Below are 55,734 nucleotides of genomic sequence, written 5' to 3'. Positions count from 1 at the left end.
CATGGGTCAGCGCCCCGCGGGCTTCGGCCAGCGTCCGGGCGGTCCCGGCGGAGGAGCCGGTCGTCCCGGTGGAGCCGGTCGCCCCGCAGGCGGCGGCTTCCAGCGTCCCGGCGGCGGCGCCCCCGGTGCCGGCGGCGGCTTCGCCCCGCGTCCCGGTGGCGGCGGCGGTCGTGGCCGCGGACCCGGCGGCGGCACCGCAGGTGCCTTCGGCCGCGGTGGCGGCAAGAGCAAGGCCCGGAAGTCCAAGCGCACGAAGCGTCAGGAGTTCGAGCTCAGGGAGGCCCCGTCGCTCGGCGGCGTCAGCGTCCCCCGCGGCGACGGCAAGACGGTCATCCGTCTGCGCCGCGGCGCGTCGATCTCGGACTTCGCCGACAAGATCGAGGCGATGACCGGCGTGCCGGTGCCCCCCGGCAACCTGGTCACCGTCCTCTTCGCCCTCGGCGAGATGGCGACGGCGACCGAGTCGCTCGACGAGGCCACCTTCGAGGTGCTCGGCGGGGAGCTCGGCTTCAAGATCCAGGTCGTCTCGCCCGAGGACGAGGACAAGGAGCTCCTCGAGGGCTTCGGTCTCGACCTCGAGCAGGAGCTCGACGACGAGACGGACGAGGACCTCGAGATCCGTCCCCCCGTCGTCACCGTCATGGGTCACGTCGACCACGGAAAGACGCGCCTGCTCGACGCGATCCGCAACGCCAACGTCGTCGCCGGCGAGGCGGGCGGCATCACGCAGCACATCGGTGCGTACCAGGTCGTCGCGGAGCACGAGGGCATCGAGCGCCCGATCACCTTCATCGACACCCCGGGTCACGAGGCGTTCACCGCCATGCGAGCCCGCGGTGCCCAGGTCACGGACATCGCGATCCTCGTGGTCGCGGCGGACGACGGCATCATGCCGCAGACCATCGAGGCGCTGAACCACGCCCAGGCGGCCAACGTGCCGATCGTGGTCGCGGTCAACAAGGTGGACAAGCCCGACGCCAACCCGGCCAAGGTGCGCCAGCAGCTCACCGAGTTCGGACTGGTCGCGGAGGAGTACGGCGGAGACGTCATGTTCGTCGACGTGTCGGCTCGTGCCGGCACCGGCATCCAGGACCTCCTGGACGCCGTGCTGCTCACCGCGGACGCCGGTCTCGACCTGCGCGCCAACCCCAACAAGGAGGCACGCGGCGTCGCCATCGAGGCGAAGCTCGACAAGGGACGCGGCGCGGTCGCGACCGTGCTCATCCAGTCGGGAACGCTGCGCGTCGGAGACGCGATCGTCGCCGGAACGGCCTACGGCCGCGTCCGTGCGATGGCGGACGAGAACGGCAACGCCGTCCTCGAGGCCGTGCCGTCGCGTCCGGTCCAGGTGCAGGGACTCTCGTCCGTGCCCCGGGCCGGTGACACCTTCCTCGTCACCGAGGAGGACCGCACCGCGCGCCAGATCGCCGAGAAGCGCGAAGCCGCTCAGCGCAACGCCCTGCTGGCCAAGGCCCGCAAGCGCATCTCGCTCGAGGACTTCACCCGTGCTCTCGAAGAGGGCAAGGTCGAGTCGCTCAACCTCATCATCAAGGGCGACGTGTCCGGTGCCGTCGAGGCGCTGGAGGAGTCGCTCGTCAAGATCGAGGTCGACGACTCGGTGCAGCTGCGCATCATCCACCGCGGTGTCGGTGCGATCACGGAGTCGGACGTCAACCTCGCGACGATCGACAACGCGATCATCGTGGGCTTCAACGTCCGCCCCGACCCGAAGGCCCGCGAGCGCGCTGCTCGAGAGGGAGTGGACATCCGCTTCTACTCGGTCATCTACAACGCGATCGAAGAGGTCGAGAACTCGCTCAAGGGCATGCTCAAGCCCGAGTTCGAAGAGGTCCAGTCGGGTGTCGCCGAGATCCGCGAGGTGTTCCGCTCCTCGAAGTTCGGCAACATCGCGGGTGTCATCGTCCGCTCCGGCACGATCACCCGCAACTCGAAGGCGCGCGTCATCCGCGACGGCGTCGTGGTGGGCGACAACCTCGCCATCGAGTCGCTGCGTCGCTTCAAGGACGACGTCACGGAGGTCCGTACGGACTTCGAGGCCGGTATCGGTCTCGGCAAGTACAACGACATCCAGATCGGCGACGAGATCGAGACGATCGAGATGAAGGAGAAGCCGCGAGGCTGATCCGACACGCAGAGGAGGTCCGGGGTTCGCCCCGGGCCTCCTCCGTCGTTGAAGGGGGTCCTTCCGGTCGGCCTCGGGCCCGGTCGGGACGGCGGCATCCTCTTCGCGCGCTCTTCCCGCGCCCTGAGGGCGCCCGCCAGACCCGAGCCGGGCACGCGAAGAGGACGCCGTCGCCCCTCCACTCCGGTGGGTGCACTCCTCCAGGTCGGTCGGCTCCGGGTCGAGCGGTCGTGCGAGGCGGTGCACCCACTCCGAACGGAGGAGCGGGCGGAACGCCTCGTCGCGCCTCCCGGCTCGGGTCTGGCGGGCGCACCGCAGGTGCGCGGGAAGGGAGGTGCGGCGAGGCGTTCCGTCTGCGACGTCCCCCTCGAACCCCGCTCCGGGCAGTCAAGCCTGGGGCGCGTCCCGGAGGCGGGAGAATAATCAGAGGACGGGCCCGACGGCCCGTCGAGAGAGAGGTGGGACCAGCTATGGCAGATCCGGCACGGGCGAGGAAGCTCGCCGACAGGATCAAGGTGATCGTCGCCAAGCGGCTCGAGCGCGGCATCCGCGACCCGCGGCTCGGCTTCGTCACCATCACGGACGTCCAGGTGACGGGCGACCTCCAGCACGCGTCGGTGTTCTACACCGTCTACGGCACCGATGAGGAGCGCACCGACTCGGCCGCCGCTCTGAAAGCGGCGACCGGCATGCTGCGGACGGAGGTGGGCAAGAACATCACGTCGCGCCTGACCCCGTCGCTCGAGTTCATCCTCGACGCGGTCCCCGAGAACGCGAAGCACATCGAGGACCTGCTCGTCGCAGCGCGCACACAGGACTCGCAGGTGCAGACGCTTGCGGCCGGCGCGAGTTACGCCGGCGACGAGGACCCCTACGTCAAGCCTCGTGAGGACGACGACGAGGACTGATCCAGAGCACGGAAGACCGCGGAGCCCGTGGCGACCTCGACCGATTCCAGGACGACGTCGACACGGGCTCCCGGCGTGAGCGGGGCCTGCACGTCGACGGTGACCTCGGGCTCGAGGAGCTGCACCGACGAGCGCGTCCGGCTGGTCGAGACGACGACGCCCGAGAAGACCGAGCCCTCGAGGCCGCGGAGGACCGCCGCCTCGACGACGGCGGTCGCCGCTCGGTTCACCGCTCCGGAGCGGCGGTCGCCGGCGGCCATGAGCGCCGGGATCCCCGGCAGTGCCTCACGGAGCCACTGCGGCGGCTCCTCGCCGCGGCTGACGGCGAGGCAGACGGCCAGGCCGAACCGGTCGACGAGGCGGCGCAACGGCGCGGTGACGTGGGCGTACGGGGCGGCGAGAGCGGCCTGCTCCGGCTGCTCCGGTGGGCTGCCGTCGAAGGCGGTGTAGCCGGCGCCGCGGAACAGCGACGCGGCGGAGTGCATGACGGCCAGCTGGGCGGGATCGCCCGTGTCGAGGCGGCGCAGGTAGTCGCCGTAGGACTCGCCGGCGTGCCACGGGGCTCCGAGGAGCTCGGTGCGGGCGCGGAAGGCGGCGAGCGTCTCGGCGTCCGCGGGCGGCATCGTGCGGAGGATCCCCACTCCGGCGTCGAGCATCATCGTCGCGGCGGCCATGCCCGTCAGGAGCGACACCTGCGCGTTCCAGTCCTCGGACTCGAGGGGTGCGCGGCGCTCGACGCGGTAGCGGCCGTCGTCGGCGACGATCTCCTCCTCGGGCAGCGTCAGGCTCGCGCCGCCCCGCTCCGACTCGCGTGCCCGGCGCTCGCGGCCGAACCAGGGCAGCAGGGCGATCGAGGGATGCAGGGCGCCGTTCCCGGCGTCGCGCTGCACCCCCGCGTAGTCCAGGCGCGCGACGCTGGCGACCAGGGCGCGCTCGACGCGGACGGAGCGAGGCTCGGCGTCCGATCCGAGCTCGAGGGTCCAGACCAGGGCGCGGCGCCGCTGCTCGGGGAGCAGGGACGCGGCTCCCTCCGAGAGCACGTCGGGATGCAGGGGGATCCTGCCGTCGGGCAGGTAGTAGGTCTGCGTGCGGCGGCGCGTCTCGGCGTCGAGGGCGCCCCCGGGCCGGACGACGGCGGGGACGTCGGCGATCGCGTAGCGGAGGACGGCGCCGCCGGGGGACTCCTCGAGGTGGAGCGCCTGATCGAGGTCGAGGGAGCCGGGCGGGTCGATCGTGACGAACGGGATCGCCGTGAGATCGATCCGGCCGTCGTCGTCGGCCGTGCGGTCGGCCGCCGCGGCTTCCGCCAGGGCGTCCGCGGGGAAATCGCCCGGCAGGTCGTTCTCGGCTCGGACGGCGGCCAGCGCGCGATCGACGTCGGAGTCGGGGCGGGGGAGGCGGAGACGGCGGCGGGTCACGGCGCCACGCTACCCGTGTCCTCCGACGCCCGCCCTCGGCTCACGCGTGCGGGAGGAGGTAGCCGTCCTCGGGAGTGCCCGTCGCCAGACCGTCGGCGAGGAGCCCGGCGAGAGCCCGGTCGAGCTGCTCGGCGTCCGGCCAGAGCGAGCGCACCTCCGCCTCGGTGACGGGACCGTGCGACGCCCTGAGCTCCGCGAGCACCAGGCCGCGGACCTGCCGGTCCGACCCCTCGAACCTCTTCTGGCGCGCCTTCACGGGCCCGTCGTAGGCCGGGTAGCCCTCCGCGCGCCAGCGGCAGGAGTCGCGGATCGGGCAGACGTCGCAGCGCGGGGAGCGTGCGGTGCAGACGATCGCGCCGAGCTCCATCATCCCGGCGTTGAAGACGGCCGACTCGGTGACGTCGTCGGGCAGCAGCGCCTCCATGGCCGCGAGATCCGGGTTGGTGCGCGGCGGACCGGGCTCGCCGGATCCGGCGACGGCCCGGGCGATCACCCGCCTCACGTTCGTGTCCACGACGGGATGGCGACGGCCGTAGGCGAAGACGGCGACGGCGCGCGCGGTGTAGTCGCCGACCCCGGGGAGGGCGAGGAGCGCGTCGACGTCCTTGGGCACGACGTTGCCGTGCTCGTCGGCGATCGCGACGGCGCACGCGTGCAGTCGGAGGGCGCGGCGCGGGTAGCCGAGCGACTGCCAGGCGCGGACGGCCTCGCCAGAGGGCACGGCCGCGAGGTCGGCGGGCGTCGGCCACCGGCGGAGCCATTCGTCCAGGCGGGGGATCACGCGGACGACCGGCGTCTGCTGGAGCATGAACTCGCTGACGAGGGTCCCCCAGGCGGGGAAGCCCTCCCGGCGCCACGGCAGGTCGCGGGCGTCGCGGCGGAACCACTCGACGATCGCGGGGGCGAATGCGGCGGGCATCCGACCAGCGTAGGCGCTGCCGCGTATCGTGGACGGATGACGAAGTGGGCTCCGCAGAAGGTCGATGTGCTCGACGCGCTCGCGGCGGAGGTGCTGCACAACTACGCCAGGGGTCGCGTCGCCGTCGCGATCGACAGCGACGATCCCGTGGTCTCGGCGTCCTTCGCGGACGACCTCGCGGCGGCTCTCGCCCGGGCGGGCCACGGTGCGTTCGTCGCGCACCTGAGCGACTTCCAGCGGGCGCGGGCGGAGCGGGAGGACGCCTCCGTGCCGGAGGAGGAGCGCGCCTACCGCCTGCGCTACGACTACGAGCTCCTGCGGCGCGTGCTGCTCGACCCGTTCAAGCTCGGCGGCAGCACCGGCTTCGTGCTCGCGGCCTTCGACTCCGTGCGGGACGAGCCGAGGCAGCCGCGCTGGCGCACGGCGGGCCGCGACGCGGTGCTCCTCGTCGACGGCGAGTTTGCGTTGCGCCCGGAGCTGCGCGGAGCGTGGAACCTCGGCATCCGGCTCGACACCCAGGAGCCGCCGGTCGACCCCGCCTACCGGGCGAGCACGGATCCGCGCCGGCTCGCGCCGGTGCTGATCGACGTCCGCGATCCGGAGCACCCGCGCCGCGTCTTCGCCGACTCCTGCTGAGCCGGCCCGACGTCAGACGGCCGAGGCCCGCCGGGCCACCTCGTCGGGAGCGAGGAACGCGCCCGAGCGCTCCACCTCGTGCACGAGCTCGACGAGGAGCTGGTTGACCGGGGCCTCCCGGCCGAGCCGGTGCGCGGTGCGCACGACGGCCCCCGCGAGGTGGTCGATCTCGCTGGGCACGCCGCGGCGGATGCTCTGGAGCGTGGACCCGGGGTTCGGCACGTCGCCCATGCCCTTCGCCATCCGCCGGGGCAGGAGCTCGACCACCGGGAGGGGAGCGGCCGCGAGAGCGCGGACCGCGGTGTCCGAGAGTCCCTGCAGAGCGCCGAAGCGGACCCCGGAGGCGAGGCCGGTGCGGGCCGCCTCCTTCATCGCGCGGGCGAGCAGTCGGCGCAGACGCGGCTCGGCGATCGTCTCCTGCACCGAGAGCCCGGTGATCGCGGGCAGGGCGTTGACCTCGTTGATGAGGAGCTTGGTCCACTGAGCGCCGAGGAAGTCGTCGGTGACCGCGACGGGTACCGCCTCGCCGAGGACGGCGGCGGCGCGCCGCACCTCGTCGTCGGCCGGTCTGCCGGGGACTCCGAGTGTCGTCGTCGCGGGTGCGGTGACGGTGACGCGCCCCGGCTCGAGGTGGCTGGCGGCGAAGAGGGCGAGTGCTCCCACGAGGGAGGCGTCGCGCACCTGGCGGGCGGCGGCCTGCAGCCCGTCGAGGCCGTTCTGCACGACCACGATCAGCGCGCCGTCGACCGTGCGGCGATTCGCGCGCAGCGCGTCCTCGGCGTCCTGGGCCTTCGTGCAGAGGAAGGCGACGTCCGGGACCAGGTCGAGCGTCTCGCCCGTCCTGACCCACGCGGCGTGCTCGCCCCACGCCCCGTCGAGGCGGATGCCGGAGCGCCGGATCGCGGTGAGGTGCGCTCCTCGGGCGGTCGCCTCGACGTCGTGCCCGGCCCGGTCGAGGAGGGCGGCGATCGTTCCGCCGACGGCGCCCGTCCCGAGTACTGCGATCCTCATCCGACCAGCCTAGGACGGCGCGGTCGCCGCCTGCTCCCGCGGCTCGCTCCCGACCGGCGCGTGTATCCTCGCACCCGTGTTCGCGACCCCCACTCCTCCGGTGACGGCCCCGAACGGGATCCTCCTGCTGGACAAGCCCGGTGGCATCACCAGCCACGACCTCGTCTCGCGGACCCGGCGCCGCGCCGGCACGCGCAAGGTGGGTCACGCCGGCACGCTCGACCCGATGGCGACCGGCCTGATGATCCTGGGCCTGGGTCCGTCGACCCGACTGCTCACGTACCTCGTGGGCCTCGACAAGGAGTACGAGGCGACGATCCGCCTCGGCGCCTCCACCACGACGGACGACCGCGAGGGCGACGTGCTCGAGAGCGCGCCGCCCGCCGCGGTCGCCGCGATCGGCGAGAAGGCCGTCGACGCCGGGATCGCGGGGCTCACGGGCGCGATCGAGCAGGTCCCGAGCTCGGTCAGCGCGATCAAGATCGACGGGCGCCGCGCCTACGCCCGCGCCCGCGACGGCGAGGAGGTCGTGATCCCCGCGCGTCCCGTCACCGTGAGCGCCTTCGACGTCCTCGCCCGCCGCGAGGTCGACGGCTTCCTCGACCTCGACGTCCGGGTCACCTGCTCGTCCGGCACGTACATCCGCGCCCTCGCCCGCGACCTCGGCGCCGTGCTCGGAGTCGGGGGGCACCTCACCGCGCTGCGCCGCACGGCCGTCGGCCCGTTCGGGGTCGCCGCGGCCGGCGAGATCGACGAGCTGGACGTCCCGACCGCTCTGCTCACGCCGACCTCGGTGGCGGCCGAGCTCTTCCCGCTGCTGCGGCTGGACGCGCAGTCCTCCGCGGACCTGGCGAACGGCAAGCGGATCGCGGTCCCGGAGGAGCTGCGCGACTCCACGGGACTGCTGGCCGCCGTCGCCCCGGGGGAGAGGCTCATCGGGCTCGCCGAGCGCCGCGGCTCGGTGCTCAAGAGCGTCGTCAACTTCCCGACGGAGGACGTGCGGGCGGTCGCGCCGTGATCGAGTGGTTCACCATCGTACAGGTGGCGGTCGCCGTCGCGGCGGGACTGCTCTGCCTGATCCTCGGGCTCCTGAACCGCCGCCCGTCCGACGTGTCGGTCGGCGCGACCGCGATCGTCGAGCTCCTGCTGATCGTGCAGCTGGCCGTCGCGATCGTCTCGCCGCTGATCGGCAACAACCCCTCCGGCAGTCTGCCGGAGTACTACATCTACCTGATCTCGGCGCTCCTGCTGCCGCTCGCGGCCGGCTTCTGGGCCCTGATCGAGCGCACCCGGTGGAGCACGGTGATCCTCGGAGCAGCCTGCCTCTCGATCGCGGTCATGGTGTACCGCATGCACCAGATCTGGTTCGTCCAGGTCGCGTGAGCAGTCCGGGCCGACGCCCGGCTCCGAGCGCCTAGCATTGACTCTGCGATGTCCACACACTCCAGCGAGGCCGAGGATCGGGGCGCCTCCACCCCGAACCGGCCGTCCCGACCCGTCCGCTCCACCCGCTCGAGGGGGGTCGGCAGCCTGCTCGTCACGGTCTACGGGATCCTCGCTCTGGCCGCGACCGGCCGCTCGGTCTTCCAGATCATCGACCGCTTCGACGAGGCCCCGCTCGCGTTCTCGCTCTCGGCCCTCTCGGCCCTCGTCTACATCGTCGCGACCGTGGCGCTCGTCGCGCGCGGGGCGTTCTGGCAGCGGGTGGCGTGGGTCACCATCACCTTCGAGCTCGTCGGCGTCCTCGTCGTCGGAGCGATCAGCGTCCTCGCACCCGAGCTGCTCGGCCTGACGAGCGTCGACCCCTTCGGCCGCCAGTCGACCGTGTGGTCGGCGTTCGGAGCGGGCTACCTGCTGATCCCGCTCGTCCTCCCGGTCCTGGGTCTCTGGTGGCTCCGCGTGCAGGGCCGCAGGAGCGCCCTCTGATGCGCGTCGAGACGCGAGCGCAGGACCTCGCGGGGATCGGCCCCTCCGCGGTGACGATCGGCAAGTTCGACGGGGTCCACTCCGGGCACCGCGCCGTGATCGGCACGCTGCACGAACGAGCGCGCGAGCGCGGACTCGCCGCCGTCGTCGTGACCTTCGACCGCAACCCGCTGAGCGTGATCGCCCCCGAGAAGTGCCCGCCCGCGCTCGTCGGCAACGAGCAGAAGCTGGAGCTGCTCGCCGGCACGGGCGTGGACGCGACGCTGCTGCTCACCTTCGACGAGGAGTTCCGCTCGCTCTCGCCCGAGGAGTTCGTGCAGCAGATCCTGGTCGACGCGCTCGAGGCGCGCGTCGTGCTCGTCGGCTCCGACTTCCGGTTCGGGGCCCGGGGTGCCGGCGGCATCGACCTGCTCCGGGCGCTCGGCGCCGAGCACGGCTTCGAGGTCGAGCTCATCGACGACGTGCGGCCCGAGCACGGCCGCCGCGTCTCCTCCACCTGGATCCGCGACCTGCTCGCCGAAGGCGACGTGGAGCACGCCACCCGCCTGCTCGGTCACGAGCCGGTCGTCCGCGGCGTCGTCGTGCACGGGGCCAAGCGAGGGCGGGAGCTGGGCTTCCCGACGGCGAACCTGTCGCCGGAGTCGCAGGGCCTGATCCCCGCCGACGGCGTCTACGCCGGGCGCCTGAGCGTCGAGGGGCGCACCTACCCCGCCGCGATCTCCGTGGGGAGCAACCCCACCTTCATCGGGGTCCCGCCCAAGCAGGTCGAGGCGTTCGTGCTCGATCAGACGCTCGACCTCTACGACCGGATCGTCGATGTCGCCTTCGTCTCGCGGATCCGCGGCATGGTCGCGTACGAGGGCGTCGAGCCGCTCATCCGGCAGATGAACGACGACGTGAGCCGCGTCCGCACGGTCCTCGGCGAGTCCTAGCAGCGCAGGACCGCCCGCACCAGCGGGGGAGGCGCCCAGGGCATCGGCGTACGGTGGCCGACATGAGCGAATCCTCCTCCGATCCGTCGCGCCCGCTGGCGCTCGTCACCGGTGCGACCGGCTACATCGGCGGCCGGCTCACCCCGCGCCTGCTGGAAGCGGGCTTCCGCGTGCGGGTCCTCGTCCGGGATCCGCGCAAGCTCGCCGAGGTGCCGTGGTCCGAGCAGGTCGAGGTCGCCCAGGGCGATCTGGGCGATGCGGAGTCGCTGACCGCCGCGTTCGAGGGCGTCTCGGTCCTCTACTACCTCGTCCACTCGATGGGCTCGGGAGCCGACCACGCCAAGTTCGAGGAGATCGAGAGCAGGGCGGCGACGAACGTCGCCGAGGCCGCCCTCGCCGCCGGCGTCGACCGCATCGTCTACCTCGGCGGTCTGCACCCCGAGGGCCAGGAGCTGTCGAAGCACCTGCGCTCGCGGGCCGAGGTCGGCCGGATCCTGATGGAGTCGGGCGTGCCGACCATCGCGCTCCAGGCCGGTGTGATCATCGGCTCCGGCTCGACGTCCTTCGAGATGGTGCGCCATCTGACGGACATCCTCCCCTACATGCCCGCCCCGCAGTGGGTGCGCAACTTCATCCAGCCGATCGCCGTGCGTGACGTGCTGCACTACCTCATCGGCTCGGCCTCGCTCGAGGACCGCACGCTCAACCGCACCTTCGACATCGGCGGTCCGGACGTGCTCCGCTACGGGCAGATGATGAACGGCTACGCGGTCGAGGCGGGGCTGCCGCAGCGGCCGATCGCCTCCCTCCCCGTCTTCACCCCGTGGCTCGCGTCGCAGTGGGTCAACCTCGTGACGCCGATCCCGCGCTCGCTGGCGGTGCCGATCATCGCCTCCCTGCAGTACGACTGCATCGTGCGGGAGCAGGACATCCGCTCGCTCATCCCCGATCCCGAGGGCGGGCTCACGCCCTACCGGCGCTCGGTGCGGCTGGCGCTGGGCAAGATGCAGGCCGGCGAGATCGAGACGAGCTGGCAGAACGCCGAGGTCTCGGGCGCCCCGAGCGATCCGCTGCCGAGCGACCCCGAGTGGGCCGGGCACACCGTCTACGTCGACCGCAAGGAGCGCCGCACCGACGCCGACCCGGCGAAGCTGTGGCGGGTCATCGAGGGCATCGGCGGCACCAACGGCTGGTACTCCTTCCCGCTCGCCTGGGCGATCCGCGGGTGGATGGACAAGCTCGTCGGGGGAGTGGGGCTCCAGCGCGGGCGCCGCGACTCCGAGCGCCTGCACGCGGGCGACGCGCTCGACTTCTGGCGGGTCGAGGCGATCGAGCGGCCCACGCTGCTCCGCCTCCGCGCCGAGATGAAGGTGCCGGGCGGAGCGTGGCTCGAGATGCGCGCGGAGCCCGCGGAGGGCGGCGGGTCGCTCTACACGCAGCGCGCAGTGTTCTTCCCGCAGGGCCTCGCGGGGCGCCTCTACTGGTTCGCCGTCCTGCCCTTCCACGGCATCGTCTTCAACGGCATGGCGAACCGGATCACCGCCACAGCGCTCGATCTGCCGGACTCCGGTGACGAGCGGTCCCCTGGCGGGCGCGGGGCGCAGCGGTGACAATGGAGACTCCGGAGAGCAGCGACACCGCCTCCGGACCGAACGAGAGGAGCACGATGAGCGAGCCGTCGGACACGGACGCGGGGCGCGATCTCCAGCTGGGGAAGGTCCTCTTCGTCGGGGACAGCATCATCCAGGCCGGGGCCTGGGACGAGTGGCTCACTTCGTCGACGGTCGTCGACGAGGGCCACGGAGGGGCGACCACCGCGGACATCGTGGCGCGTCTGCCCGAACTGGTCGAGCAGGCCCCCGAGACGGTGGTGCTGCTCATCGGCACCAACGATCTCGCCTGGCACCGCACCACCGAGCACATCGTCCGGAACATCGAGACGATCGTCGCCACTCTGCGCCGGGACCTCCCGGACGTGCGGCTCCTGGTCAACTCGGTCCTGCCGCGCGGGCACGAGTTCGCGCCGCAGATCCGGGACGTGAACCGCCACCTCTGGCAGTTCGCCCCCACGGCGCACGCCGCCTACCTCGACCTCTGGCCGGTCTTCGCCACGGAGGACGGGGCGATGGACGACCGGTACAGCCCGGATCGCCTGCACCTGAACGAGGACGGCTACGCCGCCTGGCGCGGGGCGCTCGGGCCGGCGCTCGACGCGCTGCTGCGGATGCCGCCGCGCACCCGCCCGATCACGCTGCCGTTCGACGAGTTCGCGCGGCCCAAGACGGCCTAGCCCTCACGCGCCTGCCGGATCCCCGAGGGGCTCGGCGGCGCTGACTCCCGTCCCGCTCCCTCCTCCGGGTGCGGGACGAGAGGACGCAGCTCGGGGTTCCGATGCGACCGGTGATCAGGCGAGCGCGCGGGTGAACTCCGCGAGCGCCTCGTCCGAGAAGAGCACGAAGCGCACCTCGACGATCGGATCGTCGTCGGTCGTCGCCGCTCGGACGGACTCGACCGCGACCCTCGCCGCGTCGTCCATCGGCCAGCCGTAGACCCCGGCCGAGATCGCCGGGAACGCGACGGTCCGCGCGCCGAGGCCCCGGGCCACTGCGATCGACTCGGCGTACGCGGAGACGAGCACGGCGGTGCGGTCCTCGCTCCGCGAGTGGACGGGGCCGACGGTGTGCACCACCCAGCGCGCGGGCAGGCGCCCGGCGGTCGTGGCGACCGCGGACCCGGCCGGCAGGCCGTCGCGCAGCGTGCTCGCGCGCAGACGGCGGCACTCCTCGAGGACCTCCGGCCCGCCCGCGCGGTGGATCGCTCCGTCCACCCCTCCTCCGCCGAGGAGGGAGGAGTTCGCGGCGTTGACGACCACGTCGACGTCCTCGCGGGTGATGTCGCCGCGGAGGGCGACGAGGCGGGTCATGAGCGGTTGTTGGAGAGCTCGAAGATCTTCACGAGCTCGGCGATCGCCGCCTCGCGCGCCTCACCGCCCTCGTCGAACATCGTCGTCACGTGCGTGCGCAGGTGGTTCTCGACGATGAGCTTGTTGAGCGAACCCAGCGACTTCTGGATCGCGAGGGACTGCGTGACGATGTCGACGCAGTAGTCCTCGTTCTCGATCATCTTCGCGAGGCCGCGCATCTGCCCCTCGAGGATGCGCGCGCGGTGGAGGGACCGTTTCTTCAGATCGTCGATCACCCGGCCAGCCTACGCCGACGACCGCATACCCGGCGGGGGTATGGGCTCGGAGCGCCGCGTACGATCGAGGAGTGAACGCAGCTCCCACGTCCCGCGGCCCCGCCGGCCGCTATCCGTCCCGCGGCACCGCGAGGATGGCGCTGGCCCCGGGAGTGCTCGCCGCGATCGTGCTGCTCGCCGGGCTCGCCCTCGTCGGCGGCGACGCCTACGACTTCGTGCGGTACCCGGTCGCGATCCTCGCGGCGGTGATCGGCTGGTTCGCGATCCAGGCGCGCTCCCTCCTCTGGCTCGTCGGACTCGTGCCGATCCTCGTGCTGTGGAACCCGGTCCTGCCCTTCGACTTCCCCGACCAGGTCTGGGCCTCCCTCCACCTCGCCGCGGTGGGCGTCGTGGTCGCCGCCGGTCTGATCATCAAGGTCCCCGTCGCGGAGTAGGCCCGGCGCCTGCTCGGGGTAGGATGGGGTCGCACCCGCGCGCCGGGGATGCTGCGACCGGGTCTCAGATCCGTTGCTCGGAGCTCCCGACGGCCATCGGATGCACTGACGCCGTCCGCCTCCTCGGAGGCCGGGTGGCCAGCGCAAGACACTTTCAGTGCAATGCCGACGGTAGAGCCCGGGAACCCCTCCTGCGCCCCCGTCGAACGTCGAGGAGGAGCATGGCTCGCAGCGGCCAGCGTCAGTCCGGTGGTCAGACGCGTCGTACGAACGCGGCCGGGAGCAGGCCGCGGTCGCGGCCCCGCGGAGGCGACAACGCCGGGATCATCCCGATCCTCGCGCGACGCGTCCGCGAGGTGGAGGCGAAGGCGCAGACCGGCAAGGTCGGCCCGACCAATCGCACGAAGTTCCTCGTCATCGCCCTGCTCATGCGCGAGGAGCGCAAGCGCGTCAAGGTCGACACCGAGCTGAGCGACTCGCAGCGCGCCGAGGAGATGAAGCGCCTGGACGGAATCGCGACCATCCTCGCGAAGACCGCCGCCCGCGACACGAGCCTCATCAGCCTCCTCGAGTCCGAGGCCGGATACACCCCCGCCGCGCAGAAGCTCCGCCGCGACTGGCTGCTCGAGGCCGGTGCCGAGCTGAGCCCCGACGAGCTGCTGATCGTGACCGAGCCGGAGCCCAAGCCGGAGGCGCCGGTCAACCAGGTCGTCCCGCCGTCGGTGCGGGCGCGCCAGCTGGCCAACCCGTTCCTGCCGCCGGACTTCTCGATCGCCGCCGCCCCGGCTCCCACCCGACGTCGCCTCGACGACTGGGAGCTGCTCGGTCCGCTCTTCAAGGCGTTCGAGTACGGAGCGGGCGGCCGCGCCGCGAGCATGGAGCTGCCGGAGCCGCCCGCGATCGACCGGGTCTCGCCCCGCGGCCGCGAGCTCATGGCCCACCAGGCGCGCTTCATCGAGAGTGCGCGCGAGGGCCACCGCAGCTTCCTGCTCGCCGACGAGCCGGGTCTGGGCAAGACCGCGCAGAGCCTGCTCGCCGCCTCGGTCACCGGGTCCTATCCGCTGCTCGCCGTCGTGCCCAACGTCGTCAAGATGAACTGGGCCCGCGAGGTCGAGCACTGGACCCCGCACCGCCGCGCCACCGTCATCCACGGCGACGGCACCACGCTCGACGCGTTCGCCGACGTCGTCATCGTCAACTACGACATCCTCGACCGCCACCTGGGCTGGCTCGGGAGCCTCGGCTTCCGCGGCATGGTCGTCGACGAGGCGCACTTCATCAAGAACCTGCGCTCGCAGCGGTCGCAGAGCGTGCTCGCGCTCGCGTCGAAGATCCGCGAGACGACCCCCGGCCACGACCCGCTGATGATCGCCCTCACGGGAACGCCGCTCATCAACGACGTGGACGACTTCCGCGCGATCTGGCGCTTCCTGGGCTGGATCGACGAGACCAAGCCCGGGCCCGACCTGATGCGCAGCCTCGAGGAGACCGGTCTGACCCCGGCCGACACCGGCTTCTACCCCGAGGCGCGCGAGGCGGTCATCGACCTCGGCATCGTGCGGCGGAAGAAGATCGACGTCGCCGCCGACCTGCCCTCGAAGCGGATCGTCGACCTGCCCGTCGAGCTCGACGACGACCTCGGCCGCTCCATCCAGAAGGCCGAGCGCGAGCTCGGCGCCCGGATGCTGCAGCGGTACAAGGCCGTCACCGCCTCGATCACGCACGAGCTCGACTCGGACGAGAGCGAGCGGTTCATCCGCATCGTCGCGCAGAGCGAGCTCGAGGAGTCGAAGTCGGCGAAGACCGGCGAGAACGTCTTCACCATGGTGCGCCGCATCGGCCAGGCCAAGGCCGCGCTGGCCGCGGACTACGCCTCGCAGCTGGCCCGCTCGGTCGGCAAGGTCGTGTTCTTCGCCAAGCACATCGACGTGATGGACCAGGCCGAGGAGACCTTCGAGAAGCGCGAGCTCGCGTCCGTCTCGATCCGCGGCGACCAGACGGCGACGTTCCGGCAGTCGCAGATCGACGCCTTCAACACCGACCCCGACGTCTCGGTCGCGGTCTGCTCGCTGACGGCGGCCGGAGTCGGTGTCAACCTGCAGGCGTCCTCGAACGTGGTCCTCGCGGAGCTGTCGTGGACCTCGGCCGAGCAGACGCAGGCCATCGACCGCGTGCACCGCATCGGTCAGGAGGAGCCGGTCACGGCCTGGCGCATCATCGCGGCGCACACGATCGACGCGAAGATCGCCGAGCTGATCGACGCCAAGGCGGGCCTCGCCGCCCGCGCGCTCGACGGCGCGGACGCCGAGACCGCCTCGGCCGACACGGTTCAGCTGGACGCGCTCATGCACGTCCTCCGCGAGGCGATCGGCTGAGCGGAGCCGCGAAGAAGTCGCGCTCGAAGCGGCTGGAGCGCAGGAACGCGTCGCGCATGGCGGCGCGCTCCGTCGCTCCGGCCCGTGCGGCTGCGGCCTCGGTGACGGCGATCGCCCTCGCGGTCGCGGCGGCGAATCCGGGGTCGGCGTAGGTCGAGAGCCAGTCCTCGTAGGGGTGCCCCGGCCGGTTCGCCGCCGCCAGTCGCTCGCCGATGTCGGCGTAGAGCTGGAAGCACGGCAGCAGTGCGGCGACGAGCTCGCCGTAGCCGCCCCTCGCTCCGACGGCCGCCAGATGGTCGACGTAGCCCCGGGTGGTGTCGGAGGGCTCGTCCCATCGGCTGCCGAGCCGATCGCGGTGCAGCTGCGCCTCCGTCGCTATCGCCTGCGCAGAGCTCTCGGCCCAGAAGACCTGCTCCTCGGCGCTCGGCGCCCGCTGGGCGGCCACGGCGAGCACGCGGGCGTACTCCGAGAGGTAGAGCGCGTCCTGCGCGAGGTACCACTCGAAGTCGTCGCGCTCGAGCGTGCCGTCGCCGAGGGCGGTGACGAAGGGCAGGGCGTCGATCTCGCGGCGCAGCGGCTCGGTCTCGGTCCACACCGCCTCGCAGAAGGCGGGCGTGCGGAGCCGGTGGAAGTGGTCGATCGGCCCGTTGCCGGTGCCGACCTCGAGGGCGTCGGCGCCGCGGAGTGCGCCGGTCAGCCACTCCTTCGCCTCGGTGAGCGCTGCCGCGAGGTCGTCGACGGCACCCGTCCGGCCGACGAGGAGCACGGCCATGGCGGAGGAGAGCGAGCAGCCGGTGCCGTGCGTGTTCGAGGTGGGGACGCGCTCGCCCGGGGTCTCGCGGGTCTCGCCGGAGGGCGTGACGATCGCGTCCGGAGTCGACGGGCCGTCGAGATGCCCGCCCTTCACCAGCACGGCGGTGCCGAGCGTGCGGGCGACGTCCGCGCCCTGCCGGAGCGCCTCGGCCCAGTCCCCGGCCTCCTCGGCGCCGGCCAGCACGGCGAGCTCCGGGAGGTTGGGGGTGACGAGATGCGCCCGGCGGACGAGCTCGCGGACGCTCTCCTCGGCCTCGGGGTCGAGCAGACGATGACCGCTCGTGGCGATCATGACCGGATCGACGACCACGAGCGGCGGACGGACCGCGTCGAGCCAGTCCGCTATCCCCGTGCCGATCGCGGCGGTCGCGATCATGCCGATCTTCACGGCGTCGATCGCGACGTCGTCGCTCACCGCGTCGAGCTGCTCGCGGAGGAACGTCACCGGCGGCAGGTGCACGGAGCGGACCCCGTGCGTGTTCTGCGCGACGAGCGCGGTGACCACCGCCATCCCGTAGCCGCCGAGCGCGCCGATCGACTTGAGGTCGGCCTGAATGCCCGCACCGCCCGTCGGATCGGTGCCCGCGATGCTGAGCACGCGCGGGATGCGCACGGTCACCGGTCCCACTCCGCTCGGAGGGCCGCAGCGGCGGCTGCGGGATCCTCCGCCGTGCAGATCGCCGAGACGACAGCGAGGCCGGCGGCCCCCGCGGCGCGCAGGGCCGCCGCATCGTGCAGGCCCACGCCGCCGATGGCGACGCAGGGGAGCGGAGTCGCGGCCGCGAGATCCGCGAACCCGTCGATCCCGAGCGGTACCGGGTGGTCGGGCTTCGTCGCGGTCGGCCGGATCACTCCGACGCCCAGGTAGTCGACGGTACCCGCGGGCAGGGCGTGCACGGCCTCGAGGTGCGCGGGCGTGTTCGCCGTCAGTCCGAGGACGGCGTCCGGGCCCAGGAGCTGCCGGGCGGCGAGGACGGGCAGGTCTGACTGCCCGAGGTGGACCCCGTGCACCCGCGCTCCGGCCAGGCGGGCGGCGAGGGCGACGTCGACGCGATCGTCCACCACGAGGGTCGTGCGCTCGTCGAGCACGTCGGCGACGGCGAGGACGAGGGCGAGCAGCTCGGCGGCCGAGGCGTCGTGGTCGCGGATCTGGACAGTGCGGACGCCACCCAGGACCGCGGCGGACACGACGGCCGGCACGCCGCGCGCTCCGCACTGCCGCGTGTCGGTGACGAGGTAAAGGGAGAGGTCGAGGGCGCTCACGCGATCCTCGCCCCCTGCGCGACGACGGACGCGTCGAGGGAGGAGACCTCGTCGAGGAGGGCCACGGCGAACGAGCCGGGACCGGCCGCGGTGCGCGCCGCGCGCTCGGCGGCCATCCCCCAGACGACCGAGCCCGCGACGGCGGCGCGGAGGGCGGCTCCGGGGGCGGGGTCGGCGGCGCCGAGGAAGGCGGCCATCACGGCGCCGAGGGCGCAGCCTCCGCCCGTGACGCGGGTCAGCAGCGGGTGCCCGCCGGTGACACGGACGACCGCGACTCCGTCGGTGACGACGTCGACGGGGCCGGAGACAGCGACGGCGGCTCCCGTGCGCCGGGCGAGTTCCTTCGCGGCGTCGAGCGCATCCTCGGCCCCGTCGACGGCGTCGACACCCCGACCGCCGGCACCGAGACCGGCGAGGGCGAGGATCTCGGAGGCGTTGCCGCGGATGATCGAGGGCCCCTGGTCGAGGATCTCGGCGGCGAAGGCGGTGCGGACCGGCAGTGGCCCGACGGCGACCGGATCGAGCACCCAGAGCGGCCCGGTCGCGATCGCCTCCCGCGCCCCGGAGCGCTGCTCTGACCCGGGCGTCCCGAGATTCACGAGCGTCGCCGACGCGAGCCCGGCGAAGACGCCCGCCTCGCCCGGGAGATCGGCCATGGCGGGGCTCGCCCCCAGGGCGAGGAGGCTGTTGGCGGTGAATCCGGTCACCACCGCGTTGGTGATGCACTGGACGAGTGGCGCCCTGCGGCGCAGCTCCTCGAGATCGCGGCCGACGGCGGCCCCGTCGAGGTCGTGGAGGGTCGGGTGGGCAGGCGTGCGAATGCTCATTCGCGACATCCCTTCGCTAGTACGAACTAGATCAGGTTCAACGGGTCTTCTCTCAGCCCAGGCGGGCACCCCGTGTCACTGCGCACGACCCTAGTGCCTGGCGACCACGATCTCGCGTGCTCCGCTCGGCCTGATCGCACGATCTGCGGCGTCGGAGGCCTCAGCCGATGCCCGCATCGGCCTCCGGTCTCCTCCGTGCAGCTCGCACGATCAGGCCGTGCTCGCGACGGCGATCCGTGATCACCAGGCACTAGCAGCGGGTCCGAGTCTCCCGAGCGGTGAGCAGCACCGCCGGAGCGAGCGGTGCGAGCTCGATCTCGCGCGCCCCGCAGGCGCACTGCAGGTAGCTGAGGACCCCCTCGCTGGTCGGGTGGCGGGAGAGTCGTGTCCATCGGTGCTCGTGCATGCGCCGATCCTCACGTAATGAATCGAACACGTTCAACCATTACAGTCGGTCGATGAGCTTCGACCACCGCCATCAGGTCGGCCCGCGTCTCGCGGCCGCGCTCGTGAACGCGGCGCCCGACGACGCGATCGAGCCGCTGCTGCGCGAGCAGGGCGTCCGCGAGCCCGCGCTCGCTCCCTCCGAGACGCTCGCGCTGCGCACCTGGGGGAGGCGGATGCGGGCGGTCTTCGCCGCGACCTCCGTTCAGGCCCGCTGCGACGCGGTGAACGCCCTGCTCGCCGAGGTCGCCGGGTCGCTGTTCGTCGCGACCCACGACGGCATGCCGCCGCACCTGCACCTCGTGCCCGACGACAGCGACGTCGTCACCCGCGTCCGCTCGGTGACGGCGGGCGGCCTCGCGTTCTTCGTGTCCTCCTCCGCCGGGCTCCGGATGGGAGTCTGCACGCGCGAGGGCTGCGACCGGGTCTTCGTCGACGAGTCCCGGGCCGGTCGGCAGCGCTACTGCTCCGCGCGCTGCGGGAACACGGACGCGGTCGCGCGGCACCGCCGCTCGGCGCGGTAGCGCTCAGTCCGTGCGGAGCGTGCTGTCGCCGCGATCGCCGACCACGACGCGGAGCCCGATCGGCAGCCGCTCGCGCATCGCGTCGACGTGGCTGATGAGCCCGATCGTGCGACCGCCGGACCGCAGCGCGTCGAGCGTGCCCAGCGCGGTCTCGAGGGTCTCGGCGTCGAGCGAGCCGAAGCCCTCGTCGATGAACATCGTCTCGAGCGTGATGCCGCCCGACTGGGCCGTGACGACGTCGGCGAGACCGAGGGCGAGCGCGAGTGACGCGAGGAACGTCTCGCCTCCCGAGAGCGAGGCGGGCTGGCGGCGCACGCCCGTGAACGCGTCGAGCACCTCGATCCCGAGGCCGGAGGAGGCGTTGCGGTAGGCGAGGGAGTCGTCGTGGAGCAGCGAGTAGCGGCCGCTCGTCATCGCGCCGAGGCGGAGGTTCGCCGCGCCCACGATCTCCTCGAGGCGGCCCGCGAGCGCGAACGCCTCGAGATCCATGCGACGCGTGTTCTGCCCGCGCCCGTCGATCGTCTCGGCGAGCGCGCTCAGCTCCTCGTGCCGACGGAGCCGGCCCTCGAGCGAGAGCAGCCTGCTCTCGGCAAGGGCGGCCAGCTCGGCCAGTCGTGCGGCGCGGTGCTCGAGCACCGAGAGCCGCGAGCGCGCCTCGTCGCGGCGTACGGAGGCGAGCCGGGCCGCTTCCTCGGCGCCGGCGAGGTCGACGGGGGTCGTGGGCAGCTCCTGCAGCTCGGGCTCCGCGAGCACCGCGTCGACGGCGGCCCTGCGCCGTTCGTGCTCGGCGACGACGGCCTCGGCCCGCGCGCGTTCGCCCGCGGTGAGCGCCGCCGCCTCGGCGGAGGCCGCGCTCTCGAAGCCGCGCTCGGCGAGCACCGACTCGAGGTGCTCCTGCGCCTCGTCGACGGCACGGGTGCGCACGACCAGGAGGTCCTCCGCCGCCACGAGGGCATCGGCGACGCGGCGCCGCTCGGTCAGCTCGGCGACGCGGGAGGCGATGCTGTCGGCGCCGTCGCGCTGCGCCTCGACCCTCTCGAGGAGGGTCCGCAGCGCCTCGGCCGCGATCGTCGCCTCCCGGGTCAGGCGGTCGTCGTCGGTGCGGGCGCTCTCGCGGAGCGCGGTCAGCTCGTCGAGCCGGCGGCGCAGCGTGCCGCGCTCGCTCCGCAGAGCTTCGCAGCGCGACGCGGCGGCGCGGGCGGCGGCCAGCCGCTGGCGCCCCTCGATCAGCGCGAGGTCGAGAGAGGCCGGGGTGTCCACTCCCGCCCGCTCCTCGAGTGCGGCGAGCGCGAGCGCCGCGGTGCCCTCGCGATCACGGGCGCGGTCCATGGTCCGAGCGGCCGCGTCGACCGCCGCCCTGGCCCGGTCGAGGTCCTCGGTCGAGACCGGGGCGAGGTCGCCGTGCTCGGCCGGACGCGGGTGCTCGTGAGCACCGCAGACGGGGCAGGGCTCCCCGGGGACCAGGGCCGTGGCGAGCTCCCCGGCGAAGCCGGCGAACCGGCGGGAGACGAGGGCCGAGTGCTCGGCCGCGAGGTCGCCGTGCCGGCGTCCGGCCTCGGCGTAGGCCGTTCGGAGAGACGCGAGCGACGATGCGGCGGCCTCGCGCTCGGCGGCGGCCGCAATCCGTCGCTCCAGCGCGGCGAGCTCCTCGGTGCGGGAGGGGACGGTCGCCGCCTGGGGAGTGAGCGACTCCTCCTCCGCGGCGAGGGCGTCGAGCCGGACCGGCAGCCCCTTCAGCTCGTCATCGAGCCGCTCGAGCGAGGCGAGAGCCTTCGCACGAGCGCGCTCGGCCCGCTCCACCGCCTTCTCGGCATCGGGGATCCGGCGCTCCTCGGCGAGGGCCTCCGTCAGTGCTCCCAAGCGGCGCCCGAGAGCCTCCGACCGGTCGGCGGCCCCGGCTCGCTCGGCGGGCTCCGCGAGCACGGCGCCGAACAGCTCGGCCGCGCCGTCTCGCTCGGCGGCCGCCCTCTCGGCCGCGGTGCGGGCGGACGCCGCCGACCGGAGCACCGGGAGCACTCCGTCGGCCCGACGTGCGAGCTCGACGCGCTCGCGCTGGGCGACGACGACGGCCTCGGCGACCGCGAGCTCCTCGCTCTCGCGCAGGGCTCGGGAGCGGCGATCCTGGGCGCGACGGAGGAGCGACGCGGCGTCGAGGGCCGCCCGCGCCTCGATCTGCGCGTCGTCGGCCCGATCGACCTCCGACCGCGCCTCGAGGAGCGCCGGCTCGAGGGAGGCGACGAGACCCGCGAACCACGCCGCATCGATCACCTCGCCCTCCTCCGTCCCGCCCAGACGGCGCGCCTCGTCGGCGAGGGCCGCGACGGCCGACCTCTCCTCCTCGAGGGCGGCGGCACTCTCCTGCCGCTGATCGAGCAGGCGCCGCCGGAGCAGCTCGTAGCGCTCGGTGGCGAAGAGCGTGCGCAGCAGCTTCTGCCGCTCGTCGTTCTTGGCGAGGAGGAACTCGTGGAAGCGGTTCTGCGCCAGCAGGATCACCTGCAGGAACTGGTCCTTCGTCAGCCCGACGATGCGGCCGATCTCGATCCCCGTCTCCTTCGCGCTGGAGGAGACGCCGCTCCAGGAGCCGCCCACGCACTCCAGGAGCGAGACCTTCGCCGCCTGTCGCGTCGTGCCGCCCCCGCGCTTGGCCGGGCGCTCGTACTCGGGCGAGCGCCGGATCCGGTAGAGCCGCCCCGCGGCCTCGAAGTCGAGTTCGGCGAACGTCTCGTCCTCGGGCGCGCTGTGATCGCTCCGGAGTCGTGCCGACGTGCCGTCGAAGCGGGGCACGGAGCCGTAGAGGGCGAAGCTGATCGCGTCGAGGATCGTCGACTTGCCCGCGCCGGTGCGGCCCGCGATGAGGTAGATGCCGACGTCCTCGAGTCGGTCGAAGTCGATCTCCTGAGGGTCGCGGAACGGTCCGAGTCCGGCGAAGGCGAGGCGCCGGATCCTCACCGCAGGGCCTCGGCGTCGACCGCCGCGAGAGCGTCGAGGACGATCCCGCGCTCGGCGTCGGAGGCGCCGCGGCCGCGCACGTGGGCGAGGAAGTCGTCGACGATCTCGACGTCGCTGCGCCCGCGGATCCGCTCGGCGTAGGCGGTCGGCTCGCCGGCGGGCGCGCTCGGCGGCCGGTGCTCCAGGGTCACGCAGCCGGGGAATCGGGACTGCAGACGCGCCATCGCGTCGAGGGGGCGCACCTCGTCGGTCAGCACGGCCGAGACCCAGTCCTGCTCCTCCTGCGCGAGCGTCGGATCGGCCAGCAGCTCGTCGAGCCGCCCCTCGATCACGCTGAGCCTGCGGGGCACGGGAAGCGGCGACCAGCGGACGTCCTGCAGCCCGTCGGCGCCGAGCTCCACGATCCAGCCGCCGCGGGGCTTCGCCGCCTCGCCGAAGGAGTAGTGCAGGGGCGCACCGGAGTAGCGGACGTTCGGCAGCAGCTCGGCCCGGCCGTGGATGTGCCCGAGAGCGGCGTAGTCGGCGTCGGCGAAGTGGTCGACCGAGACGTAGTCGATGCCCCCGGCGGTGATGTCGCGCTCGACGGTGCCGGCGGGCGCGCCGACGGCGAAGCAGTGCGAGAGGACGACCCAGCGTCGCCCGGCGGCCCCGGCCGAGGAGCGGATCCGCCGCATCGCGAAGGCGAGGACGTCCTCGTGCCGGCGGAGCGACTCCTCGGGGTGCCGGTGGCGGTAGAGCGCCGGCTCGAGGTAGGGGATGCCGTAGACGCCGACCTCCCCGTGCTCGTCGCGGAGCACGACCGGCTCGGCGTACGCCTCGGGATCGGTGAGCACGTGGACGCCGGAGGTGCGCAGGAGCCCGGCCTGGAAGCCCAGCCGCGCGGGGGAGTCGTGGTTGCCGCTGGTCAGGACGACCTCGGCGCCGGCGCCGCGGAGCTCCTCGAGCGTGCGGGTGAGCAGGGCGTAGTGCTCGCCGGCCGGCACCGCCGAGTCGAAGACGTCGCCCGCCACGAGCACCACGTCGACGGCCTCCTCGCGCACGGTCGCGACGAGCGCCTCGAGCACCCGGCGCAGCGCGGGCACGCTCGAATGACCGTGGAAGGTGCGGCCGATGTGCCAGTCGGAGGTGTGGAGCAGCTTCACCGACGTCGTCCCTCCTGGCGTGCGGGGTGGCCCCCTTCTCGTTCCTCCAGGCTACTGAGAGCCTCCGACACCCGAGGACCGGCCGACGGCGCGGGGGCGGATCCGCCCCGGACACCCGCTGTTCACCGGGAGGTGCACAATGGGTCGTCGGCGAAGGCGAGAGGAGTCGACCGTGAAGCTTCCCCGCGTCCCCTCCCTCGGTCTCGGCTCGCGTACGCGCGCGGCCGCCGAGGACACCGCCCCGATCGAGCGGCTGCGCCCCGTCGAGGCTCCGCCGCGCACCAGCACCGTCGACAACGCGATCTACCAGGACGGCCGCCGGATCGTCTCGCCCGGGAGCATCCCGGAGGCGCTCTCCGCGCTGCAGCGGCTCCCCGACGCCATGGCCTGGATCGGGCTCTACCGCCCGACCGAGGGCGAGCTCGCGGCTCTCGAGGACGAGTTCTCGATGCACCCCCTCGCGATCGAGGACGCGATCAGCGCCCACCAGCGGCCGAAGCTCGAGCGCTACGGCAGCGACATGTTCGTGGTCCTGCGGGCCGCGAGCTACGCCGATCAGCGCGAGGAGGTCGACTTCGGCGAGCTGCACCTCTTCGTCGGCCCGAACTTCGTGGTGACCGTCCGGCACTCCGAGAAGCCGGACCTCTCCCTCGTGCGGCGCCGGATGGAGGCCGACCCGGAGCTCCTGCGCAAGGGCCCGGTGGCGGTCCTCTACGCGATCCTGGACGCCGTGGTCGACCAGTACTCGCCGGTCGTCGCCGGCCTCGAGAACGACATCGACGAGATCGAGGCCCAGGTCTTCGAGGGGGACCCCGCGGTGTCGCGGCGCATCTACGAGCTGAGCCAGGAGGTGCTCGACTTCCAGCGCGCCACGCGGCCGCTCACGGGCATGCTCGGACGCCTCGTCACCGACTTCGAGGTGTTCCGCGAGGACGTCGAGCTGCGCCGCTACCTCCGCGACGTCGCCGATCACGTCGCCGTCGTCGACGAGCGCGTCGAGGGCTTCCGGACGACCCTCCGCGAGATCCTCGCGGTGAACGCGACCCTCGTCGCCCAACGGCAGAACGAGGACATGAAGCGGCTGGCGGAGGCGGGCAACCAGCAGAACGACGAGGTCAAGCGCATCTCGGCCTGGGCGGCCATCTTCTTCGCGCCGACCATGATCTCGAGCGTCTACGGCATGAACTTCGACGTGATGCCGGAGCTGCACGTGGCGTGGGGCTACCCGGCCGCGCTGGGGCTGATGGTCGCGTCGAGCGTGATCCTGCACCGCCTGTTCAAGCGCTGGGGCTGGCTCTGACACGGTGAGCGGCAGCGGGTCCGGTCGGAGCGGCGCCCGCGCTCTCCCGGAACGAGGGCGGGAGGAGCCGCCGGTGATCCGGCTGCCCCTCCCGAGGTCCTACTTCCGGTCGTCCGCGGAGCCCGGCTCCGCGACCTCGGCACCGTCGGCCCCCGAGGCGTCGCCGTCGGTGTGCAGATCGGTGTCGCCCGGGATGCTGAAGTCGCTCAGCGGGTCCAGGGGCTTCTCATCGGACTTCTCGTCGCGTTCGCTCATACCTGCACCCTACGAGCGTCCGACGAGCCGCTGCACCGCGGTGACCGGGATCGACAGCCACTGGGGGCGGTTGCGGGCCTCGTAGATCGCCTCGTAGACGGCCTTGTCGAGCTCGAACGCGTCGAGCACGGCGCGGTGCGCCTCGACGGCGTCGCCCGCGCGCTCGGAGTACCCCTCGAGGAACGCGGCGCGGCTCGCCGCGGCCCACTCGGCGCGACGGGAGCCGGGGGAGCTCTGCTCGTGCGCTCCGGCGGCGTAGTCGAAGGAGCGCAGCATGCCCGCGACGTCGCGCAGGGCCACGTCGGGCATCCGCCGCTCGTTCATCGGACGCAAGGGCTCGCCCTCGAAGTCGAGCAGGACCCAGCCGCGTCCGGGGACGAGGAGCACCTGCCCCAGGTGGTAGTCGCCGTGGATGCGCTGCAGCCGGGGCCAGGGCGCGGCCGCGGCCGCCCGGAAGACGGCGTCGATCGCGTCGGAGTCCTCGGCGATGACCGGCACCTCCGATGAGGCGATCCGCAGGCGACGGCGCATGGTGGCGACGATCCGCTCGACGACCTCGGGGGTCGCCTCCTCCGTCTCGAGGACGTCGGCGAGCGTGGCGTGCACCGCGGCGGTCGCCGAGCCCAGCTCGCGGGCGGGGCCGGTGAAGTCGGAGTCGGCGCCGACCGCCTCGAGGGCGACCCGCCACGCGTCCTGGACACCGGGCAGGAACTCCTGGGCGAAAGCGAGATGCCCGAAGGCGCGCCCGCTCGGCTCGCCCTCGTCGTCCCATTCGCCCGTGACGTTGCCGATGACGGGCGGGACCAGAGCGCTGCCGGCCGCGTTGAGCGCCGACTGCACCGTCACATCCGGGTTGTCGCCGTGGTGCAGCGCTCGGAAGACCTTCACGATCACGGGGGTGCCGGCGGAGCCGTCCTCGGCCGTGGTCGACACGATGACGGAGGTGTTCGACTGCTCGCCGCTGAGCACCTTCGACGACGCGAACGCGCCGATCACAGCACCGGGCTGCCGGTGCCCCTCGGCCCGGGCGCCGCCCTCGGCGCCGTCCTCGTCGGAGCGGACGCCCTCGGCAATCATGCCGAGCAGGGCGCGCGCGAAGAAGGGGTCGCGCGGGGCGTCGTAGACCCAGCGCTCGCCGTCGGAGTAGACGAGCGCGTCCTCGAGGCCGGCGACGGGGGCCGGGTGCACGGACACGGGCACCTGGTAGAGCACCGGCGATGTCCCCGCCCGGTCGATGAAGAGGTGGTCCACCACCTCACCGCCCTCGGGGTGCAGCGACCACGCGCCGCGGACCTCGAGCTCGGGGCGCCGCCCCTTGCTCGCGTACCACCGCTGATCCGCCACCCATGCGGCGATCCGGTCGATCGACAGGCCTGCGCTCATGCTCTTCCCTTCGTCGGCACCCCGAACCCTACGCGTCGGCGGTGACACGCGGGTGGGGCTTGCGGCGGGGCCGCCGGATCCGGAGCGGGACGCTCAGGGGGCTCCGAGCACGTCCAGCATCCACGCGTACTCGAAGGCCACCTCGCGCCAGCGCTCGTAGCGGCCGCTCACCCCGCCGTGCCCGGCCGTCATCTCGATCTTGAGGAGCGCCGGCGCCCCGGCCTCGCGGAGCCGCGCGACCCACTTCGCCGGCTCCACGTACAGCACCCGCGTGTCGTTGAGGCTGGTCGTCGCGAGGATCCGCGGGTACCGCACTCCGTCCCGCACGTTCTCGTAGGGCGAGTACGACTTCATGTAGGCGTAGACCTCGGCGTCGTGCAGCGGGTCGCCCCACTCGTCCCACTCGATGACCGTCAGCGGCAGCGACGGATCCAGGATCGAGGTCAGCGCGTCGACGAACGGGACCTGGGCGAGGACGCCCGCGAACAGCTCCGGAGCGAGGTTCGCGACCGCGCCCACCAGCAGACCGCCGGCCGAGCCGCCCTGGGCGACGAGCCGCTCCGGAGTCGTGAACCCCTGCTCGACGAGGTGGCGAGCGGAGTCGACGAAGTCGGTGAAGGTGGACTTCTTCGTCAGCGTCTTGCCGTTCTCGTACCAGGAGCGCCCCATCTCGCCGCCGCCGCGCACGTGCGCGATCGCGAAGACGACTCCGCGGTCGAGCAGCGAGAGCCGGGGGATCGAGAAGCCGGGATCGATGCTCGCCTCGTAGGAGCCGTAGCCGTAGAGGATCAGCGGAGCAGGGGCAGCGTCGGGATCGGCGGCGTCGCGGCGCCAGACCAGGGAGAGCGGGATCCGCGTGCCGTCCTCCGCCGTCGCCCACTCCCGGCGCTGCACGTAGCGCTCGGGGTCGTAGTCGCCGAGCACGGGCTGCTGCTTCAGCACGGTGCGCCCACCGGTCGCGACGTCGAGCGAGAGCACCGTCGAGGGGGTGACGAACGAGGTGTACGCGAGGCGGAGGGACGTCTGCTCCCACTCCGGATTGCCGGCGAGCCCCGCATCGTAGAGCGGCTCGTCGAAGACGATCTCGTCGAGCGCGGCGTCGCCGTCCCCCTCCCGGAGCAGGCCCAGGCGCGTCGCACCCTCCGACCGGTAGGAGACGACCACGTGCCGGGCGAAGGCGTCGACGCCCTCGATGCGGCGCCCCGCGAGGTGGGGCACCACGACGCGCCGCTGCTGCGCGCGCTCCTCGGCACTCAGGGAGAGATCGGCCGGCTCCTCCACGATCTCGAAGTTGAGCGCCGCGTCGTTGTGCACGATGAGGAGGCGGTCGCGCCCGTCGAGGACGGCGTGCTCGACCTCGTACTCCACTCCCTCGCGCCGCGGCCACACCGAGCGGAACTCGCCGGTGGGGTCCTGCGCGTCGAGCAGGAGGCACTCGCTGGTGATCTTGCTGCCGATCTCGATGACCAAAAAGCGGCGGCTGCGGGTGAGGCCGACGCCGATCCAGTAGCGCTCGTCGGGCTCGGTGAAGACGACCACGTCGGCGGCGGCGTCGGTGCCGACCTCGTGGCGCATGATCGTGTCCGGCCGCCACGACTCGTCGACGGTCGGGTAGAAGACGTGGCGGGCGTCGGCGCCGAACGTCGCTCCGCCGCCGGTCTGCTCGACGACGTCGGGCAGGTCCTCGCCGGTCGCGAGGTCGCGGATGCGGAGCGTGTAGCGCTCGTCGCCCTCGACGTCCGTGCCGAAGAGGAGGTAGCGGCCGTCGGCGCTGACGTCGAAGCTGCCGAGGGAGAAGAACTCGTGCCCCTCCGCCTCGGCGTTGCCGTCGAGGACGATCTGCTCGCCGGGGAGCTCGCCGCCCTCTCCGAGGGCGGGCGGGGTCCAGTCGTCGGGCCCGCTGATCGGGGCCCGGCAGTGCACCGCGTACTGGCGGCCCTCGAAGGAGCGCGAGAAGTACCACCAGGCGCCCTCGCGGACGGGAACCGAGAGGTCGGTCTCCTTCGTCCGCGAGCGGATCTCCTCGAAGAGCCGCTCCCGCAGCGGGGCCAGCGGCTCGAGGACCGCATCGGTGTAGGCGTTCTCGGCCTCGAGATGAGCGAGGACCCCGGGGTCCTCCTTCTCGCGGAGCCACTCGTACTGATCGACCACCGTGTCGCCGTGATGACGGCGCTCCAGGGGGACGCGGCGGGCGACGGGCGGGACGGGCGCAGTCATCCCCTCAGCCTAGGCCGGAGCGGCACCCGGGCGCCCCGGGGTGCGCCGCACGCGTCCGCCGTGCGCAGAATGGACCATGCCGAGTGCGAAGAAGTCGAAGAAGCCCGCCGCGACCGGGGGTCGCACCGCGCACACGCAGACCGAGATCGAGCGCAAGTACGACGTCGGCGCCGAGACCGAGCTGCCCGATCTCGCGGGAGCCGGACCGGTGGCGTCCACGGAGCGCCAGGCCCCGGTCGCTCTGCGGGCCGAGTACTTCGACACCTCGGGGCGCGCCCTCTCGCGCGGCCGCATCACCCTGCGGCGCCGGGCGGGCGGAGCGGACGAGGGCTGGCACGTCAAGCTTCCCGGCTCCGCGGGGCGCACCGAGATCCACGCGCCGCTCACCGAGTCCAGCACGGTGCCGGCGGTCATCCGCTCGGCGGTGCTCGGCCACGTCGGCCGCTCGCGGCTCGAGCCCCTCGCCCTGCTCGAGACGTCGCGGGGGATCACCCGCGTGCTCGCCGCCGACGGGCGCCAGCTCGCCGAGGTGGCCGACGACCTCGTCGTCGCCCGCGACGAGCGCACCGGAGTCGAGCGGCGCTGGCGGGAGTGGGAGGTCGAGCTCGTCGATGCTCCCGGGGACGAGGGGGAGGCGGTGCTCGAGGCGGTGGAGCGGCGGCTGCTCGCGAGCGGCGCGCGGCCGGCCGAGAGCGCCTCGAAGCTCGCCCGCGCGACCGGGGGGCCGATCGACGTGCAGCGCCCCGCCTCGCGCGACGGGGGAGAGGCGGCGCTCGCCGCGATCGTCGAGCTGCTGGCCGAGCTCCGCGCCGTCGACCCCTTCGTGCGCCTCGAGGCCGAGAACGCACTGCACCGGATGCGGACGCTCTGCCGGCGGCTGCGCAGCGTGCTCGCCGCCTCCCGCTCGGTCCTGGACCGCAGCGCCACCGATCCGATCCGCGACGAGCTGCGCTGGCTGGGCGGAGTCCTCGGCGCCGCGCGGGACGAGGAGGTGCTGGGGGCCCGGCTGCGCGCCGGTCTCGCCGCCGCCGCCGAGCAGCTGCCCGCGGCCGCCGTGTCGGAGTCGAGCATCCTGGTCGACATCGAGGGCCGGCACGGTGTCGCGCTCCGTCGCGTCGCCCGCACTCTGCGCGGCGGCCGGTACCTCGACCTGCTGGCGTCGCTCGACGAGCTGATCGGAGACCCGCCGAGGACCGCGAAGGCGGGCTCGAGCGCTCGGAAGCTGGTGAAGCGGTCGCTGAAGAAGGAGCTGTCGCGTCTGGAGACAGCGCGCAGCGGACCGGATCGGCACGAGGTCCGCAAGGCGGCGAAGCGGCTGCGCTACGTCGTCGAGGCGTGGCGCTCGGTCGTCCCCTCCGCGGTCGGCCCGCGCGTGCACCGGAGGGGGAGCGTCGCGGAGGACATCGCGGACGCGCTGGGGGAGCAGCGCGACGCGCTCGCCGCACGCCGCGCACTGGGCGAGCACTCCGCTCGCGCCGCCCGGCTCGGCGAGCCGGCCTCGGCCCTCGGCGTCGCGTTCGCCGAGGAGGGGCACCGGGCCCGGGATGCGCAGAGCGCCGCCGACGAGGCCTTCGCGCGATTCGACTCGCTGTCAAGCTGATCCGGCGGTAACGCACGGGAAACAGGCGGCGGATAATGTGAATCATGCCTTCCGTCCGTGCTCTCCCGTCCCCGCTCCTGCGTCCCCGCCATTTCGACCGGGACGACGTCGTCGTCCACGCCGGTCTGTTCTCGCTGGTGAACTCGAGTACGACGCCGAAAGCAGCCTGGACCGAGGACCTGATCGCGATCGGCGAGGTGCTCGACGAGGCGGAGTTCCCCTACCGGCTGATCCGCGGCACCGACGGCGCTCCGTTCCTCGCGGTCGACCGCTCGCTCGGCACCGAGCTCGCGACCCTGCTGGCCCGCGCCTTCGCGACCGAGCCCTTCTACGTGAAGACCCTCGACAAGCGCGGCACGCCGCCGCACCTGATCGCCGAGGGCATGATCGCGCCCTACCCGCGCGCCCACGTCTTCTCGCTCTTCCGCCCCCGCGTCTCCTCCACCGGCTCGCTCCGCTACGGCGCCCGCAGTGGAGTGCGTCTCGAGCTGTGGAAGGTGGGCGAGGAGGAGATCATCACTCCTGCCGAGAACGCGCTCATGCGCAACAGCCTCCCGGTGACCGAGGCCATCGACGCGCACGTCGAGGCCTACGGCCGCACCTGGCCGACCTTCGAGGGCATGTTCGAGCCGCTCGTGAGCGACATCCGCTTCGAGGTCGACATCGTCTTCTCGTGGGTCGACGGCACCGATCTCGAGTTCCAGCGCGCCCGCGCCGCCCGGATGGCCAGCTACGTGGTCGGCGAGGGCGACGACGCCCCCGCCCGCTTCCGCCAGATCGACGAGCTCAAGTACGCGCTGCGCAGCGTCTACATGTACGCGCCCTGGATCCGGCACATCTACATCGTCACCGACTCGCCGCGTCCCCGCTGGCTCGACGAGCACCCCGACGTCACGCTCGTGCGCAGCGAGGACCACTTCCGCGATCTCTCGGTGCTGCCGACCCACAACTCGCACGCCGTCGAGAGCCAGCTGCACCGCATCCCCGGGCTCGCCGAGCACTTCCTCTACTCCAACGACGACATGTTCTTCGGGCGCCCGGTCGATCCGTCGATCTTCTTCTCGCCCGGAGGCATCACCAAGTTCATCGAGGCGACGACCCGCATCGGCATGGGCGACTCCAACGCCTCCCGGAGCGGCTTCGAGAACGCCGCGCGCGTCAACCGGCGCTTGCTGCGCGAGCGCTTCGGTGCGATGACCACCCGTCACCTCGAGCACGCGGCGACTCCGCTGCGAAAGAGCGTCATGGCCGAGCTCGAGACCGAGTTCGAGCCCGAGTTCACAGCGACCGCCGCGAGCCGCTTCCGCTCCTCGAGCGACGTCTCGGTCACCAATTCGCTCTACCACTACTACGCGCTGATGACCGGGCGCGCGGTCGTGCAGGAGAACGCCAAGGTGAAGTACGTCGACACGACGATGCACCAGGGCCTGAAGGACATGAAGAAGCTGCTGAAGAACCGCGGCGTCGACTTCTTCTGCCTCAACGACGGCAGCTTCCCCGAGATCTCGGCCGAGGCGCGCACCAAGGCCGTCATCGGCTTCCTGGAGGAGTACTACCCGATCGCGGCCCCGTGGGAGCGCGAGGACTGACCGTGCTCTGGAGCGTCGGCGGCGCGGTCGTCGGACTTCTGCTGGGGATCGCGAGCTCGCTCGTGTTCCCCGGCATCGGCGTGGGAGCGGGGACAGGCGTCGGGCTCGCCCTCGCGGCCGCGCTGGCCTTCGCCGGGCACCTGTTCGGCCGCGACCGCGCGCGGAACCGACCACGGCGCTGACGCGCCTGCGGCCGATTCCGCCGGTCGGCTAGGCGCTCACGCCCACGCGCTCCTCGAGCGGCGGGTAGAGCGCCTCGTCGCGCGAGACCGGTGCCGCGGTGGCCGGGGCGATCTCGACGCCGGCGGCCGCGAGGATCCGCTCGGTCTCGTTCGCCGAGACGTACGAGACCTCGGTCGAGGTGCCGATCGGCACGACCGAGTGCAGCACCGTGCCGTCGTAGACGTGGATGAGGTTGAACGCCTGGGCGCCGTTCCGCGCGCGGGTGCCGCCGACCGGGACGTTGAGGTCCTGGGTGTAGCAGGTGGCCGAGGCGACCGATACGGGGATCCCCGCGAAGGTGGCGGTGGAGGAGTAGTGCAGGTGGCCCGCGATGATGCTGCGGACGTCGGACCCCTCGAGGACCTCGGCCAGGGCCGGCTGGTCGCGCAGCTCCACGAGCACCGAGAGGTCGAGCACGGACGGCACCGGCGGGTGGTGCAGCGCCAGGATCGTGCCGTGGGGTGCCGGGCTCGCCAGCTCCTCGGCGAGCCAGTCGAGCTGCGCGTCCGAGATCTCGCCGTAGTGGGCGCCGGGCACGGTCGAGTCGAGCGCGATGATGCGCAGACCGTTCACGTCGTGCACGCGGTCGACGGGCTGCGTGGTCGGGAGCTGGTCGAGCAGCTCCGAGCGGAACGCACCGCGGTCGTCGTGGTTGCCCATGACCCAGATCACCTCGGCGCCGAGGCGGGCGGCCGCCGGCTCGACGACCGCGCGGAGCTTGGCGTACGCCTCCGGCTCGCCCTTGTCGGCGAGGTCGCCGGTGATGACGATCGCCTCCGGCCGTCCGCCGGACTCCTCGAGCTCGTCGAAGAGCCGGCGGAGCTGCGCCTCGCTGTCGACGTCGGAGCCGTAGAGGCCCCCGTCGCCCGCGATGAAGTGGGTGTCGCTGAGATGAAGGATGAAGTGGTTGGGCCGCGGGTACTCGGCCTGACGGACAGTCATGATCCTCGGGTTTCACGATCGGCGGGAGCTGAATCGGTTGTTCCAGCATCGGCACTGGCGAAGGTACGACGCGGGATCCAGGACTGCACCCGCTGACGCCAGTCCATCATCGCGGGGTGAACGAGGGGCCAACACGGCGCGGCGCGTCATCGAACGCTTTTCCCAGGAAGCGGCGCGAACCGGAGGAACGAGGGCGGATCGGCTCAGAGCCGGTGCAGCAGCCGCTCGTAGAACTCGATCGCGCGCTCGAACTGGTCGACCTCGACCGACTCGTCGGCTCCGTGGATGCCGAGCTGCTGCTGCGGGCTGATCTCGAAGGGGATGAAGCGGTAGACGCCGTCGCTGATCGCGTGGAAGTGGCGGGCGTCGCTGCCGCCGGTCTGCACGTACGGCGCGACGATCGCCTCGGGGAAGACCTCGTGGATCACGGATCGCAGCACGTCGTAGGGTCCGCCGTCGCCCCGCTCGCCGGTCGAGGAGACCGGGGAGGGCTCGTGCGCCACCCGGACCTCGACCTCGACCTGCGGGTCGTCGATGACGTCGCGGATCCGGGCGACCACTCCCGCGACGGTGCCGCCCGGGTTGATCCGCACGTTCGCGACCGCGCTGGCGGTCGACGCGAGGACGTTCGCGCCGGTGCTGCCGCGGAGCTGGGTGACGGCGACGGTGGTGCGCAGCATCGCGGCCGAGCGGTTGGAGTGCGCGGCGAGGGCGCCGATCACCGCGTCCGGGTGCTCGTGCGGGCGGGCGTACCAGACGGCGTGCGCCGCATCGGCGTGCGGAGAGGCCGCCTGCACGAGCTCGGCGATCGGCTCGGGCAGCGTGGACGGGAACGGGTTCTCGGTCAGCCGGTGGATGGCCCGCGCGAGCCGCTGCGTGGCGAGGAGCCCCGGGAAGGGCGGGGGAGCGGAGGCGTGGCCGCCGGCGTCGCGGCAGGTCAGCTCGAGGTTCATGATGCCGCGCTCGGTCACTCCGACGACGGCGATCGGAGTGGTGACGCCGGGCAGGATGCCGCGGCGGACGTTGCCGCCCTCGTCCAGCACGAAGCGGGGCCGCACGCCGCGCGCGGCGAGCAGGGCGACGACCGAGGGCGCGCCGTCGCCGGCCGTCTCCTCGTTGTGCGTCGAGAGGAGGTAGACGTCGCGCTCGGGACGCTCGCCGCGCAGCACCGCGGCCTCGACCGCTTCGAGCAGGGCCACGAGCGAGCCCTTGTCGTCGAGGGCGCCGCGGCCGATCACCGAGGTGCGCCCGTCGGGCCGCAGGACGGTGTCGGCGGCGAACGGCGAGCTCGACCAGTCCTCCGGGGTGACGCTGACGACGTCGTAGTGGGCCATCAGCACCGCGGGATCGCCGTCGACCGTGCCGCGCCAGCGCCAGAGCAGGGAGTGCCCGGCGACGATCTCGCGCTCCAGCGCGCCGTGCAGGGCCGGGTAGAACTGCTCGAGCAGCTCGACGAAGACCTCGAAGCGCGACCAGTCGGTCGCGGATTCGTCGGAGTGCGACACCGTGTCGACCCGCAGCAGGGCCTGGAAGCGCTCGAGCGCGGAGGTGGTCGTCACCGGGCTAGCCTACGACGGCGGTCACCGGCCTCCGGCCCGCGCGAGAGCGGAGGTGCGCGGTGACTCCACTGCCCGAGGTGTGCGTGGTCTACGTCCTTCGCGAGCGCGCGGGAGGCGCCGAGGTGCTGCTCGGCGAGAAGCGCCGGGGTCTGGGGCGGGGCCGCGTCGTCGCTCCGGGCGGGAAGCTCGAGCCGGGGGAGTCGCCGGTCGAGGCCGCCGTGCGGGAGCTCGCCGAGGAGGTCGGGCTGCACGCCGAGCCGCGTGATCTCGTCGCGCACGGGATCCTGGACTACCGCTTCCCGCACCGGCCCGAGTGGAGCCAGCGGTCGCACGTCTTCCTCTGCCGCCGGTTCTCGGGTGAGGTGACGGAGTCGAGCGAGCTCGCCGCATCCTTCGTCGCGGTGGACGACGTCCCGTTCGAGCGGATGTGGGACGACGCGAGGTTCTGGGCCCCCGGCGTCCTGCGGAACGGGGACAGCGCGCGCTGGCGTTTCGACTTCGCAGCGGACCTCGCGAGCGTCGCCGACTCGGACGCTCCCGGCTGGCCGGGCGCTCGCTGAGCTCAGACCTCGAGCACGTCCCCGGGCTCCAGTGCGTGGTACTCGCCGCCGCCCTCGCGGGTCGCCCAGCCGAGTCGGTCGTGGCCCATGCTCCGGCCCGGCGCGGACAGCACCCCCTCGTGCGTCGCGAAGGCGTGCCGCGGTGCGAGGGCGAGCACGTGGTCCATCGACTCGGCGATCTTCATCCAGGGAGCACCGGAGGGCGCGGCCAGGATCTCCACGTCGACTCCGTCGGGCCGGGTGAAGGAGTCGCCCGCGTAGTAGAAGCGCCCGTTCACCAGCACCGCGACGTTGTCGATCACGGGGATCGAGCTGTGGATGACCGCGTGCCGCGAGCCGAAGAACCGCAGCTCGAAGGGACCGGCCTCGACGGTGTCGCCGTCGGCGACGGTCTCGACCGCGAAGCCCTCCGCGGCCGCCGCGACGCCCGCCGGTCCGAAGAAGCGGATCGACGGGTTCGCCGAGCGCAGGCGCTCGAGCTGCTCGGGCGTCCAGTGGTCCGGGTGCTCGTGGGTGAGGACCACGGCCACGGTCCCGGGGGTTCCCTCGACGGGACGCGTGAATCCTCCGGGATCGATCACGAGGCGGGATCCGGCCTCCTCGACGAGGACGGCGGCGTGCTCGAGCTTGGTGAGTCGCATGCCTCCGAGCTAACCGCCCTCGTCGCCCGGTCGCAAGGCGGTGCCGTCAGGCCCGGCGGGCGGCGAGGGCGCCGGCGAACGCGGCGGCGGAGGACGGCGAGCTGTCGATCCGCCAGTCCACCTCCTTGTCGTGGTGGAACCACACCAGGCCGACCACGTCCTGCTGGACGTTCAGGTACCCGACCAGGTCGCTGATCCAGGCCGCCTTCGAGCCGCCGGCCTCGGCGGACGCCGTCTCGCCGATCAGGATCGGGAGCCCGGGGGCCAGCGACCGCACCTGGTCCAGCCCCGGGGCGAAGAGCGCGCCGGCGGACGTCCAGGAGCTCCAGGTCGTCGCCGTGCCCCAGTTGTAGCCGTCCAGCGCGAGGACGTCGACGGAGTCGGAACCCGGGAAGAGCGTGTCGAGCGGGACCGATCCGTCGTAGGGCACGTTCGGGCTCCACACCCACTGCACGTTGGTCGCGCCCTGCGCCTGGAAGATCGCGTGCACGTGGTTCCAGGCGGCCGCGTAGGAGCCCGGGGCGTTCCCGTTCACGCCGTCCGACCAGGGGTACCAGTCGCCGTTCATCTCGTGCGCGTAGCGGAGCAGGACGGGCGAGCCCCAGGCGGCGAGGTCCCGCGCCCAGCTCGTGAGATAGGCGTCGTGGTCGCCGGCGAGGATGCGCGCGGAGGAGTAGGCGGGCTGGTCGACGCCGCCGCCCCAGCGCCAGGGCTCCCAGGTGATCAGGCTCGTCGCCCCGCGGGCGGCGACGCTGCGCAGGTCCGCGAGCGGAGCCGGCTGTCCGAAGTCCTGGTACGAGACGATAATCGACGGGCTCTCGCCGGCCAGCGTCGCGACGGCGTCGAGCTCGGCGTTCGCGGACGCTCCGCCGGGGGTCGTGACCCCGAAGCGGAGTCGCGCGCTGCTGATCACGGGCGCGGCCGGAGGGGCGGTGACGGTGAAGACCGCCGTCGCCGTCGCCGAGCCGGCTCGCGCCGAGACGGTCGCCGGGCCGGCAGGCGCGGCGGGGATCGTGATCGACGCCGTGAACGCGCCCGAGCCGTTGGTCGTGAAGGCGGCGGAGCGCCCGAGCACCGAGAGCGATCCCGCGGAGCGCTTCGGGAAGGCTGCCCCGGTGACGACGACGTTCGTCCCGACCGGGCCGGACGCCGGGGAGAGGGCGATCGACGCGGGGGCGACCGCAGCGGCCGCCGTCGGGGCGGCGACGAGGGCGGCGGCGGCGACTCCGAGGGCCAGGACGGCGGCGAGGAGTCGGGATCGGGGGTGCTGGCGGATCGGCATCTGTCGGCTCCTCAGGGTGGTGCGCCCGCTGAGCGGGTGGGGGACTCGGGGGTCGTCCGCCCGCCGGGGAGCGGATGGGGGGACCTCGAGCGTAGGAGCCGGGCGCCCCTCGCGGTCGGCCCCGGAGGGGGGCTGTCAGAGCGGAGGATTGCACCGCGGTTCCGCGCCTCAGGAGGGGGACGCCCCTCGCTCGGCCGTCTCGATTTGCATCGATGCGGATCCGTGTGCAACACTCTTCGAGTTGCAAAAACGCGGCCCCATCGTTTAGCGGCCTAGGACGTCGCCCTCTCACGGCGGTAACGCGGGTTCAAATCCCGCTGGGGTCACCACGGCAACACCAGAAGAACCCCCGGCTCAGGCCGGGGGTTCTTCTGCGTTAACGGCACGGACGTCGACCGCGACGGAGAGCCCTCGAGAGCTCCTCCTGCGCGCGGTCTCGTTCACCGCGGCCCGGCCTCCGCCTCGACGTCCTCGCCCCCTCCCGCCGCACCGACGGTAGGATCGCATCCGCGAAGGGGAGCACTCCGGCCTTCCCGCTCCCTCCGATCACGCCGCACCGCGCGCTCCGGGAGGGGCGGGCTCCGGGCCGTCCCCGCGAGGACCGCCCGTCGGATCCGCTCCGCCGCACCCACTCCTCCCGAAAGGCCCCCATGCTCGATCTGCCCGTCTGGTTCGTCGTCGGCTCCTTCATCGGCCTGACGCTGATCCTCGCCGCCGACCTGCTGATCGTCTACAAGCGGCCGCACGTGCCGAGCCTGAAGGAGTCGAGCCTCTGGGTCGCCTTCTACGTCAGCCTCGCGCTGATCTTCGCGCTGCTGATGCTGATCCTCGGCGACGGCGAGCACGCGGGGCAGTTCCTCGCGGGCTGGCTGACCGAGTACAGCCTCTCGATCGACAACCTCTTCGTCTTCGTCATCATCATGGGCCGCTTCGCGGTGCCGCCGAAGTACCAGCAGGAGGTGCTGATGGTGGGCATCATCATCGCCCTGATCCTGCGGGGGATCTTCATCCTGCTCGGCGCGCAGCTGATCGAGAGCTTCAGCTGGATCTTCTACCTCTTCGGCGCGTTCCTCGTCTACACCGCCTACAACCAGGCGTTCGGCAAGGAGGACGAGAACGAGGGCACCGACAACCTGCTCATCCGCCTGCTCCGCCGCCGCGTCAACATCTCGGACACGTTCGACGGCTCGAAGGTCCGCACGGTCATCGACGGCAAGAAGTACTTCACCCCGATGCTGATCGTCTTCCTCGCGATCGGATCGACCGACCTGCTGTTCGCGCTCGACTCGATCCCCGCGATCTTCGGCATCACGCAGAGCCCGTTCATCGTGTTCACTGCGAACATCTTCGCCCTGATGGGGCTCCGCCAGCTCTACTTCCTGCTGGGCGGCCTCATCGACAAGCTCGAGTACCTCAAGTACGGCATCGCGTTCATCCTCGCCTTCATCGGCGTGAAGCTCGTGCTGCACGCCCTGCACGAGAACGAGCTCCCCTTCATCAACGGCGGAGAGCCCGTGCCGGTCTGGGACATCGACACCTGGACGTCCCTCGCGGTGATCATCGTGAGCATGGCGGTCGCGACCCTCGCGAGCCTCGTGAAGATGCGCCGCGAGCACTCGCACATCGAGCTGCACGACGGGCACCCCGAGGTCGTGCACGACCCGGAGGCGACGCGTCCCTCCGACGAGAAGTGACCCGCGGATGACGCCCCTCGAGGTCGAGCTGCCGCAGGGCGTGCTCCACCTGAGCGTGACCAGCAGCACCGACGTCGGGAACGTGCGCCGCGTCAACGAGGACGCCCTGCTCGCCGACGACCTCGTCCTCGCGGTCGCCGACGGCATGGGCGGTCACGCCCGCGGCGACCTCGCCAGTGCGACCGCGGTCGACGCGCTCCGGGCGAACGCCCCCTCCGCCCTCGGACCGGTGGACGCGGTCTTCGATCTCGTCGAGGCGGCGAACGCGGCGGTCCGCGGCCTCGACGTCGGAGGAGAGGTCTGCGGCACGACCCTCACCGGGCTCACCCTCGTGCTGCCCGGCGCGACGGGACCGGCGCGCTGGGCGCTCTTCAACGTCGGCGACTCCCGGGCCTACCGCTGGGACGGCGCCGGTCTCGAGCAGCTCACGGTCGACCACTCGGCGGTGCAGGAGCTGGTCGCAGCGGGTCTGCTGACGCGAGAGCTCGCAGAGACGCACCCGGACCGCAACATCGTCACCCGCGCCCTGGGGGCCGACGACGAGGTCGAGACCGATGTCTGGACGCTGCCGGTCCTGCCGCGCTCGAGCTATCTGCTGTGCTCCGACGGACTGACCAAGGAGCTCTCCGACGAGGCCATCGCGGCGCTGTTCGCCGAGCGCGACTCCGGCGCGGTCGGCTCCGCGGATCTCGCCCGCCGGCTCGTGCGCGCCGCCGTCCAGGCCGGCGGGCGCGACAACGTGACGGTCGTCGTCGTCGACGCGGTCCTCGACCCGCGTCGCTGAGCGCGACGCCCCCGCCGTGACCCTCCAACAGGTGTGGTGCTCGGGAGGGGTGCGAGGCGCCGCCCCCGCCGCCTCGTTGGCATACTGGAGGGATGGATACCGCCGAAGCCCTCGATCGCGCGAAGACGCGCTTCGCCGAGGGTGACGTCAGGGGAGCCGTGTCGCTCCTCGAGCGCTGCGTCGAAGCCGATCCCTCGTGGCTCGATCCCCGGGTCCTCCTCTCGGAGCTCTACCGCCGCTCCGGGGACCTGATCGAGGCCGGGCGCTGGGGCTACCTCATCGAGCAGGGGGCGTCGCCCGAGGAGCTTCAGGCCTTCGAGCGGGCTCTCGTCCGCACCGACGACGATCCGTTCGAGCTGGCCGAGCGCGCTCTCGTGGAGCCGTGGGAGCTGGCGAGCGAGTCGTCGCACGCCGCACGGATGCTCGCCGAGCTGCCCGCGAAGCTCCTCGAGGCCTCCCGGCACGAGTCCGACTCGGCGAACGAGGACTCCGCCGAGTGGTTCGAGCACGACGCCCTCCCCGCGCGCAAGCGCGGCGGCATCGTGGGCATGCTGGGCGCCGCCGTGGCGGCCGTCTTCGTCGTCGGGGGAGTGGTCGTGGGCACCGCTGCGCTGCTCGTCGTGCCGGCCGTCCTCATCGCCATGCTCGTCACCTCCTAGCGCGTCGCGCACCCGGGAACGGCGCCGGCGCGGTGGTAGTGTCTGGGGATGCTGTTCGGCCGGCTCCTCCTTCTCCGCCGCGACGAGACCTCGATCTGACAGGCCTCCCTCGTCGCGGTGTCCCCGTGGGCTGACCACCTTTCCCGAGGAAGAGAAACCCGTCATGAACGACAGTTCCATCGAGTCCGCGAACCCGATCGCAGGCGCGGTCCGGCCGCGCACGCTGGCCGAGAAGGTCTGGGACGACCACCTCGTCGCCAAGGGCGAGGACGGCACGCCCGACCTCATCTACATCGACCTGCACCTGGTGCACGAGGTCACGAGCCCGCAGGCCTTCGACGGTCTGCGGATGGCCGGGCGACCGGTGCGCCGTCCCGATCTCACCATCGCGACCGAGGACCACAACACCCCGACGCTGGGCATCGACAAGCCCATCGCCGATCTGACCAGCCGCACCCAGATCGAGACGCTGCGCCGGAACGCCGAGGAGTTCGGCGTCCGCCTGCACTCGCTCGGCGACATCGAGCAGGGCATCGTGCACGTCGTCGGACCGCAGCTCGGTCTCACCATGCCGGGCATCACCGTCGTCTGCGGCGACTCTCACACCTCGACCCACGGGGCCTTCGGCGCGATGGCGTTCGGCATCGGCACGAGCGAGGTCGAGCACGTCATGGCGACGCAGACCCTGCCGCTCAAGCCGTTCAAGACCATGGCGATCACGGTCGAGGGCGAGCTGCGCGAGGGCGTGACCGCGAAGGACATCATCCTCGCCGTGATCGCGAAGATCGGCACGGGCGGCGGTCAGGGCTACGTGCTCGAGTACCGCGGCTCCGCCATCCGCTCGCTCTCGATGGAGGGCCGGATGACGATCTGCAACATGTCGATCGAGGCCGGAGCCCGCGCGGGCATGGTCGCCCCGGACGAGACGACCTTCGCGTACCTGAAGGGGCGCCCGCACGCGCCCGCCGGTCAGGACTGGGACGACGCGGTCGCCTACTGGCGCACCCTGCCCAGCGACGAGGGCGCCGCTTACGACGCCGAGGTCGTGCTCGACGCCGACTCCCTCGAGCCGTTCGTGACCTGGGGCACCAACCCCGGGCAGGGCGTCTCGCTCTCGCAGTCCGTGCCCGACCCGGACGCGATCGAGGACCCGAACGAGCGCTCGAACGCGCGCCGCGCCCTCGAGTACATGGATCTCGAGGCGGGCACGCCGATGAAGGAGATCCCGGTGGACGCGGTCTTCATGGGCTCCTGCACCAACTCCCGGATCGAGGACCTGCGGGCCTTCGCGTCCGTCATCAAGGGCCGCACGAAGGCCGAGGGCGTCCGCGTCATGGTCGTCCCCGGCTCCGCCCGCGTGCGCATCGAGGCCGAGGCGGAGGGGCTGGACCGCGTCTTCACCGACTTCGGCGCCGAGTGGCGCTTCGCCGGCTGCTCGATGTGCCTCGGCATGAACCCCGACCAGCTCGCCCCCGGTGAGCGCTGCGCGTCGACCTCGAACCGCAACTTCGAGGGCCGCCAGGGCAAGGGCGGGCGCACCCACCTCGTGTCCCCGCTCGTGGCCGCGGCGACGGCCGTCCGGGGCACGCTGTCGAGCCCGTCCGACCTGGAGCCCGCTCGCGAACTGGTGGAGGCCTGATCATGGAGAAGTTCGAGACCGTCACGGGCATCGCCGCGCCCCTGAAGCGCAGCAACGTCGACACCGACCAGATCATCCCGGCGGTGTTCCTCAAGCGGGTCACCAAGACCGGCTTCGAGGACGCGCTGTTCCACGGCTGGCGCCAGCAGGAGGACTTCGTCCTCAACCAGCCGCAGTTCCAGGGCGCGCAGATCCTGGTCGCAGGTCCCGACTTCGGCACCGGCTCCAGCCGCGAGCACGCGGTCTGGGCGCTGCGCGACTTCGGTTTCCGCGTCATCCTCTCCTCCCGCTTCGGCGACATCTTCCGGGGCAACTCCGGCAAGCAGGGCCTGCTGGCCGCGGTCGTCTCCGAGGAGGCGATCGAGCGCCTGTGGGAGCTCATCGACGAGCAGCCGGGAATAGAACCGACCGTCGATCTGGTTGCGCGTACGGTCACCGCCGGTGGCGAGTCCTTCCCCTTCGAGGTCGACGACTACACTCGTTGGCGCCTGATCGAAGGGCTGGACGACATCGGCCTGACCCTGCGCGACGAAGCGCGTATTTCCGAATTCGAGACCCGTCGCGAGAGCTGGCGGCCCAAGACATTGCCGGTGAAATAGCGTGAACACACTTCTGCAGGATGCGAAGGCCCTCCAGGACGCCAAGGCGTCCGGAGCGCGGGTGGGGATGATGACCGAGCGCATCACGATCAACGGCGGCCGTCCGCTGAAGGGCAGGATCGAGCTCAAGGGCGCGAAGAACCTCGTCACCAAGGCGATGGTCGCCGCGCTGCTCGGCGAGACCGCCTCGACGCTGCGCGACGTGCCGGACATCAGCGACGTCCGCGTCGTGAAGGGCCTCCTCCAGGTGCACGGCGTCAAGGTCGAGCAGGGCCCCGAGGTGGGCGAGCTCATCCTCGACCCCTCGAACGTCGAGTCGGCCCACTTCGCCGACATCGACGCCCACGCCGGCTCGAGCCGCATCCCGATCCTCTTCTGCGGACCGCTGCTGCACCGCCTGGGCGAGGCCTTCATCCCCGACCTCGGCGGCTGCCGCATCGGCGACCGCCCGATCGACTACCACCTCGAGGTGCTCCGCAACTTCGGCGCGATCGTCGAGAAGCTGCCCTCCGGCATCCGGATGTCGGCACCCGAGGGCCTGCACGGCGCGAAGGTGTCGCTGCCCTACCCCAGCGTCGGCGCCACCGAGCAGGTCCTGCTCACCGCCGTCCGCGCCTCGGGCATCACCGAGCTCTCGGGAGCGGCCATCGAGCCCGAGATCATGGACCTCATCAACATCCTGCAGAAGATGGGCGCCATCATCTCGGTCGACACCGACCGCGTGATCCGCATCGAGGGTGTCGACCGCCTCGAGGGCTACACCCACCGCGCTCTGTTCGACCGCAACGAGGCCGCCTCCTGGGCCGCCGCGGCGCTCGCGACCGACGGTGACATCTTCGTGGGCGGCGCCCGTCAGCAGGAGATGACGACGTTCCTGAACGTCTTCCGCAAGGTCGGCGGCGCGTTCGAGATCGCCGAGGACGGCATCCGCTTCTACCACCCCGGCGGCGAGCTGAAGCCGGTCATCATCGAGACCGACGTGCACCCCGGCTTCATGACCGACTGGCAGCAGCCGCTCGTCGTGGCGCTGACCAAGGCCAAGGGCGTCTCGATCGTGCACGAGACGGTCTACGAGCAGCGCTTCGGCTTCGTCGACGCGCTGGTCGAGATGGGCGCGACTATCCAGATCCACCGCGAGTGCCTCGGCGGCCAGGCGTGCCGCTTCGGCCAGCGCAACTTCATGCACTCGGCCGTCATCTCGGGCCCGTCGAAGCTGCACGGTGCCGACATCGTGGTGCCGGATCTGCGCGGCGGGTTCTCGCACCTGATCGCGGCGCTCTCGGCCGAGGGCACCTCGACCGTCTCGAACGTGGGCATCATCAGCCGCGGCTACGAGAACTTCCTGACGAAGCTCGAGCTGCTCGGAGCCGACTTCTCGCTCGACGCGTAGTCGCCGCACCGCCTCGGCCACCCGAGGAGCACGACCCGGAGGAGCCCGCATCGTCGGGCTCCTCCGTCGTTCCCGGCCGAGTCGCCCGGGCGGTCTTGTCCTGGGCAGGAGTCCGGGCGTACGGTGTGCGCATTCTCAGGCGGGGCGGCCCGCTGGAGCCGCCGCGGTCGAGGAGCGATGATGGACGATCCCGCGATCCTGACCGAGGGCCTGGTCAAGACCTTCGGAGCGACGAGGGCGATCGACGGCGTCGACCTCGCCATCCCGCGCGGCGGCGTGCACGGCTTCCTCGGGCCCAACGGAGCGGGGAAGACGACGACGATCCGCGTGCTCGCGACCCTCCTGCGCCCGGACGCCGGTCGAGCCCTGGTCCTCGGCCACGACGTCGTCGGCGAGGCCAAGGAGGTCAGGCGTCTGGTCAGCCTGACCGGCCAGTTCGCCTCCGTCGACGAGGACCTGACCGGCCGCGAGAACCTGAGGCTGATCGGGCGCCTCTTCGGGTACACGGGCTCCCGCGCCTCGCGGCGGGCCGACGACCTGCTCGACGCGTTCAACCTCCGCGACGCCGCCGACCGCCAGGTCAAGAAGTTCTCCGGAGGCATGCGACGCCGCATCGACATCGCGGCGAGCATCGTGGTCACACCCGAGCTGCTGTTCCTCGACGAGCCGACCACGGGGCTGGACCCGCGCAGCCGCAACGAGGTGTGGGACATCGTGCGCGCGATGGTGTCCAGCGGGACGACGGTGCTCCTCACCACGCAGTACCTGGACGAGGCCGACCGCCTCGCCGACCGCATCAGCGTCATCGACAGCGGCAGGGTGATCGCGGAGGGCACGCCGGGGGAGCTGAAGGCGTCGGTCGGCTCCGGCTCGCTGCACGTCCGCGTGCTCGACCCCGCCGACCGCTCCGAGGCGCGGCGGCTCCTGGAGGCCGTGCTCGGCGTCGAGGTGCGGGAGGAGGCCGACCCGGCGGCGCTGGCGGCGCGGGTGGACGGCTCCGCCCGGGACGTCACCCGCGGCCTCGCCGCGCTCGAGGGGGCCGGCATCGACCTCGCGCAGTTCTCGCTCGGACAGCCCTCGCTCGACGAGGTCTTCCTGGCGCTCACCGGCCGACCACAGGACGCGACGGGCGAGGAGGCCGCGGCATGAGCACTCGGACGAGCGAGGCGACGGCGCCCGATCGGGAGGCGCTGCTCTCGGTGCTGGTGCAGGGTGATCGGCCCGCGCCGCCCGGTCCGCTCTCGACGTCGCTCACCTTCGGCTGGCGCGCGCTGCTGAAGATCAAGCACGTGCCGGAGCAGCTGTTCGACGTGACGGTGTTCCCCGTCATGTTCACCCTGCTCTTCACCTTCCTCTTCGGCGGCGCGCTCGCGGGCAGCACGGTCGACTACATCCAGTTCCTGCTGCCGGGGATCCTGGTGCAGGGCGTGATCATGATCACGATGTACACGGGCACGACCCTGCGCACCGACCTGGACCGCGGCGTCTTCGACCGGTTCCGGTCGCTGCCGATCTGGCGCCCCTCCGCGCTCGTCGGCATGCTGCTGGGGGACGCGGTGCGCTTCACGATCTCGGCCGTCATCACCGTGTGCCTCGGCCTGCTGCTCGGCTTCCGGCCCGGAGGAGGCGCCGTCGGCGTCGTGCTGGGCGTCCTGCTGCTGCTGGTCTTCGCCTTCGCGCTCGGCTGGATCTGGACCTTCCTCAGCCTGGTGCTGCGCACCTCCGGCTCCGTGATGGGCGTGAGCATGCTGGTGATCACCCCGATCACCTTCGGCAGCAACATCTTCGTCGACCCCTCGACCATGCCGGGCTGGCTGCAGGCCTTCGTCGAGGTGAACCCCGTCTCGCACCTGGTGACCGCCGTCCGCGCGCTGATGGCCGGCGCGGATCCCGGAGCGGACCTCGTGCTGACGCTCGTCTGGGCGGCGGGACTGGTGGCGGTCTTCGGCACCCTGACGATGTGGCGCTACCGCGACGCTCGCTGAGGGGCGATCGGTCCCTCGTCGGGCGGGCGTGGCCGGACGCCTCCGGCGGGCCTCGATGAGAGGATGGGCGGGTGTCTGAACGCAGTCGTCCGTCCATCTTCTGGTTCCTCGCGGCCGCGGTGATCCCCGTGATGACCGCCTCGGTCGATCTGCGGATCCGCGACGCCCACAAGATCCCCTCGACCGGCGCGTTCGTCTTCGCGCCGAACCACTACAGCGAGATCGACCCGATCATCACGGGCTGGACCCTCTGGAAGGGCGGTCGCGCTCCGCGGTTCCTCGCCAAGGCGTCCCTCTTCACGGTCCCGGTCGTCGGAGCGATCCTGCGCGCCTCGGGTCAGATCCCGGTCGAGCGCGCGGGATCGGTGCGCGGCAGCGAGCCCTTGAAGGCCGCGAAGGCGCTCGTCGACGAGCAGCGCTCGGTGATCATCTACCCCGAGGGCACCCTCACCCGCGACCCGGACCTCTGGCCCATGCGGGGCAAGACCGGAGCCGTCCGGATGGCCCTGCAGTACGACCTCCCCGTGATCCCCGCGGCGCACTGGGGCACCCAGCAGCTGATGGGGCGCTACTCCAAGAAGATCACCCTCTTCCGCCGCAAGCGCGTCGACGTGCTGATCGGCGATCCGGTCGACCTCTCCGCGTTCCGCGGGCGCAGCCTCGACTCCGCGACGCTCAACGAGGCCTCTGCGGTCGTCATGGCCGCGATCACGGCGCTGCTCGAGGAGCTGCGCGGCGAGAGCGCTCCGGCGACCCGCTGGAACCCGTCCGAGCACAACCAGAAGGGGACGGGACGCTTTGACTCCCAGCAGTAGGAGATCCGCACCGATCCCGGTGGCCCGTCGGGTCGCGGTCCTGGGAGCCGGCAGCTGGGGGACGACCTTCGCGAAGATCCTCGCCGACGGCGGCTCGGACGTCGTCATGTGGGCGCGCCGGAGCGAGCTGGCGCGCGAGATCACCGAGGCCAAGCGCAACAGCGACTACCTCCCGGGCATCAACCTGCCGCGCAACATCCGCGCCACTCCGCGCATCGAGGAGGCTCTGGAGGGGGCGGACCACGTGTACCTCTCGATCCCGTCCCAGTCGCTCCGCGGGAACCTCGAGGCGATCACGCCGCACCTGACCGAGCGCACGATCCTGGTCAGCCTGATGAAGGGCGTGGAGAAGGGCACGGGTCAGCGGATGAGCGAGGTGATCGCGCAGATGCTGCCGATCGATCCGAGCCGCATCGCGGTCGCCTCCGGACCCAACCTCGCTCTCGAGATCGCGAAGGAGCAGCCCACGGCGGCCGTCATCGCCTCCGAGAGCCTGGTCACCGCGCAGGAGGTGGCCCTCGCGGCCACCAACCGCTATTTCCGCTCCTACGTCAACACCGATGTGATCGGCACGGAGTTCGGCGGAGTGCTGAAGAACCTGATCGCGGTCGCGATCGGCATCGTCGACGGAGTGGGCTACGGCGAGAACACGAAGGCGTCGATCATCACGCGCGGTCTCGCCGAGATGACCGACTTCGCGGTCGCCTACGGGGCCCGCCCCGAGACGATGTCCGGGCTCGCGGGCCTGGGCGATCTCATCGCCACGTCGAGCTCGTCGCTCTCGCGGAACAACACGGCCGGGCGGCTGCTGGGCCAGGGCTACAGCTTCACCGACGTCGTCAAGTCGATGCAGCAGACGGCCGAGGGGCTCGCCTCCGTCGCGCCCGTCCTCGAGCTGGCGCGGGCCCGAGGAGTCGACATGCCCATCGTCCAGCAGGTGTCGCAGGTGCTCGCCGGTACTCTCGACCCGAAGGACATCGCGCCGCACCTGACCACGGATTCGGACGAGCCACAGGGTGAGAGGAACCTCGATGACCAGCAAGCTCCGCGTAGCCGTTCTGTTCGGGGGGCGCTCCAGCGAGCACTCGATCAGCTGCGCCACGGCGGCAGGGGTGCTGACGGCGATCGACCGTGACCGCTTCGAGGTGATCCCGGTGGGGATCACCTCCGACGGCGCGTTCGTGCTCGAGGAGGACCGCCCCGGGAAGTTCGCGCTCGACGCCGCTGCCCTGCCGCAGGTGCAGGACGACGGCAGCCGCGTGCACTGGCCGGAGTCGGCGCTCTCGCGCGAGCTGACCGTCACCCGGGCCGACGGCACCGTCGAGTCGCTCGGCGACGTCGACGTCGTGTTCCCGATCCTGCACGGACCGTGGGGCGAGGACGGCACGGTCCAGGGGCTCCTCGAGCTCGTGGGCCTGCCCTACGTGGGCTCGGGCGTGCTCGCCTCCGCCCTCGGCATGGACAAGCACTTCACCAAGACGGTGCTGCGGGCCGCCGGCATCGCCGTTGCGCCCTGGTACACCGTGGCCGAGGCCCAGTGGCGCAGCGCACCCGGCGACGCGGAGGCGGCGCTGGACGAGCTGGGCCTCCCGGCGTTCGTGAAGCCCGCGCGGGCGGGCTCGAGCGTGGGCGTGAGCAAGATCGAGGCGCGCTCCCAGCTCGCCGCGGCACTCGACGAGGCCTTCTCGCACGACGACCGGGTGCTGGTCGAGTCCGCGATCGTCGGCCGCGAGGTCGAGATCGGCGTGCTCGGGGGTCGCCGCGGCGAGCCGGCGCGCTCCTCCGTCGCGGGCGAGATCGTGGTCTCGGGCCGCGGCTTCTACGACTTCGAGGCGAAGTACCTGGGCGCCGCGGGCATCGAGCTCGTCTGCCCGGCGGACCTCACCGACGCCGAGCTCGACGAGATGCGCGAGCTGGCGGTGCGCGGCTTCGACGCCATCGGTGCCGAGGGCCTCGCGCGGGTCGACTTCTTCCTCACCGCCGACGGGTTCGTCGTCAACGAGATCAACACGATGCCGGGCTTCACCCCGATCTCGATGTTCCCGCGGATGTGGGGCGCGAGCGGTGTCGACTACCCCGACCTCATCAGCGAGCTGATCGAGCTCGCGCTCGAGCGCCGTCCGGTCGCGGTCGCGTGAGCGACGCGGCCCTCGGGCTGCGGATCGAGCCGGGCGCACGGGCGCCGTTCGAGCAGATCCGCGACGGGATCGCGGAGCGCATCGCGGCGGGGGAGCTGCTGGTGGGCTCGCGCCTGCCGCCCGTGCGCGCCCTCGCCGAGGCGCTCGGCACCGCTCCCGGCACGGTCGCGCGCGCCTACAAGGAGCTCGAGGCGGCGGGAGTGGTCGAGACGCGCGGTCGCGCGGGCACGGTCGTCGCAGGGGGAATCGAGGGCGCTGAGCACGAGGCGCAGCTCGCCGCGGTCGCGTTCGCGGCGCGCATCCGGGCGCTCGGAGTCGCCCCGGACGAGGCGCTGCGGACGGTGCGGACCGCGCTCGGCCTCTAGACTTCGGCCCCCGAGAGCTGCTGATCCACGCTCGTGCGGTCGGCGCTCAGCCGATCCGAGCTCTGCCGGTCGGGCTCAGCCCGTCGGCGTGCCGCTCGGATCGAGCGTGTCGGTCTCGGAGACGTTCGTGCACTCCCCGACCTTCGGCAAATACGAGACGGCGTCGGCGAGATCGACCACGGCCGAGGTGCCGGAGGCGCGGTCCTGGTCGACGGTGATCTCGACGGCCGGATCGCGACCGTAGGTGGTCAGCGTGTAGACGTCCTCGTCCGCGCGGCTCTCGTCGATGATCCAGTCCACACCGCTGACCGAGACGCAGAGGTCCGTCGTCGGCCCGGGCACCGCGACTCCGCAGTGCAGGATGACCGCGGCGGGCGTGCCCCAGGCGCCCGTGCCCTGCGCGTTCGTCTCGCGCTCGGGCTGGTCGGCGACCACGTCGGGCAGCCGCACCGAGACCTCGGCGCAGTCGGCGCTCGTCGCGTCATCGGCCGGCTCGAGCGCGACCGGGGCGGAGCAGCCGGCGAGCAGGAGCACGGTGGAGAGGGCTGCGAGGGGGCTGGCGAGGCGGCGGAGGGACATCGCGAGCCAGGCTAGCGTGTGAACCATGGCACCGGATCAGAGTCCCACCCTGGCTGAGCTGAGCGAGGGGGAGGTGCTCGCGAGGGTCCTCTCCCGGCTGGCGGCGGGCGCGCCGGACGGCGGCTCCGAGACGCTGGTCGGCCCGGGCGACGACTGCGCGGTGCTCCGCGCACCGGACGGCCGCTTCGTGGTGACGACCGACATGATGGTGCACGGTCCGGACTTCCGGCTCGCCTGGTCGACGCCGTTCGATCTGGGCTGGAAGGCGGCGGCGTCGAACCTCTCGGACGTCGCGGCCATGGGCGCGCGGCCGACGGCGCTCGTCGTGGCGATCGCGGCCCCGCAGGACCTCGGCGTCGACGTGCTGGAGGGCATCGCCGATGGCCTCGCCGCCGGCTGCGCGGCGATGGCGCCGGGCTGCGCGGTGGTCGGAGGCGACCTCTCCGCCTCCGCGACGCTGACGCTCGCGATCACCGCCTTCGGGTCACTCGACGGGCGGGCACCGGTGCTGCGCAGCGGAGCGCGCCCGGGCGACGTCCTCGCCGTGGCCGGTGCGCTCGGGGAGGCGGGGCTCGCGCTGCGCCTCCTCTTCGAGCGCGCGCAGGAGGACGGGGCGCCCTCGGTCCGGCCGGCCCGCCTCCTCCGGGAGCGGCACCCGCGACTGCTCGACGCCCAGCTGCGGCCGACGTCCCCCCTCGCAGCAGGGATCGCCGCAGGAGGATCGGCCACGGCGATGATGGACGTCTCGGACGGCGTGGTGTTGGACGCCCGGAGGATGGCGCGCGCGAGCGGAGTCGTCCTCGACCTGGACCCGTCCGCGGTCGACGCTCACGCCGCCGCGCTCGACGTGGTCGACGGCGTGGACCCGGCACTGGCCCGGGCACTCGTCCTGGGCGGGGGAGAGGACCACGCGATGCTCGCGTGCTTCCCGCCGGACGTGGCGCTGCCGGCCGGCTTCACTCCGCTGGGACGGGTGCGCGAGGGCGCGCCCGAGGTCCGGCTGGGCGGGGTGCCGCTGGAGGACCGGGGAGGCTGGGACCCCTACGCGGGCTGGGACGGCGCGTCGGGCTGAGCGCTCAGTCGGCGTCGGGCCGGGAGGCGTACCAGACGGCCGTGTCGCCGTAGTCCTTCCGGCGCTCGCGCTCGAGACCGTCCGGCCAGGCGGGCTCCGGGCTGCGGGTGCTGCGCTCGACGACCACGACGGCGTCCTCGCGCAGCAGCGGCAGCACTGCTCGGAGGTCGGCGGCCAGATCGTCCTCGCTCAGGTCGTACGGCGGATCGACGAGCACCGTGTCGACGAGGAGTCCGGCCGAGCGGTCGAGGAACGAGCGGACCGACGACGTCACCACCTCGATCCGCGGCTTCGGCAGCCGATTGGCGGTCGCCGCGGCAGCGAGGGCGCGGGCGTTGCCGTCGATGACGCGGGCGGACGACGCGTCCCGCTCGACCAGCACGACGTAGGAGGCGCCGCGGCTGGCCGACTCGAGGCCGAGCGCGCCGGAGCCGGCGTAGAGGTCGAGGACGGTCGCTCCGTCGAGTGCATCGCGGGCCTCGAGCGCCGAGAAGACGGCCTCGCGGACGCGGTCGCTGGTGGGACGGGTGCCCGCGCGCGGGACCTTCAGGGTGAGCGATCCGGCGAATCCGGAGATGATCCTGGTCACCGTTCCGAGCATAGGCGGCGGCTCCTGGCTGGGAGACCGCTCGGACCGACCGCCCGTCGCCCGTTCGAGACTGAGAGAATCGAGGATCATGACGTCCCTCGATGACACCCTCGCCGCTGTCGGCGCTCCTGCCGGTCCGAGCGCGGCAGCGACGCCGATGTCGCGCGAGGAGTTCACCGCCCACTGCCGTGCGATCCTCCGGAATCTCACCAGCGTCATCGACGGCAAGGACGCCGAGGTGTCGATGGCGCTGACCGTCTTCCTCGCCGGCGGCCACCTGCTGATGGAGGACGTGCCGGGCACCGGCAAGACGGTCCTCGCCAAGTCGCTCGCCGCGTCCGTCGGGGGCAGCGTGGCGCGCATCCAGTTCACCCCCGATCTGCTCCCCTCGGACGTCACCGGCGTCTCGGTCTACAACCAGGCGACGCGGGACTTCGAGTTCAAGCCCGGACCGGTCTTCGCGAACATCCTCATCGGCGACGAGATCAACCGCGCCTCGCCCAAGACGCAGTCCGCGCTGCTGGAGTGCATGGAGGAGCGCCAGGTCTCGGTCGACGGCATCACCCACCTGCTGCCGCGCCCGTTCGCCGTCGTCGCGACGCAGAACCCGGTCGAGATGGAGGGCACCTACAGCCTCCCGGAGGCGCAGCGCGACCGCTTCATGGCGCGGCTGTCGCTCGGCTACCCGGACGAGCGGGCCGAGCTCGAGATGATCCGCACGCGCGACGCCGCGAGCCCGCTCGATGCCCTGCGCGCGGTGATCAGCCGCGACGAGCTCGAGCGGATGATCGACTACGTCCAGACGGTCTACGTCGCGCCGCCCGTGCAGGAGTACGTGGTCGCGATCATGCAGGCCACCCGCATCGACCCCGAGCTGCGGCTGGGCGGGAGCCCGCGCGCCACCCTCCAGCTGATCGCCGCCGCGAAGGCGCTGGCCGCCATCAGCGATCGCGACTTCGTGGTCCCGGACGACATCGACGCCCTCGCCGTCCCCGTGCTCGGGCACCGGCTGCTCCCGGCGACGCGCCTGCCGGGTCGCTCGGGGACGAGCGCCTCCCACTCGGTCACCGAGATCGTCCAGCGGATCCTGGCGTCGACACCGGTGCCCTTCAGCGGCCGTGGCGACTGAGCGGCGCGGCCAGGACGGCCCCTCCTCGCGGATCGGCTCCCTCCCCGCGCTCGGCGGCGTCGCGCTGACCCTGCGCGGGTGGACCTTCGCGGTGCTGGGCACCGCGGCGATCGTCGCGGCACCGCTGGTCGAGTTCCGCGAGCTCCTCTTCCTCGGCCTCGTGCTGCTCGGGCTGCCGTTCGGAGCGGTCCTCTCCCTGGCCCTGAAGACACCGCGGCTCCAGGTCCAGCGCCGCTTCGCCCCGCGCGTCGTGGCGGTCGGCGACGTCGTCGACGTCGACGTCGTGATCGAGAACCGGGGCGCGCCGCTGCGCTCGCCCGCCCGCGCCGAGGACAGGCTGACCCGCCTCGAGCACGGCGCCTCCTCGGACAGCGCCGCCGCGCGGGGAGGCTTCGGCGTCCCTCCGATCGCCGGTGCGGGTCAGCGGACGAGCCGGGTGCGGGCCCGCTACCGCCTGCCCGCCGGGCGACGCGGCATCCACCGGCTCGGCCCGCTCCGGCTCGTGCGGAGCGAGGCGCTCGGGATGGCGCTGCGCGAGAGCGTCGTCGGGTCGGCGCAGCCGTTCGTCGTCACTCCGCGCGCCGTGCCGCTCGAGAGCGACGTGCTCGACGCGTTCGGCGCCGGCGGATCCAGTCCCGTCGCCCATGCGACGGCGGGCTCCGGCACCGACGACGTGATCCCGCGCGACTACCGGCCGGGCGACGCGATGCGCCGTGTCCACTGGCGTGCCAGTGCGCGCTCGGGCGAGCTGATGGTGCGCCAGGACGAGCAGAACACGGATCCGCACGCGTGGATCCTGCTGGAGTCGCGGGCGAGCCGGGTGCTCGGCGCCACCGGACGGGCGGGCGCGCGCGGCGGGGACGACCGGCTCGAGTGGGCGGTCTCCATGACGGCGTCGATCGCCGTGCACCTGCTCGATCGCGGTTTCGAGACCCACCTCGTCGAGACCGGCGCCGGTCCCGGCATCGAGCACTCCGAGGACGAGCGCGAGGTCGCGCACGACGTGCTCCTGAGACTCGCCGAGCTGGCACCGGCGCCCGACTCCGGCGACGCCGTCCCGCGCATCACGGCCGAGATGCGCGAGGCCGGGGGAGCGCGCCCCGTCTTCGCCGTGCTGACGCGGCTGCAGGAGGAGGACCTCGACGCCCTCGCCTCGCTCGCCTCGCACGCCCGACCCGCCGTCGCGTTCCTCGTCGGGGGCACGGAGCAGGAGGCGGCTGCACTGGCATCGCTGGGCTGGTACCCCGTGGCGACCACCGCGGGCACGAGCGTCGAGGAGGCCTGGTCCCAGGCGCTCGCTCTGCGGGCGATCGCATGAGCCGCCGCACCGAGAGCGATCCGCGGGCCGGCTCCGCGCTGCTCTCACTCCTGCTCTGGGCCTCGCTGGTCGCCGCCGCCTCCGGTGTGGGACGGCTCCTGGAAGGCGTGGGCTGGCTCGTCCAGCTCGCTCTCGCGGTCGCCGTGGTGCTCGCCGTGCCGGCCGGAGCACGGGCTCTGCGCGCGCACCCGGTCGTCCCGCCCGTGCTCGGGACGCTGACCGCGGTCGTGGTGCTGACGGCGATGTTCGTCCCCGCCCGCGCGCTCCTCTTCCTCGTTCCCACGCCCGCGGCGATCGCCGACGCGCAGGATCTCGCGCAGGCGGGCTTCACGTCGATCGCTCAGCAGGGGCTGCCGGCGGTGGCCGACAGCGGCATCGCGTTCCTGCTCGTGGGCGGGGTCGTCGTCCTCGCCTGGGCCGCCGACCTCTTCGCGTTCTCGGTGCGGCTGCCCGCGCTCTCGGGGCTGTTCCTGCTCGCGCTGGTCGCGGTCCCCGCGATCATCGATCCGAGCGGGGTGTCGTGGCCGAGCCTCGTGCTCACCGCGCTCGCCTACGCGGGCGTCCTCGTCGCGGGGTCGCGCCCCGAGCGCCGGGCGCCCGCCCGACGGCTCTCGCTCGCCGCGGCCCTCCCGGCGGTGGCCGTGGTCGGCACGGTCGTCGTCGCGGCGGGAGTCCTCGCGGGCTCGGCGACCGGGTACGTCCGCGCGCCGTCCTCCTCCGGGGTCTCGGGCACGCTGTTCAACGGTTCGATCGACCCGGTCGTGGCCCTCGGCGACGATCTGCGGCGGCCCAACCCGGTCACCGTGCTCCGCTACGCGACAGACTCCGATCTGCCGGTGTACCTCCGCGTGCTCACGGTCTCGGACTTCCAGGGCGAGAACTGGGCGCCGAGCGGCACGGAGGAGACCGCGCCGATCGAGGCCCCCATCGCACCGGAGGGACTCGCCGAGAGCGTGCCCCGCGAGACCGAGGAGGTCGAGGTCTCGGTCGAGACGCTGCGCAGCGAGTGGCTACCGGTGCCGTATCCGGTGGCGGCACTCGAGGGCATCGGCGACGGCTGGCTGCAGGACGTGCAGGACGGGTCGATCCGCGGCGACGCGACGACCCGGGCCGGCGACGAGTACGCCGTCGAGGCCCTCCGCCTCGATCCGGATCCGCAGCAGCTGCTCGCCGCGCCCGCCGCGGGCCAGGGTCTCGAGCGGTACCTGGAGCTGCCCGACGACGTCCCGGCGGTGGTCGGCACGACGGCGGCCGAGGTGACCGCGGAGGCCGGCAGCGCCTACGACCAGGCGAGGGAGCTGCAGTCATTCTTCCGCTCCTCCGCCTTCACCTACTCGGAGGACACTCCCGCCGAGGAGGGCTACGACGGCGACGGCGTCGGTGTCCTCGAGTCGTTCCTCGAGGTGCGCGAGGGCTACTGCGTCCACTTCGCCTCCGCGATGGCCGTCATGGCCCGCGAGCTCGGGATCCCCTCGCGGCTCGCCATCGGCTACCAGCCCGGATCCGTGGTGCCGTCGGCCGACAGCGACCTGACGAGCTACCGGCTGCTGTCCTCCGACCTGCACGC

53 protein-coding genes, 1 tRNA gene and 1 riboswitch (1 of these 55 cut by a window edge) are annotated in these 55,734 nt (G+C 72.6%); of the genes, 34 read left to right on the top strand and 20 right to left on the bottom strand.

The window, feature by feature from the left end; genetic code table 11:
- Together infB and rbfA are read left to right on the top strand one after the other, a co-directional pair.
- A partial coding sequence (gene infB, locus IOC53_RS01090) for a translation initiation factor IF-2 (RefSeq protein ID WP_207402530.1) occupies positions 1-2,143 on the top strand: 2,143 nt, incomplete at its 5' end.
- A 470-nt stretch (positions 2,144-2,613) separates the two neighbouring features.
- Positions 2,614-3,051: a 30S ribosome-binding factor RbfA gene (gene rbfA, locus IOC53_RS01085; protein ID WP_207402529.1), complete on the top strand. Its 438-nt coding sequence runs from the start codon at positions 2,614-2,616 to the stop codon at positions 3,049-3,051.
- Here the strand turns inward: rbfA and IOC53_RS01080 are convergent.
- Both IOC53_RS01080 and IOC53_RS01075 read right to left on the bottom strand, forming a co-directional pair.
- On the bottom strand, positions 3,015-4,469 hold the full coding sequence (locus tag IOC53_RS01080) for an RNB domain-containing ribonuclease (RefSeq protein ID WP_207402528.1): 1,455 nt from the start codon (positions 4,467-4,469) through the stop codon (positions 3,015-3,017). The two genes, rbfA and IOC53_RS01080, sit on opposite strands and share 37 nt — an antisense overlap.
- Before the next feature lie 40 nt (positions 4,470-4,509).
- On the bottom strand, positions 4,510-5,388 hold the full coding sequence (locus IOC53_RS01075) for an A/G-specific adenine glycosylase (protein ID WP_207402527.1): 879 nt from the start codon (positions 5,386-5,388) through the stop codon (positions 4,510-4,512).
- 36 nt (positions 5,389-5,424) lie between these two features.
- On the opposite strand from IOC53_RS01075, the gene IOC53_RS01070 reads away from it, so the two are divergent.
- On the top strand, positions 5,425-6,024 hold the full coding sequence (locus tag IOC53_RS01070) for a hypothetical protein (protein WP_207402526.1): 600 nt from the start codon (positions 5,425-5,427) through the stop codon (positions 6,022-6,024).
- 12 nt (positions 6,025-6,036) lie between these two features.
- On the opposite strand, the gene IOC53_RS01065 is transcribed toward IOC53_RS01070, so the two are convergent.
- Positions 6,037-7,035, bottom strand: a complete 999-nt coding sequence (locus IOC53_RS01065; protein WP_207402525.1) for a ketopantoate reductase family protein — start codon at positions 7,033-7,035, stop codon at positions 6,037-6,039.
- Positions 7,036-7,111: 76 nt separating this feature from the next.
- On the opposite strand from IOC53_RS01065, the gene truB reads away from it, so the two are divergent.
- From truB to IOC53_RS01035, 6 genes are all read left to right on the top strand, one after another.
- A complete protein-coding gene (gene truB / locus IOC53_RS01060; protein ID WP_307786014.1) occupies positions 7,112-8,053 on the top strand; it encodes a tRNA pseudouridine(55) synthase TruB in 942 nt (313 codons plus the stop codon).
- Positions 8,050-8,418, top strand: a complete 369-nt coding sequence (locus IOC53_RS01055) for a hypothetical protein (RefSeq protein ID WP_207402524.1) — start codon at positions 8,050-8,052, stop codon at positions 8,416-8,418. Before truB ends, IOC53_RS01055 begins: the two co-directional genes overlap by 4 nt.
- Positions 8,419-8,466: 48 nt before the next feature.
- Positions 8,467-8,961 (top strand): hypothetical protein, encoded by a 495-nt coding sequence (locus tag IOC53_RS01050; protein WP_242682616.1) that lies wholly within the window; start codon positions 8,467-8,469, stop codon positions 8,959-8,961.
- Positions 8,961-9,893, top strand: a complete 933-nt coding sequence (locus tag IOC53_RS01045; RefSeq protein WP_207402523.1) for a bifunctional riboflavin kinase/FAD synthetase — start codon at positions 8,961-8,963, stop codon at positions 9,891-9,893. The genes IOC53_RS01050 and IOC53_RS01045 overlap by 1 nt, the downstream gene beginning before the upstream one ends.
- A 62-nt stretch (positions 9,894-9,955) precedes the next feature.
- Positions 9,956-11,503: an SDR family oxidoreductase gene (locus IOC53_RS01040; protein WP_207402522.1), complete on the top strand. Its 1,548-nt coding sequence runs from the start codon at positions 9,956-9,958 to the stop codon at positions 11,501-11,503.
- Positions 11,504-11,559: 56 nt separating this feature from the next.
- The gene (locus IOC53_RS01035; RefSeq protein ID WP_207402521.1) at positions 11,560-12,183 is read left to right on the top strand and encodes a GDSL-type esterase/lipase family protein; all 624 of its coding nucleotides are present in this window, start codon (positions 11,560-11,562) and stop codon (positions 12,181-12,183) included.
- A 114-nt stretch (positions 12,184-12,297) separates the two neighbouring features.
- On the opposite strand, the gene IOC53_RS01030 is transcribed toward IOC53_RS01035, so the two are convergent.
- Together IOC53_RS01030 and IOC53_RS01025 are read right to left on the bottom strand one after the other, a co-directional pair.
- The gene (locus tag IOC53_RS01030) at positions 12,298-12,816 is read right to left on the bottom strand and encodes an O-acetyl-ADP-ribose deacetylase (protein ID WP_207402520.1); all 519 of its coding nucleotides are present in this window, start codon (positions 12,814-12,816) and stop codon (positions 12,298-12,300) included.
- The gene (locus IOC53_RS01025; protein ID WP_055794622.1) at positions 12,813-13,091 is read right to left on the bottom strand and encodes a metal-sensitive transcriptional regulator; all 279 of its coding nucleotides are present in this window, start codon (positions 13,089-13,091) and stop codon (positions 12,813-12,815) included. Before IOC53_RS01025 ends, IOC53_RS01030 begins: the two co-directional genes overlap by 4 nt.
- A 71-nt stretch (positions 13,092-13,162) precedes the next feature.
- Here IOC53_RS01025 and IOC53_RS01020 point away from each other — a divergent pair, with 71 nt between their 5' ends.
- Together IOC53_RS01020 and IOC53_RS01015 are read left to right on the top strand one after the other, a co-directional pair.
- Positions 13,163-13,525, top strand: a complete 363-nt coding sequence (locus IOC53_RS01020) for a DUF6804 family protein (RefSeq protein ID WP_307786013.1) — start codon at positions 13,163-13,165, stop codon at positions 13,523-13,525.
- A gap of 221 nt (positions 13,526-13,746) precedes the next feature.
- Positions 13,747-15,900 carry a DEAD/DEAH box helicase gene (locus IOC53_RS01015; protein WP_207402519.1) on the top strand — a complete coding sequence of 718 codons (2,154 nt, stop codon included), beginning with the start codon at positions 13,747-13,749 and terminating at the stop codon, positions 15,898-15,900.
- Here the strand turns inward: IOC53_RS01015 and thiD are convergent.
- From thiD to IOC53_RS00995, 4 genes are all read right to left on the bottom strand, one after another.
- Complete coding sequence (thiD, locus tag IOC53_RS01010) at positions 15,869-17,332, bottom strand: bifunctional hydroxymethylpyrimidine kinase/phosphomethylpyrimidine kinase (protein WP_307786012.1); 1,464 nt, start codon at positions 17,330-17,332, stop codon at positions 15,869-15,871. The two genes, IOC53_RS01015 and thiD, sit on opposite strands and share 32 nt — an antisense overlap.
- A complete protein-coding gene (gene thiE, locus IOC53_RS01005; RefSeq protein WP_207402518.1) occupies positions 17,329-17,976 on the bottom strand; it encodes a thiamine phosphate synthase in 648 nt (215 codons plus the stop codon). The genes thiD and thiE overlap by 4 nt, the downstream gene beginning before the upstream one ends.
- The gene (gene thiM / locus IOC53_RS01000; RefSeq protein ID WP_207402517.1) at positions 17,973-18,803 is read right to left on the bottom strand and encodes a hydroxyethylthiazole kinase; all 831 of its coding nucleotides are present in this window, start codon (positions 18,801-18,803) and stop codon (positions 17,973-17,975) included. Before thiM ends, thiE begins: the two co-directional genes overlap by 4 nt.
- Positions 18,795-18,886: riboswitch (TPP riboswitch) on the bottom strand. Its footprint overlaps the gene before it by 9 nt.
- 167 nt (positions 18,887-19,053) lie before the next feature.
- Positions 19,054-19,209, bottom strand: a complete 156-nt coding sequence (locus IOC53_RS00995) for a hypothetical protein (RefSeq protein ID WP_207402516.1) — start codon at positions 19,207-19,209, stop codon at positions 19,054-19,056.
- A gap of 52 nt (positions 19,210-19,261) precedes the next feature.
- Between IOC53_RS00995 and IOC53_RS00990 the strand changes: the two genes are divergently transcribed.
- Positions 19,262-19,771 carry a CGNR zinc finger domain-containing protein gene (locus tag IOC53_RS00990; protein WP_207402515.1) on the top strand — a complete coding sequence of 170 codons (510 nt, stop codon included), beginning with the start codon at positions 19,262-19,264 and terminating at the stop codon, positions 19,769-19,771.
- Between the two features lie 3 nt (positions 19,772-19,774).
- Here IOC53_RS00990 and IOC53_RS19355 read toward each other — a convergent pair whose 3' ends face one another.
- Both IOC53_RS19355 and IOC53_RS00980 read right to left on the bottom strand, forming a co-directional pair.
- Positions 19,775-22,720, bottom strand: a complete 2,946-nt coding sequence (locus IOC53_RS19355; protein ID WP_207402514.1) for an AAA family ATPase — start codon at positions 22,718-22,720, stop codon at positions 19,775-19,777.
- Positions 22,717-23,862 carry an exonuclease SbcCD subunit D gene (locus IOC53_RS00980; protein ID WP_207402513.1) on the bottom strand — a complete coding sequence of 382 codons (1,146 nt, stop codon included), beginning with the start codon at positions 23,860-23,862 and terminating at the stop codon, positions 22,717-22,719. The genes IOC53_RS19355 and IOC53_RS00980 overlap by 4 nt, the downstream gene beginning before the upstream one ends.
- A gap of 172 nt (positions 23,863-24,034) precedes the next feature.
- On the opposite strand from IOC53_RS00980, the gene IOC53_RS00975 reads away from it, so the two are divergent.
- Positions 24,035-25,162, top strand: coding sequence for a magnesium and cobalt transport protein CorA (locus tag IOC53_RS00975; RefSeq protein WP_374070073.1), 1,128 nt, complete (start codon positions 24,035-24,037; stop codon positions 25,160-25,162).
- A gap of 99 nt (positions 25,163-25,261) precedes the next feature.
- Here the strand turns inward: IOC53_RS00975 and IOC53_RS00970 are convergent, their stop codons facing one another.
- The 3 genes from IOC53_RS00970 to IOC53_RS00960 all read right to left on the bottom strand — a co-directional run bounded on the left by IOC53_RS00970 (position 25,262) and on the right by IOC53_RS00960 (position 29,017).
- Positions 25,262-25,417, bottom strand: a complete 156-nt coding sequence (locus tag IOC53_RS00970) for a hypothetical protein (protein WP_207402511.1) — start codon at positions 25,415-25,417, stop codon at positions 25,262-25,264.
- Positions 25,418-25,426: 9 nt separating this feature from the next.
- Positions 25,427-26,800 carry a phosphotransferase gene (locus IOC53_RS00965; RefSeq protein WP_207402510.1) on the bottom strand — a complete coding sequence of 458 codons (1,374 nt, stop codon included), beginning with the start codon at positions 26,798-26,800 and terminating at the stop codon, positions 25,427-25,429.
- 93 nt (positions 26,801-26,893) lie between these two features.
- Positions 26,894-29,017: a S9 family peptidase gene (locus IOC53_RS00960; protein WP_207402509.1), complete on the bottom strand. Its 2,124-nt coding sequence runs from the start codon at positions 29,015-29,017 to the stop codon at positions 26,894-26,896.
- 76 nt (positions 29,018-29,093) lie between these two features.
- Between IOC53_RS00960 and IOC53_RS00955 the strand changes: the two genes are divergently transcribed.
- From IOC53_RS00955 to IOC53_RS00945, 3 genes are read left to right on the top strand one after another with little or no spacing between them, the layout of a single operon-like run.
- Entirely contained in the window at positions 29,094-30,617 is a 1,524-nt protein-coding gene (locus tag IOC53_RS00955) for a CYTH and CHAD domain-containing protein (RefSeq protein WP_207402508.1), read from the top strand.
- A 44-nt stretch (positions 30,618-30,661) separates the two neighbouring features.
- The gene (locus tag IOC53_RS00950) at positions 30,662-32,206 is read left to right on the top strand and encodes a stealth family protein (protein WP_207402507.1); all 1,545 of its coding nucleotides are present in this window, start codon (positions 30,662-30,664) and stop codon (positions 32,204-32,206) included.
- Between the two features lie 2 nt (positions 32,207-32,208).
- A complete protein-coding gene (locus IOC53_RS00945) occupies positions 32,209-32,388 on the top strand; it encodes a hypothetical protein (RefSeq protein ID WP_207402506.1) in 180 nt (59 codons plus the stop codon).
- A gap of 28 nt (positions 32,389-32,416) precedes the next feature.
- Here IOC53_RS00945 and IOC53_RS00940 read toward each other — a convergent pair whose 3' ends face one another.
- Together IOC53_RS00940 and IOC53_RS00935 are read right to left on the bottom strand one after the other, a co-directional pair.
- Positions 32,417-33,370, bottom strand: a complete 954-nt coding sequence (locus IOC53_RS00940) for a phosphodiesterase (protein ID WP_242682614.1) — start codon at positions 33,368-33,370, stop codon at positions 32,417-32,419.
- 203 nt (positions 33,371-33,573) lie between these two features.
- The gene (locus IOC53_RS00935) at positions 33,574-34,929 is read right to left on the bottom strand and encodes a M20/M25/M40 family metallo-hydrolase (RefSeq protein ID WP_207402505.1); all 1,356 of its coding nucleotides are present in this window, start codon (positions 34,927-34,929) and stop codon (positions 33,574-33,576) included.
- Positions 34,930-34,988: 59 nt separating this feature from the next.
- Here IOC53_RS00935 and IOC53_RS00930 point away from each other — a divergent pair, with 59 nt between their 5' ends.
- On the top strand, positions 34,989-35,489 hold the full coding sequence (locus tag IOC53_RS00930) for an 8-oxo-dGTP diphosphatase (protein ID WP_207402504.1): 501 nt from the start codon (positions 34,989-34,991) through the stop codon (positions 35,487-35,489).
- A gap of 2 nt (positions 35,490-35,491) precedes the next feature.
- Here the strand turns inward: IOC53_RS00930 and IOC53_RS00925 are convergent, their stop codons facing one another.
- Both IOC53_RS00925 and IOC53_RS00920 read right to left on the bottom strand, forming a co-directional pair.
- Positions 35,492-36,130 carry an MBL fold metallo-hydrolase gene (locus IOC53_RS00925; RefSeq protein ID WP_207402503.1) on the bottom strand — a complete coding sequence of 213 codons (639 nt, stop codon included), beginning with the start codon at positions 36,128-36,130 and terminating at the stop codon, positions 35,492-35,494.
- A 46-nt stretch (positions 36,131-36,176) separates the two neighbouring features.
- A complete protein-coding gene (locus IOC53_RS00920) occupies positions 36,177-37,412 on the bottom strand; it encodes a glycoside hydrolase family 26 protein (RefSeq protein ID WP_207402502.1) in 1,236 nt (411 codons plus the stop codon).
- A gap of 253 nt (positions 37,413-37,665) precedes the next feature.
- Between IOC53_RS00920 and IOC53_RS00915 the strand changes: the two genes are divergently transcribed.
- The 13 genes from IOC53_RS00915 (at position 37,666) to IOC53_RS00855 (ending at position 49,480) form a co-directional block, all read left to right on the top strand.
- A tRNA-Glu gene (locus IOC53_RS00915) sits at positions 37,666-37,741 on the top strand.
- A gap of 321 nt (positions 37,742-38,062) precedes the next feature.
- On the top strand, positions 38,063-39,106 hold the full coding sequence (locus IOC53_RS00910; protein WP_207402501.1) for a TerC family protein: 1,044 nt from the start codon (positions 38,063-38,065) through the stop codon (positions 39,104-39,106).
- 7 nt (positions 39,107-39,113) lie between these two features.
- Positions 39,114-39,890 carry a PP2C family serine/threonine-protein phosphatase gene (locus IOC53_RS00905; protein WP_207402500.1) on the top strand — a complete coding sequence of 259 codons (777 nt, stop codon included), beginning with the start codon at positions 39,114-39,116 and terminating at the stop codon, positions 39,888-39,890.
- A 92-nt stretch (positions 39,891-39,982) separates the two neighbouring features.
- Entirely contained in the window at positions 39,983-40,549 is a 567-nt protein-coding gene (locus tag IOC53_RS00900) for a DUF6584 family protein (protein ID WP_207402499.1), read from the top strand.
- Between the two features lie 163 nt (positions 40,550-40,712).
- Entirely contained in the window at positions 40,713-42,188 is a 1,476-nt protein-coding gene (gene leuC, locus IOC53_RS00895) for a 3-isopropylmalate dehydratase large subunit (RefSeq protein ID WP_207402498.1), read from the top strand.
- A gap of 2 nt (positions 42,189-42,190) precedes the next feature.
- On the top strand, positions 42,191-42,787 hold the full coding sequence (leuD, locus tag IOC53_RS00890) for a 3-isopropylmalate dehydratase small subunit (RefSeq protein WP_207402497.1): 597 nt from the start codon (positions 42,191-42,193) through the stop codon (positions 42,785-42,787).
- 70 nt (positions 42,788-42,857) lie between these two features.
- Positions 42,858-44,177, top strand: a complete 1,320-nt coding sequence (gene murA, locus IOC53_RS00885; RefSeq protein WP_207402548.1) for a UDP-N-acetylglucosamine 1-carboxyvinyltransferase — start codon at positions 42,858-42,860, stop codon at positions 44,175-44,177.
- 180 nt (positions 44,178-44,357) lie between these two features.
- Positions 44,358-45,326 carry an ATP-binding cassette domain-containing protein gene (locus IOC53_RS00880; RefSeq protein ID WP_307786009.1) on the top strand — a complete coding sequence of 323 codons (969 nt, stop codon included), beginning with the start codon at positions 44,358-44,360 and terminating at the stop codon, positions 45,324-45,326.
- A complete protein-coding gene (locus IOC53_RS00875; protein ID WP_207402495.1) occupies positions 45,323-46,162 on the top strand; it encodes an ABC transporter permease in 840 nt (279 codons plus the stop codon). The genes IOC53_RS00880 and IOC53_RS00875 overlap by 4 nt, the downstream gene beginning before the upstream one ends.
- Positions 46,163-46,293: 131 nt before the next feature.
- On the top strand, positions 46,294-46,977 hold the full coding sequence (locus tag IOC53_RS00870) for a lysophospholipid acyltransferase family protein (RefSeq protein ID WP_207402547.1): 684 nt from the start codon (positions 46,294-46,296) through the stop codon (positions 46,975-46,977).
- Positions 46,961-48,112 carry an NAD(P)H-dependent glycerol-3-phosphate dehydrogenase gene (locus IOC53_RS00865; RefSeq protein WP_207402494.1) on the top strand — a complete coding sequence of 384 codons (1,152 nt, stop codon included), beginning with the start codon at positions 46,961-46,963 and terminating at the stop codon, positions 48,110-48,112. The genes IOC53_RS00870 and IOC53_RS00865 overlap by 17 nt, the downstream gene beginning before the upstream one ends.
- Positions 48,009-49,115 (top strand): D-alanine--D-alanine ligase family protein, encoded by a 1,107-nt coding sequence (locus IOC53_RS00860; RefSeq protein WP_207402493.1) that lies wholly within the window; start codon positions 48,009-48,011, stop codon positions 49,113-49,115. The genes IOC53_RS00865 and IOC53_RS00860 overlap by 104 nt, the downstream gene beginning before the upstream one ends.
- Entirely contained in the window at positions 49,112-49,480 is a 369-nt protein-coding gene (locus tag IOC53_RS00855; protein WP_207402492.1) for a GntR family transcriptional regulator, read from the top strand. Before IOC53_RS00860 ends, IOC53_RS00855 begins: the two co-directional genes overlap by 4 nt.
- Positions 49,481-49,555: 75 nt before the next feature.
- Here the strand turns inward: IOC53_RS00855 and IOC53_RS00850 are convergent, their stop codons facing one another.
- Entirely contained in the window at positions 49,556-50,059 is a 504-nt protein-coding gene (locus IOC53_RS00850; RefSeq protein ID WP_207402491.1) for a DUF3515 domain-containing protein, read from the bottom strand.
- 25 nt (positions 50,060-50,084) lie between these two features.
- Here IOC53_RS00850 and thiL point away from each other — a divergent pair, with 25 nt between their 5' ends.
- Positions 50,085-51,131 (top strand): thiamine-phosphate kinase, encoded by a 1,047-nt coding sequence (gene thiL / locus IOC53_RS00845; RefSeq protein ID WP_207402490.1) that lies wholly within the window; start codon positions 50,085-50,087, stop codon positions 51,129-51,131.
- 4 nt (positions 51,132-51,135) lie between these two features.
- On the opposite strand, the gene rsmD is transcribed toward thiL, so the two are convergent.
- A complete protein-coding gene (gene rsmD / locus IOC53_RS00840; protein ID WP_207402489.1) occupies positions 51,136-51,720 on the bottom strand; it encodes a 16S rRNA (guanine(966)-N(2))-methyltransferase RsmD in 585 nt (194 codons plus the stop codon).
- A gap of 157 nt (positions 51,721-51,877) precedes the next feature.
- Between rsmD and IOC53_RS00835 the strand changes: the two genes are divergently transcribed.
- The 3 genes in view from IOC53_RS00835 to IOC53_RS00825 are tightly spaced (each overlapping or abutting the next) and all read left to right on the top strand, a layout consistent with a single transcriptional unit that may run on beyond the window.
- Entirely contained in the window at positions 51,878-52,849 is a 972-nt protein-coding gene (locus IOC53_RS00835) for a MoxR family ATPase (RefSeq protein WP_207402546.1), read from the top strand.
- Positions 52,839-54,167 (top strand): DUF58 domain-containing protein, encoded by a 1,329-nt coding sequence (locus IOC53_RS19350; protein WP_207402488.1) that lies wholly within the window; start codon positions 52,839-52,841, stop codon positions 54,165-54,167. The genes IOC53_RS00835 and IOC53_RS19350 overlap by 11 nt, the downstream gene beginning before the upstream one ends.
- Positions 54,164-55,734 carry the 5' portion of a DUF3488 and transglutaminase-like domain-containing protein gene (locus IOC53_RS00825; protein ID WP_207402487.1) on the top strand. Its footprint extends 682 nt past the window's final position, so only the first 1,571 of its 2,253 coding nucleotides appear in the window; its start codon is at positions 54,164-54,166; its stop codon lies beyond the right edge, outside the window. Before IOC53_RS19350 ends, IOC53_RS00825 begins: the two co-directional genes overlap by 4 nt.

Origin of the sequence: Rathayibacter sp. SD072 (assembly GCF_017355185.1) — a bacterium.
In the GTDB taxonomy this organism is placed as follows: domain Bacteria; phylum Actinomycetota; class Actinomycetes; order Actinomycetales; family Microbacteriaceae; genus Rathayibacter.
Note: the sequence above shows the minus strand (reverse complement) of the source record. Positions and strands in the feature narration are given on the sequence as shown.

Bases quoted from the DNA above. Each gene is read 5' to 3' on its own strand.
- rbfA (WP_207402529.1), top strand. From the start codon at position 2,614: ATGGCAGATCCGGCACGGGCGAGGAAGCTCGCCGACAGGATCAAGGTG.
- IOC53_RS01075 (WP_207402527.1), bottom strand. From the start codon at position 5,388: ATGCCCGCCGCATTCGCCCCCGCGATCGTCGAGTGGTTCCGCCGCGAC.
- IOC53_RS01070 (WP_207402526.1), top strand. From the start codon at position 5,425: ATGACGAAGTGGGCTCCGCAGAAGGTCGATGTGCTCGACGCGCTCGCG.
- IOC53_RS01065 (WP_207402525.1), bottom strand. From the start codon at position 7,035: ATGAGGATCGCAGTACTCGGGACGGGCGCCGTCGGCGGAACGATCGCC.
- IOC53_RS01050 (WP_242682616.1), top strand. From the start codon at position 8,467: ATGTCCACACACTCCAGCGAGGCCGAGGATCGGGGCGCCTCCACCCCG.
- IOC53_RS01045 (WP_207402523.1), top strand. From the start codon at position 8,961: ATGCGCGTCGAGACGCGAGCGCAGGACCTCGCGGGGATCGGCCCCTCC.
- IOC53_RS01040 (WP_207402522.1), top strand. From the start codon at position 9,956: ATGAGCGAATCCTCCTCCGATCCGTCGCGCCCGCTGGCGCTCGTCACC.
- IOC53_RS01035 (WP_207402521.1), top strand. From the start codon at position 11,560: ATGAGCGAGCCGTCGGACACGGACGCGGGGCGCGATCTCCAGCTGGGG.
- IOC53_RS01030 (WP_207402520.1), bottom strand. From the start codon at position 12,816: ATGACCCGCCTCGTCGCCCTCCGCGGCGACATCACCCGCGAGGACGTC.
- IOC53_RS01015 (WP_207402519.1), top strand. From the start codon at position 13,747: ATGGCTCGCAGCGGCCAGCGTCAGTCCGGTGGTCAGACGCGTCGTACG.
- thiM (WP_207402517.1), bottom strand. From the start codon at position 18,803: ATGAGCATTCGCACGCCTGCCCACCCGACCCTCCACGACCTCGACGGG.
- IOC53_RS00995 (WP_207402516.1), bottom strand. From the start codon at position 19,209: ATGCACGAGCACCGATGGACACGACTCTCCCGCCACCCGACCAGCGAG.
- IOC53_RS00990 (WP_207402515.1), top strand. From the start codon at position 19,262: ATGAGCTTCGACCACCGCCATCAGGTCGGCCCGCGTCTCGCGGCCGCG.
- IOC53_RS00970 (WP_207402511.1), bottom strand. From the start codon at position 25,417: ATGAGCGAACGCGACGAGAAGTCCGATGAGAAGCCCCTGGACCCGCTG.
- IOC53_RS00965 (WP_207402510.1), bottom strand. From the start codon at position 26,800: ATGAGCGCAGGCCTGTCGATCGACCGGATCGCCGCATGGGTGGCGGAT.
- IOC53_RS00960 (WP_207402509.1), bottom strand. From the start codon at position 29,017: ATGACTGCGCCCGTCCCGCCCGTCGCCCGCCGCGTCCCCCTGGAGCGC.
- IOC53_RS00955 (WP_207402508.1), top strand. From the start codon at position 29,094: ATGCCGAGTGCGAAGAAGTCGAAGAAGCCCGCCGCGACCGGGGGTCGC.
- IOC53_RS00950 (WP_207402507.1), top strand. From the start codon at position 30,662: ATGCCTTCCGTCCGTGCTCTCCCGTCCCCGCTCCTGCGTCCCCGCCAT.
- IOC53_RS00940 (WP_242682614.1), bottom strand. From the start codon at position 33,370: ATGACTGTCCGTCAGGCCGAGTACCCGCGGCCCAACCACTTCATCCTT.
- IOC53_RS00925 (WP_207402503.1), bottom strand. From the start codon at position 36,130: ATGCGACTCACCAAGCTCGAGCACGCCGCCGTCCTCGTCGAGGAGGCC.
- IOC53_RS00920 (WP_207402502.1), bottom strand. From the start codon at position 37,412: ATGCCGATCCGCCAGCACCCCCGATCCCGACTCCTCGCCGCCGTCCTG.
- IOC53_RS00910 (WP_207402501.1), top strand. From the start codon at position 38,063: ATGCTCGATCTGCCCGTCTGGTTCGTCGTCGGCTCCTTCATCGGCCTG.
- IOC53_RS00905 (WP_207402500.1), top strand. From the start codon at position 39,114: ATGACGCCCCTCGAGGTCGAGCTGCCGCAGGGCGTGCTCCACCTGAGC.
- IOC53_RS00900 (WP_207402499.1), top strand. From the start codon at position 39,983: ATGGATACCGCCGAAGCCCTCGATCGCGCGAAGACGCGCTTCGCCGAG.
- leuC (WP_207402498.1), top strand. From the start codon at position 40,713: ATGAACGACAGTTCCATCGAGTCCGCGAACCCGATCGCAGGCGCGGTC.
- leuD (WP_207402497.1), top strand. From the start codon at position 42,191: ATGGAGAAGTTCGAGACCGTCACGGGCATCGCCGCGCCCCTGAAGCGC.
- murA (WP_207402548.1), top strand. From the start codon at position 42,858: ATGACCGAGCGCATCACGATCAACGGCGGCCGTCCGCTGAAGGGCAGG.
- IOC53_RS00880 (WP_307786009.1), top strand. From the start codon at position 44,358: ATGGACGATCCCGCGATCCTGACCGAGGGCCTGGTCAAGACCTTCGGA.
- IOC53_RS00875 (WP_207402495.1), top strand. From the start codon at position 45,323: ATGAGCACTCGGACGAGCGAGGCGACGGCGCCCGATCGGGAGGCGCTG.
- IOC53_RS00870 (WP_207402547.1), top strand. From the start codon at position 46,294: ATGACCGCCTCGGTCGATCTGCGGATCCGCGACGCCCACAAGATCCCC.
- IOC53_RS00860 (WP_207402493.1), top strand. From the start codon at position 48,009: ATGACCAGCAAGCTCCGCGTAGCCGTTCTGTTCGGGGGGCGCTCCAGC.
- IOC53_RS00850 (WP_207402491.1), bottom strand. From the start codon at position 50,059: ATGTCCCTCCGCCGCCTCGCCAGCCCCCTCGCAGCCCTCTCCACCGTG.
- thiL (WP_207402490.1), top strand. From the start codon at position 50,085: ATGGCACCGGATCAGAGTCCCACCCTGGCTGAGCTGAGCGAGGGGGAG.
- IOC53_RS00835 (WP_207402546.1), top strand. From the start codon at position 51,878: ATGTCGCGCGAGGAGTTCACCGCCCACTGCCGTGCGATCCTCCGGAAT.